This is a genomic window from Gemmatimonadota bacterium (assembly GCA_016704275.1).
In the GTDB taxonomy this organism is placed as follows: Bacteria; Gemmatimonadota; Gemmatimonadetes; order Gemmatimonadales; family GWC2-71-9; genus Palsa-1233.
This window is the reverse complement of sequence record JADJAK010000002.1, coordinates 286784-343141: the sequence shown is the minus strand read 5'-3', so window position 1 is coordinate 343141 and position 56358 is coordinate 286784. Positions and strand designations below refer to the sequence as shown.

General features: G+C 69.0%; 57 protein-coding genes (2 of these 57 only partly in view). 34 read left to right on the top strand and 23 right to left on the bottom strand.

Going from position 1 to position 56358, the window contains the following annotated elements; genetic code table 11:
* Positions 1-411 carry the 3' end of a diguanylate cyclase gene (locus tag IPG05_05375; protein MBK6494516.1) on the top strand. 1053 nt of this gene lie to the left of the window's left edge, so only the last 411 of its 1464 coding nucleotides appear in the window; its start codon lies off the left edge, out of view; the stop codon is at positions 409-411.
* A 9-nt stretch (positions 412-420) separates the two neighbouring features.
* On the opposite strand, the gene IPG05_05370 is transcribed toward IPG05_05375, so the two are convergent.
* From IPG05_05370 to lepA, 10 genes are read right to left on the bottom strand one after another with little or no spacing between them, the layout of a single operon-like run.
* A complete protein-coding gene (locus tag IPG05_05370) occupies positions 421-1710 on the bottom strand; it encodes a peptidoglycan DD-metalloendopeptidase family protein (GenBank protein ID MBK6494515.1) in 1290 nt (429 codons plus the stop codon).
* A gap of 5 nt (positions 1711-1715) precedes the next feature.
* Complete coding sequence (locus tag IPG05_05365) at positions 1716-2585, bottom strand: ABC transporter permease (GenBank protein ID MBK6494514.1); 870 nt, start codon at positions 2583-2585, stop codon at positions 1716-1718.
* Complete coding sequence (gene ftsE, locus IPG05_05360; protein MBK6494513.1) at positions 2582-3265, bottom strand: cell division ATP-binding protein FtsE; 684 nt, start codon at positions 3263-3265, stop codon at positions 2582-2584. Before ftsE ends, IPG05_05365 begins: the two co-directional genes overlap by 4 nt.
* A gap of 21 nt (positions 3266-3286) precedes the next feature.
* Positions 3287-4438, bottom strand: a complete 1152-nt coding sequence (locus IPG05_05355; protein ID MBK6494512.1) for a PLP-dependent transferase — start codon at positions 4436-4438, stop codon at positions 3287-3289.
* Positions 4435-4980, bottom strand: coding sequence for a hypothetical protein (locus tag IPG05_05350; GenBank protein ID MBK6494511.1), 546 nt, complete (start codon positions 4978-4980; stop codon positions 4435-4437). The genes IPG05_05355 and IPG05_05350 overlap by 4 nt, the downstream gene beginning before the upstream one ends.
* On the bottom strand, positions 4977-5873 hold the full coding sequence (locus tag IPG05_05345; protein ID MBK6494510.1) for a sensor histidine kinase: 897 nt from the start codon (positions 5871-5873) through the stop codon (positions 4977-4979). Before IPG05_05345 ends, IPG05_05350 begins: the two co-directional genes overlap by 4 nt.
* Complete coding sequence (locus IPG05_05340; protein MBK6494509.1) at positions 5873-6832, bottom strand: carbohydrate kinase family protein; 960 nt, start codon at positions 6830-6832, stop codon at positions 5873-5875. The genes IPG05_05345 and IPG05_05340 overlap by 1 nt, the downstream gene beginning before the upstream one ends.
* Positions 6832-7812, bottom strand: coding sequence for an ROK family protein (locus tag IPG05_05335; GenBank protein MBK6494508.1), 981 nt, complete (start codon positions 7810-7812; stop codon positions 6832-6834). Before IPG05_05335 ends, IPG05_05340 begins: the two co-directional genes overlap by 1 nt.
* Positions 7809-9038, bottom strand: coding sequence for a glycosyltransferase family 4 protein (locus IPG05_05330; protein MBK6494507.1), 1230 nt, complete (start codon positions 9036-9038; stop codon positions 7809-7811). Before IPG05_05330 ends, IPG05_05335 begins: the two co-directional genes overlap by 4 nt.
* A gap of 3 nt (positions 9039-9041) precedes the next feature.
* Complete coding sequence (gene lepA / locus IPG05_05325; GenBank protein ID MBK6494506.1) at positions 9042-10841, bottom strand: elongation factor 4; 1800 nt, start codon at positions 10839-10841, stop codon at positions 9042-9044.
* Positions 10842-10923: 82 nt separating this feature from the next.
* Between lepA and IPG05_05320 the strand changes: the two genes are divergently transcribed.
* Positions 10924-11820 carry a DMT family transporter gene (locus IPG05_05320; protein ID MBK6494505.1) on the top strand — a complete coding sequence of 299 codons (897 nt, stop codon included), beginning with the start codon at positions 10924-10926 and terminating at the stop codon, positions 11818-11820.
* Positions 11821-11885: 65 nt separating this feature from the next.
* On the opposite strand, the gene IPG05_05315 is transcribed toward IPG05_05320, so the two are convergent.
* A complete protein-coding gene (locus tag IPG05_05315) occupies positions 11886-12182 on the bottom strand; it encodes a carboxymuconolactone decarboxylase family protein (GenBank protein MBK6494504.1) in 297 nt (98 codons plus the stop codon).
* A gap of 38 nt (positions 12183-12220) precedes the next feature.
* Positions 12221-13810, bottom strand: coding sequence for a M20/M25/M40 family metallo-hydrolase (locus tag IPG05_05310; protein MBK6494503.1), 1590 nt, complete (start codon positions 13808-13810; stop codon positions 12221-12223).
* Between the two features lie 172 nt (positions 13811-13982).
* On the opposite strand from IPG05_05310, the gene IPG05_05305 reads away from it, so the two are divergent.
* Genes IPG05_05305 through IPG05_05275 form a run of 7 tightly spaced genes read left to right on the top strand, consistent with a single transcriptional unit; the run spans position 13983 to position 24434 of the window.
* Entirely contained in the window at positions 13983-14891 is a 909-nt protein-coding gene (locus IPG05_05305) for a DUF58 domain-containing protein (protein ID MBK6494502.1), read from the top strand.
* Positions 14888-16672 (top strand): VWA domain-containing protein, encoded by a 1785-nt coding sequence (locus IPG05_05300; protein ID MBK6494501.1) that lies wholly within the window; start codon positions 14888-14890, stop codon positions 16670-16672. The genes IPG05_05305 and IPG05_05300 overlap by 4 nt, the downstream gene beginning before the upstream one ends.
* Complete coding sequence (gene mfd, locus IPG05_05295) at positions 16673-19945, top strand: transcription-repair coupling factor (GenBank protein ID MBK6494500.1); 3273 nt, start codon at positions 16673-16675, stop codon at positions 19943-19945.
* A 34-nt stretch (positions 19946-19979) separates the two neighbouring features.
* Positions 19980-21449, top strand: coding sequence for a peptidylprolyl isomerase (locus tag IPG05_05290; GenBank protein MBK6494499.1), 1470 nt, complete (start codon positions 19980-19982; stop codon positions 21447-21449).
* Complete coding sequence (locus tag IPG05_05285) at positions 21446-22774, top strand: peptidylprolyl isomerase (GenBank protein MBK6494498.1); 1329 nt, start codon at positions 21446-21448, stop codon at positions 22772-22774. Before IPG05_05290 ends, IPG05_05285 begins: the two co-directional genes overlap by 4 nt.
* Positions 22765-23685: a 4-hydroxythreonine-4-phosphate dehydrogenase PdxA gene (gene pdxA / locus IPG05_05280; GenBank protein ID MBK6494497.1), complete on the top strand. Its 921-nt coding sequence runs from the start codon at positions 22765-22767 to the stop codon at positions 23683-23685. Before IPG05_05285 ends, pdxA begins: the two co-directional genes overlap by 10 nt.
* Positions 23686-23687: 2 nt before the next feature.
* Positions 23688-24434 (top strand): glycosyltransferase family 2 protein, encoded by a 747-nt coding sequence (locus IPG05_05275; GenBank protein ID MBK6494496.1) that lies wholly within the window; start codon positions 23688-23690, stop codon positions 24432-24434.
* A gap of 167 nt (positions 24435-24601) precedes the next feature.
* Here the strand turns inward: IPG05_05275 and IPG05_05270 are convergent, their stop codons facing one another.
* From IPG05_05270 to IPG05_05260, 3 genes are read right to left on the bottom strand one after another with little or no spacing between them, the layout of a single operon-like run.
* The gene (locus tag IPG05_05270; GenBank protein MBK6494495.1) at positions 24602-25222 is read right to left on the bottom strand and encodes an ATP phosphoribosyltransferase; all 621 of its coding nucleotides are present in this window, start codon (positions 25220-25222) and stop codon (positions 24602-24604) included.
* A complete protein-coding gene (locus tag IPG05_05265; GenBank protein ID MBK6494494.1) occupies positions 25219-26181 on the bottom strand; it encodes an ATP phosphoribosyltransferase regulatory subunit in 963 nt (320 codons plus the stop codon). Before IPG05_05265 ends, IPG05_05270 begins: the two co-directional genes overlap by 4 nt.
* Positions 26178-27497, bottom strand: coding sequence for an HlyC/CorC family transporter (locus IPG05_05260; GenBank protein MBK6494493.1), 1320 nt, complete (start codon positions 27495-27497; stop codon positions 26178-26180). Before IPG05_05260 ends, IPG05_05265 begins: the two co-directional genes overlap by 4 nt.
* A 46-nt stretch (positions 27498-27543) precedes the next feature.
* Between IPG05_05260 and IPG05_05255 the strand changes: the two genes are divergently transcribed.
* From IPG05_05255 to IPG05_05235, 5 genes are all read left to right on the top strand, one after another.
* Positions 27544-27909 carry a histidinol dehydrogenase gene (locus IPG05_05255; GenBank protein ID MBK6494492.1) on the top strand — a complete coding sequence of 122 codons (366 nt, stop codon included), beginning with the start codon at positions 27544-27546 and terminating at the stop codon, positions 27907-27909.
* Entirely contained in the window at positions 27795-28832 is a 1038-nt protein-coding gene (hisD, locus tag IPG05_05250) for a histidinol dehydrogenase (GenBank protein MBK6494491.1), read from the top strand. Before IPG05_05255 ends, hisD begins: the two co-directional genes overlap by 115 nt.
* Positions 28829-29734 (top strand): cation transporter, encoded by a 906-nt coding sequence (locus tag IPG05_05245; GenBank protein MBK6494490.1) that lies wholly within the window; start codon positions 28829-28831, stop codon positions 29732-29734. Before hisD ends, IPG05_05245 begins: the two co-directional genes overlap by 4 nt.
* A 77-nt stretch (positions 29735-29811) precedes the next feature.
* Positions 29812-31665, top strand: a complete 1854-nt coding sequence (gene typA / locus IPG05_05240; GenBank protein MBK6494489.1) for a translational GTPase TypA — start codon at positions 29812-29814, stop codon at positions 31663-31665.
* Positions 31666-31953, top strand: coding sequence for a hypothetical protein (locus IPG05_05235; protein ID MBK6494488.1), 288 nt, complete (start codon positions 31666-31668; stop codon positions 31951-31953). It abuts the gene before it with no gap.
* 123 nt (positions 31954-32076) lie between these two features.
* Here the strand turns inward: IPG05_05235 and IPG05_05230 are convergent, their stop codons facing one another.
* Positions 32077-33846, bottom strand: coding sequence for a M20/M25/M40 family metallo-hydrolase (locus IPG05_05230; GenBank protein ID MBK6494487.1), 1770 nt, complete (start codon positions 33844-33846; stop codon positions 32077-32079).
* Positions 33847-33961: 115 nt separating this feature from the next.
* On the opposite strand from IPG05_05230, the gene IPG05_05225 reads away from it, so the two are divergent.
* Genes IPG05_05225 through IPG05_05215 form a run of 3 tightly spaced genes read left to right on the top strand, consistent with a single transcriptional unit; the run spans position 33962 to position 36547 of the window.
* A complete protein-coding gene (locus IPG05_05225; protein MBK6494486.1) occupies positions 33962-34456 on the top strand; it encodes a DUF3299 domain-containing protein in 495 nt (164 codons plus the stop codon).
* The gene (locus IPG05_05220; GenBank protein MBK6494485.1) at positions 34453-35148 is read left to right on the top strand and encodes an ABC transporter ATP-binding protein; all 696 of its coding nucleotides are present in this window, start codon (positions 34453-34455) and stop codon (positions 35146-35148) included. The genes IPG05_05225 and IPG05_05220 overlap by 4 nt, the downstream gene beginning before the upstream one ends.
* Before the next feature lies 1 nt (position 35149).
* Complete coding sequence (locus IPG05_05215; protein MBK6494484.1) at positions 35150-36547, top strand: ABC transporter permease; 1398 nt, start codon at positions 35150-35152, stop codon at positions 36545-36547.
* Positions 36548-36607: 60 nt separating this feature from the next.
* Here the strand turns inward: IPG05_05215 and IPG05_05210 are convergent, their stop codons facing one another.
* The 7 genes from IPG05_05210 to flgL form a co-directional block, all read right to left on the bottom strand.
* On the bottom strand, positions 36608-36925 hold the full coding sequence (locus IPG05_05210) for a hypothetical protein (GenBank protein MBK6494483.1): 318 nt from the start codon (positions 36923-36925) through the stop codon (positions 36608-36610).
* Positions 36926-37048: 123 nt separating this feature from the next.
* Complete coding sequence (locus IPG05_05205; GenBank protein ID MBK6494482.1) at positions 37049-37504, bottom strand: hypothetical protein; 456 nt, start codon at positions 37502-37504, stop codon at positions 37049-37051.
* Entirely contained in the window at positions 37504-37896 is a 393-nt protein-coding gene (gene fliS, locus IPG05_05200; protein MBK6494481.1) for a flagellar export chaperone FliS, read from the bottom strand. Before fliS ends, IPG05_05205 begins: the two co-directional genes overlap by 1 nt.
* Positions 37897-37906: 10 nt before the next feature.
* Complete coding sequence (fliD, locus tag IPG05_05195) at positions 37907-39847, bottom strand: flagellar filament capping protein FliD (protein MBK6494480.1); 1941 nt, start codon at positions 39845-39847, stop codon at positions 37907-37909.
* A 67-nt stretch (positions 39848-39914) separates the two neighbouring features.
* The gene (locus tag IPG05_05190; GenBank protein ID MBK6494479.1) at positions 39915-41000 is read right to left on the bottom strand and encodes a hypothetical protein; all 1086 of its coding nucleotides are present in this window, start codon (positions 40998-41000) and stop codon (positions 39915-39917) included.
* Between the two features lie 178 nt (positions 41001-41178).
* Positions 41179-41607 carry a flagellar assembly protein FliW gene (gene fliW, locus IPG05_05185; GenBank protein ID MBK6494478.1) on the bottom strand — a complete coding sequence of 143 codons (429 nt, stop codon included), beginning with the start codon at positions 41605-41607 and terminating at the stop codon, positions 41179-41181.
* Positions 41607-42476 carry a flagellar hook-associated protein FlgL gene (gene flgL, locus IPG05_05180; protein MBK6494477.1) on the bottom strand — a complete coding sequence of 290 codons (870 nt, stop codon included), beginning with the start codon at positions 42474-42476 and terminating at the stop codon, positions 41607-41609. The genes fliW and flgL overlap by 1 nt, the downstream gene beginning before the upstream one ends.
* Before the next feature lie 63 nt (positions 42477-42539).
* Here flgL and IPG05_05175 point away from each other — a divergent pair, with 63 nt between their 5' ends.
* The 17 genes from IPG05_05175 to fliN form a co-directional block, all read left to right on the top strand.
* Positions 42540-44003, top strand: coding sequence for a sigma-54-dependent Fis family transcriptional regulator (locus IPG05_05175; GenBank protein ID MBK6494476.1), 1464 nt, complete (start codon positions 42540-42542; stop codon positions 44001-44003).
* A gap of 171 nt (positions 44004-44174) precedes the next feature.
* Positions 44175-44465, top strand: a complete 291-nt coding sequence (locus IPG05_05170; protein MBK6494475.1) for a hypothetical protein — start codon at positions 44175-44177, stop codon at positions 44463-44465.
* 76 nt (positions 44466-44541) lie between these two features.
* Complete coding sequence (gene flgC, locus IPG05_05165) at positions 44542-44886, top strand: flagellar basal body rod protein FlgC (GenBank protein MBK6494474.1); 345 nt, start codon at positions 44542-44544, stop codon at positions 44884-44886.
* Positions 44887-44908: 22 nt separating this feature from the next.
* Entirely contained in the window at positions 44909-45178 is a 270-nt protein-coding gene (locus IPG05_05160; GenBank protein ID MBK6494473.1) for a hypothetical protein, read from the top strand.
* 3 nt (positions 45179-45181) lie between these two features.
* On the top strand, positions 45182-45487 hold the full coding sequence (gene fliE / locus IPG05_05155; GenBank protein MBK6494472.1) for a flagellar hook-basal body complex protein FliE: 306 nt from the start codon (positions 45182-45184) through the stop codon (positions 45485-45487).
* A gap of 4 nt (positions 45488-45491) precedes the next feature.
* A complete protein-coding gene (fliF, locus tag IPG05_05150) occupies positions 45492-46961 on the top strand; it encodes a flagellar M-ring protein FliF (GenBank protein MBK6494471.1) in 1470 nt (489 codons plus the stop codon).
* Entirely contained in the window at positions 46958-47986 is a 1029-nt protein-coding gene (gene fliG / locus IPG05_05145; GenBank protein MBK6494470.1) for a flagellar motor switch protein FliG, read from the top strand. Before fliF ends, fliG begins: the two co-directional genes overlap by 4 nt.
* The gene (locus IPG05_05140; GenBank protein MBK6494469.1) at positions 47967-48569 is read left to right on the top strand and encodes a hypothetical protein; all 603 of its coding nucleotides are present in this window, start codon (positions 47967-47969) and stop codon (positions 48567-48569) included. The genes fliG and IPG05_05140 overlap by 20 nt, the downstream gene beginning before the upstream one ends.
* Positions 48562-49905 carry a FliI/YscN family ATPase gene (locus IPG05_05135; GenBank protein ID MBK6494468.1) on the top strand — a complete coding sequence of 448 codons (1344 nt, stop codon included), beginning with the start codon at positions 48562-48564 and terminating at the stop codon, positions 49903-49905. The genes IPG05_05140 and IPG05_05135 overlap by 8 nt, the downstream gene beginning before the upstream one ends.
* Positions 49902-50363, top strand: coding sequence for a hypothetical protein (locus IPG05_05130; GenBank protein ID MBK6494467.1), 462 nt, complete (start codon positions 49902-49904; stop codon positions 50361-50363). The genes IPG05_05135 and IPG05_05130 overlap by 4 nt, the downstream gene beginning before the upstream one ends.
* A complete protein-coding gene (locus IPG05_05125; GenBank protein MBK6494466.1) occupies positions 50360-50869 on the top strand; it encodes a hypothetical protein in 510 nt (169 codons plus the stop codon). The genes IPG05_05130 and IPG05_05125 overlap by 4 nt, the downstream gene beginning before the upstream one ends.
* Entirely contained in the window at positions 50869-52413 is a 1545-nt protein-coding gene (locus tag IPG05_05120) for a flagellar hook-length control protein FliK (protein ID MBK6494465.1), read from the top strand. Before IPG05_05125 ends, IPG05_05120 begins: the two co-directional genes overlap by 1 nt.
* Positions 52410-53126: a hypothetical protein gene (locus IPG05_05115; GenBank protein MBK6494464.1), complete on the top strand. Its 717-nt coding sequence runs from the start codon at positions 52410-52412 to the stop codon at positions 53124-53126. The genes IPG05_05120 and IPG05_05115 overlap by 4 nt, the downstream gene beginning before the upstream one ends.
* A complete protein-coding gene (locus IPG05_05110) occupies positions 53123-54373 on the top strand; it encodes a flagellar hook protein FlgE (GenBank protein ID MBK6494463.1) in 1251 nt (416 codons plus the stop codon). The genes IPG05_05115 and IPG05_05110 overlap by 4 nt, the downstream gene beginning before the upstream one ends.
* A gap of 250 nt (positions 54374-54623) precedes the next feature.
* Positions 54624-55109 carry a flagellar basal body-associated FliL family protein gene (locus tag IPG05_05105; protein ID MBK6494462.1) on the top strand — a complete coding sequence of 162 codons (486 nt, stop codon included), beginning with the start codon at positions 54624-54626 and terminating at the stop codon, positions 55107-55109.
* Positions 55110-56117, top strand: a complete 1008-nt coding sequence (locus IPG05_05100; protein MBK6494461.1) for a FliM/FliN family flagellar motor switch protein — start codon at positions 55110-55112, stop codon at positions 56115-56117.
* On the top strand, positions 56114-56358 hold the 5' portion of the coding sequence (fliN, locus tag IPG05_05095; GenBank protein ID MBK6494460.1) for a flagellar motor switch protein FliN. The gene runs 100 nt beyond the window's last position; only the first 245 of its 345 coding nucleotides appear in the window; the start codon lies at positions 56114-56116; its stop codon lies beyond the right edge, outside the window. The genes IPG05_05100 and fliN overlap by 4 nt, the downstream gene beginning before the upstream one ends.

Below are 56358 nucleotides of genomic sequence, written 5' to 3'. Positions count from 1 at the left end.
TACGATGTCACCTTTGCGCTGGTGCTGCTCGACGTCGACGGCATGCGGGTGATCAACGAGCGCCTCGGTCGCGACGGCGGCCATCGCGTCCTGGCCGACCTCGGCCGCCTGCTCCAGCGCGAACTGCGCGCGCCCGACTTCGTCGCCCGCTATGGCGGCGAGGAGTTCCTGTTGCTGCTGCCGGAGACCGATCTGACCGGGGCGCGAGACACGGTGCACCGGATTCGGGAACGACTCGATCCGGCCGGGCTCGGCGAACTCCAGCTCGGCGTGCGCTGCCGTCTCACGGCCGGCGTCGCCGTCTATCCGCACCCAGGGGTCCATCGCCCGGAGGATCTCTTCGCTCGGGTCGAGGCGGCGTTGATCGAAGGGAAGGGGCAGGACGTCGACCGGATCGGCAGCGCCGCCTGAGCGCGCGCGCTACCGCTTCCGGCGGAGCCAGACGAGCGGGTCGAGTGCGATCTGCTGCTCCCCGCGGATCTCGAAGTAGAGATGCGGCCCCCGATCCGAATTCGCCCCGCCCACCGCCCCGATCACCTGCCCCCGCGTCACCTGCTGCCCCTCGGTCACCGACGCACTCTGCAGCTGCATGTAGAGCGAGTAGTAGCCGTCGCCGTGCTGCACGAAGACCGAGAGGCCGTAGGTCGAGAGGCGGCGCACCAACACCGCAGTTCCCGCTTCGACCGCCTTCACCGGCGTCCCCACCGGCGCACCGATCCCGATCCCCTGATTCCGCACCACCCCGCCGTTCTTCAGCGTGTCCCGTCCGAACTCGAAGAGGATCGCGCCGTCGACCGGCCATTCGAGCTTGCCGAGGTCGGCGGTCGAGAGGTTGCGGCCGGACGGCACCGGCGCGACGGCACCGGGGCGCGCCGTGCGCGTCGCCTCGGTGGTGCGGCGAGTGCGTTCCAGTGAGGCGAGCAGGTCGTTGACCCGGGCCTCGTCGCGCTCGAGCGTCGTCAGCCGTTGCTGGGTCTGGGCGGAGGAGCGCTGCAGCGTCTTGAGCTGCGCCTGCCGCTCGTCCGCGAGATTGGCGAATCGCTCGAGCTCGGCCTCGCGTTCGTCGCGCCGACGATCGAGCTGCGTGCGGATCCCGAGCAGCTCGTTGCGCTGCCCACTGACGCGCTTGGTGAGCCGTTCCACGTCGCCGACCAGCGCGCGGTCCTGGCGCGACGTGAGGTAGAGGTACTTGTAGCGGGTGAGCAGGTCGCCGAAGGACTCGGCGGCGAGCAGCACCTGAAAGGTGTAGAGCGGGCCGCGCTTGTAGATGTCGGCGAGTCGGCGCCGCAGCACCGCCCGCCGGTCAGCCAGATTGTCCTGGGCCAGCGTCATCTCGGCGGCGGAGCGTTCCAGCTGCGAGCCGAGCCCCCCGATCTGCTTCTCGATTTCATTCACCAGCCGCGTGGTCGCGTCGCGCTGCCGTTCGATGTTGCGAAGCGCGGCGCCGACGTCGGTCACCTGGCCGGTGATGCGCTGCTGCTGCCGCTGGAGCTGTTCGCGCTCCTGCCGGATCTGTTCGAGGCGGCGGCGGGAGGCTTCGAGGTCGGGGTTGGCCTGGGCGGCGAGCGAAGCCGAGCACAGCATCATGAACGCGACGACGTACGCGAGGATGATCGATGATCGATGATCGATGATCGATACGCGGGAGGCGCGATCACCTTGCGCACCGCGGCCGGGTTGATCGATCATCGACCATCGATCATCGATCATCGTTCTCACACCTTCTTCAGATGCCGGCCCACGCTCACGAGCGAGCCGGTGAGCCCGAGCAGCATCCCGAAGAGGAGGAGGAGCACCACGTCGAGCGGGCCGAAGAAGGTCAGGCCCATGCCGAGGCCGAACTGGCCGGCCGCGAAGGCGCCGAAGACGGCGGCGCAGAGGAACGAGGCGATCACGCCGCCGACGAGGCCCTTGATGATCCCTTCGAGCAGGAAGGGGCCGCGGATGAACCAGTCGGTGGCACCGACGAGCCGCATGATCCGGATCTCGCGCGCACGGTGGAGCACCGTCATCCGGATGGTGACGCCGATGATCACGATGCTCACGAGGGCGAAGGCCAGCCCGATCGCGAGGCCGACGAACGCCGCGATCTGCCGCAACGCGTCGAGCCGCTCCACCCAGTCGCGACCATAGCGCACGTCCTCGACGAACTCGAAGCCGCGCAGCCGCTCGGCCACCTCGCCGGCGTGCTTCGCGTCGCGGAACTCCGGGCGGAGCCGGATCTCCAGCGACGGCGGGAGCGGGTTGATCTCGAGGTCCTGGTACGCCTCCTGGAACTCGACCAGGTCCCGACGGGCGGCACTGAGCGCCTCCTCCTCGGAGACGTAGCGGACCTCGAGGACCTCGGGGAACGCGGCGATGTCGGAACTGGCCACCGTCAACTGCTGCGACGGCGTGCCGCGATAGACGAAGGCGACGACCTCGACGCGTTCGGCGACGTTGCGCAGCGCAGTGCGGAGGTTCAGCGCCACGAGGCCGAAGAGGCCGGTGACGAAGAGGGCAAAGGCAATCGTGGTGATGGACAGCACCGAGAGGGTGCGGGTCCGCTGGAAGGCCAGCAGCGCTTCGCGCCAGAGCAGCTTCATTCCTGGCCTCCGTCCCGGCCGGAGTCGAAGACCAGCTTGCCGTCGCGCAGTTCGAGCGTGCGCTGCCCACCCAGGCGGACCAGGTCGAGGTCGTGGGTGGCCATCACCACCACCGTGCCCTGCGCGTTGATGTCGGTGAGGAGCTGGAAGACGCCACGCGTCGCGCGCTCGTCGAGGTTGCCGGTGGGTTCGTCCGCGAGGAGGATTGGCGGATCGTTGACCAGCGCGCGCGCGATGGCGATGCGCTGCTGCTCGCCGCCGGAGAGTTCGCGCGGAAACGCCTCGGCCTTGTGGAGCAGGCCGACCTGCGCCAGCACCTTGGTCACGCGCGCGGGAATCACGTCGGCGCGGGTCCCCGTCACTTCGAGCGCGAAGGCGATGTTCTCGCTGGCGGTCCGGTCCTCCAGCAGGCCGAAGTCCTGGAAGATGATCCCGAGGCGTCGCCGCAGGCGCGGCACTTCATCGTGCTTGAGCGCGCCGATGTGGAAGCCCGAGACGCGGACATCGCCGCTGCTCGGCTGCTCGCCGCCATACATCAGCTTCAGCAGCGTCGACTTGCCGGCGCCGGAATGCCCGGTGAGGAAGACGAATTCACCGCGCGCGACGTGAAAGGTCACGTCCGTGAGGGCGAGCCCGGTCCCGTTCGGGTAATTCTTGGCGACCTTCGTGAATCGGATCACGAGGGAAAGATAGTGGGCACCCTAGAGGGCACCGGCAAGGTCGGCCAGCAGGTCATCGGTGTCCTCGCAGCCGCAGGAGAGGCGCAGGAAGCCATCCGGAATGCCCAACGCCGCGCGCTCCTCGGCACCGAGCGCCTTGTGGGAGGTGAGCCGCGGTTCGGAGACCAGCGATTCGACGCCCGCCAGCGACGGGGCGTGGGTGACCAGGCGGAGATGGGACAGGAAGCGATGCGTGGCCGCGGTGCCGCCCTCGAGCACCAGCCCGACCATCCCGCCGTACCCCTGAAAGAGCCGCGTCGCGAGCTCGTGGTCGGGGTGCGTCACCAGCCCGGGGTGGTGCACCGCGCTGAACTCCGGTCGGCCGGCGGCCCACTGGGCCACCGCCAACGCGTTGGTGTGGTGGCGCTCGATGCGGAGGGCGAGCGTCTTGAGCCCACGCTCGGTCAACCAGGCGGCATGCGGGTCGATCGCCGGTCCCCACAACCGCATCAATCGCGTGACCTCCTCGATCACCGCCGACGTGCCGGCAACTGCGCCGGCGATGATGTCGCTGTGGCCATTGAGGTACTTGGTGGCGCTGGTGATCACGATGTCGGCGCCGTGCTCCAGCGGCCGGAACATCACCGGCGAGCAGAAGGTCGCGTCGACGAGCAAGGCGAGGCCGTGTTCGCTGGTGATCTTGGCGATCGCCGGGACGTCGACGACGCGCATCAGCGGATTGGTCAGCGCCTCGATGAAGATCGCGCGGGTCGTGGGGCGAATCGCCTTGCGCCATTCGCGCGGCTTGTCCGGGTCGATGTAGGTCACCTCGATGCCCAGCCGGGCGAACTCGGTGTCGTAGAGGACGCGGGTGCCGCCGTAGATCCAGCGCGAGGCGAGGAGGTGGTCGCCGGGGCGCAGGACGGCGAGATGGGCCAAGGCCGTCGCCGCCATGCCGCTGGCCAGGAAGAGCGCGTCCTCGGCGCCTTCCAGCGCCGCATACCGCGCGGCCAGTTCGAGCTGATTGGGGTTGTTGCCGTACCGGGTGTAGAGCACCTCGGCGTCGCTGCCCAGCGGATTGCGAAAGGTGGCGCTCTGGTAGATCGGCGTCACGGCGGGGGTCCAGTCGGCACCGCGGTGCGGCTTGCCCCCGTGAATCGCGATGGTGGATGGCCCCAGGCGTGGCGTGGTCATGCGACGGCTCCCAGTTCGTACGTGTCGTCGGGGTGCGCGAGGAGGCAGCCCCGTTGGGCCAGCGCGGCCAGCGCGTCGTGGGCGCGGGCCGCTGGCCAGGCCAGTCGCTCGGCCACCGGCGGCGGCGCCGTGCGGCCGAGATCACCCAGCACGGCAAAGACCTCGCGCCAGTCGTCCGGGACGCGGCCGAGCAGTCGTGGGCGCGGCGAGTCGGCGAAGAGCGCCACCACGGCGAGTCCGTGGCAGTGCAGCGCATTCTCGATCGCCTCGGCGTGGTCCTCGCGCAGCCCGCGCAGTCCCAGTCGGAGGATCGGCAGTTGCGCCAGCTGGTTGAGCAGCTTGGCGACCACCTCGTCGGCGCAGGAGAAATCGACCAGGCCGACCGCAGAGAAATCGAGCTGGGCGTCCTGACCGGCGGCTTCTCGCAGCGCGTCGAACACCCGTTGGCGCACGGCAGCGCCGGTCGGGCGCGTGACGAGGTCGGAGTACGGCGTGGCGATCGTCTCGTGCAACAGTCGTTCGAGGTGGATGACCGCGCTCATCCCGCCACCTCGCGTGCCGGAATGATGATGGTGACCTGCGAGCCCGGGAACCACGACAGCCCTTCCGTCATCGGTGGTTCATCATCCCACGGCTGCGGGATGCAGACGCGCGCGGTGCCGGAACGAATCGAGATCTTGCCCTGCCACCGCGCGAGGTAGCGCTTGGTGCCGGCGAGGCCCTGCCCGCGGCCCGGATCGCGGAAGCGGGAGATGTTGTGGATCAGCGCCGTCTCGATCGCGAGGCCGTCGCCCCAGCGATCGCCGAAGCGCTTCGCCTGGGTCGCTTCGAGTGACCGGCGGAAGCCGATGCCGGCGTCGCTCACCGCGATGACGACCGCCTTGCGGCCGAGTCGCTTGCGGAAGTTGTAGACGTGCACCGCCACCCAGCCGCCGGTGCCGGCGTGCTCGGTGATGTTCTGGCAGGTCTCCGAGAGCGACTGCCCGAAGCCGCCAACGACGCTGGCCTCGAGGTCGAGCTCGCGCTTGAGAATCTGGGTCGAGCGCTCGTTGATCCGTCCCACCACCTCGTGCACATCCTTCGATTCACGGATCGGCGTCACGTCGAGCAGCGTCTCGCTCGCATCGTCGGGACGGCGGCGCGGCACCTTGCCATGCAACTCGAAGAGCGTGTCGGCGTGGTGGAGAAAGCCGGCCTTGGCCCAATAGGAGGCGACGCTGTCGTTGCCTGGCAGCGTGAGTCGAGGCTTCGGCGCCCCGAGCTCGGCCAACGACTGCCCCAGCGTCAGCAGGGCGGTGAAGCCGGCCGGCGAGGACCACTCCGTCGCGTGTGCGTCGACGAGCAGGCGGCCCTCGGGCGGCCACGCCGGGAGCTGGGCCGCGAGTTGATCGAGGCTGCGATCATCGAGAAAGGCGGGAACCGGAACGACGTGCATCAGGCGAGCACCAGGTCGCCGCGCAGCTGGCGGGCCAGGAAGGTGGCGCCGCGGAAGGCGGCGTTGCGCGCAGCGGCGCGATTGGCTGCCGTGACCGCGCCGACGACATCGTCGCCGGCCAGAAGATGGGCGCAGCAGGTCGCGCCGAAGACATCGCCGCAGCCGGTCGGGTCGATCGCGTCGACCGCGGGGGGTGCGAGTAGTGCGGTGCGCACGGCGCCGCCGGTGGGGGCGAGCGATTGGTTGCCGAGGTCGGCGAGGCGATCGAACCCCGGCCGGGCGACGTAGATCGCGCCACGCGGACCGACGGTGACCGTCAGCAGCGACACGCCGGCGCGGAGCGCCTCGGCCGACACCACCAGGGGATCGGCGGCGAGCTGCAGCATTTCCTCTTCATTGAGCTGCACGCAATCGAAACAGCTCAGCCACGCGGCGGCGTCCGGCAACGGTTGCAGCGAGCGCATCCCGTCGCTGCCCTTCGCGAGGAACAACGAGTGCAGGTCGGCGTAGATCGGGCCCGTGAAGCCGTGCCGCAGCTGCTGCGCCGTGAAGAGGCAGCACTCGAATCCGGAAATGAAGTTGACGTAGAGGGCATCAAGGTCGGCGACCATCGGGCCGAGCTCGGGCCAGGTCCAACCGGGGACGCCGCCGGCCATCTGCTCGCAGCGTCGGTCGGTCGACTCGTAGCGCAGGGTGACGCGATTGTTCGGCACCGGCACCTCAATGGGCCGGGTGCCGGGCGCCAGGCGCTGCAGCGAGCGGTAGAACTCGGCGGCCTTCGGGGCGAGATCGGCACCCACCTTGATGAGCGGCACCATCTCCCAGTCCGCCGGGAGCGCGGCGTCCATCGCAGCCAGCGCGTAGGCGATCCCGCCCCACTCCTCGACTGGCGCGGCCAGCGGGTCCCGGCCGTGGATCTCGTCCCAGACGAGGGAGCCGAGGACACCGACGCGTGGCATCAGAGCAGGCCCTGGTCGCGCTGGTCGAGGAAGGCGCGCGCCGCGCCATAGACCCCCGCCAGCCCGCCCAGCTCACCCGGGACGATCCGGCACGCCTGCACCGCCGGCTTGAACGCGCGACGTGCGACTTCGCGGCGGAGCGGCTCGAAGAGATTCTCGCCGGCCTGGGTGACGCCGCCGACGATCACCACGAGATCGGGATTGAAGATGTTCAGCAGGTTGGCCACGCCGGTCCCGAGGTAGCGTGCCGTGGTGCGAACGACCTCGTCGGCGACGGCATCGCCCTGCTTTGCCGCCTCGTACACCGTGGCGGCGGTGACCTTGGTCAGGTCGCCACCGACCATCTCGGAGAGGAGGCTCTCGGAGCCCGCCTCGACTTGTTCAACGGCACGACGGGCAATCGCGGGGCCCGAGGCGTAGGCCTCGAGGCAGCCGTAGTTGCCGCAACCGCAGCGTCGGCCGTCGAGGTCGATGGTGACGTGGCCGATTTCGCCGGCGCAATCGGAGGCACCGTGATGGAGCTTGCCGTTCAGGACGATCCCGCCGCCGATCCCGGTCCCGATGGTCATGCCGATCACGTGCGTGCCGCCGCGTGCCGCGCCGACCCAGGCTTCGCCGAGGATGGCACAATTGGCATCGTTGTCGAGCGCCGTCACCAGGCCGAGGCCCTCGGCCAGCTTGGCCCGCAGCGGCATGTTCACCCAGCCGAGATTCGGCGTGAGCAGGACCACCCCGGCGCGCGTGTCGAGCGGCCCCGGGGCACCGACGCCGATGCCGAGGACCTCGGCCCCGGGCACGGCGGCCTCGAGCGCGGCAAAGGTCTGGCGCCCCATCTCGGTCAGATCCTCCACGATCGCGTCCGGGCCGCGACTCGGATCCGTCGGCCGGGCGTGATCGCCGATGACTCGCGATCCATCGGCGGCGACGGCGCCGACGACGAGATTGGTGCCACCGATGTCAATGCCGAGAACCCACTTCACAGGGTGGTCTCCAACGGGGGTGTGGGGGTGGCAGCTGGCAGGTGCGGGTCGGGTCCGTCCGGGAGCGGACCGCCCGAGACTACTGCATCGTAGACCGACAGGAGCCGTCGCGCCAGCGCCGTCGCGTCGAAGCCGGCCGCATGGTGCATTCCGGCGGCCGCGATGGCGGCTCGACCGGCCGGATCGCCGAGCAGGGCGCGGATCGCCGCGGCCAGTGCGGTCGGGTCCTCAGGGTCCACGGCGACCGCGGCGTCACCGGCCGCATCCCGGAGATGAGGGCCAGCGGCGACGAGCATCGGGACGCCGGCGCTCATCGCCTCGATGATCGGCATCCCGAATCCTTCGGCGCGCGAGAGGTAGAGCGCCAGCGTTGCCCCCTGCAGCACAGCGGGCAGCTCGGCATCGGTCACCGCAGTGCGGACGAGGACCCGGTCGGCGATTCCGAGCCGCTGCGCCTCATTCCGCAATTCCGCCTCGCTGCCACCGTCGCGGCCCACCAGGACCAGCGGCGGGGACGCCGCGCCGAGCTGACCGAGGGCCTCCAGGGCAAGGCGGTGGTTCTTCCGCGGTTCGAGCGTGCCGATCATGATCAGGTATTCGGCGGGCAAGTCATGCCGAGTGCGCACGGCGGCGCGCGCGGGGGCGTCGCACGCCTGAGCGAAGCATGGGTCGCGTGCGGGAGGAATCACCACGACCCGGTGCAGGGGCACGTCGAGATGTGCGTGCAACTCCTGCCGGGTGTGCTCTGACACCGCGACCAGCGCCGTCGCGTGCTCGATGCTCCAGCGATAGCGCCACACATAGCTCTGCCGATCGACCACCGGAAAGAGTTCCGGATGGGTGAGAAAGAGGAGGTCGTGGACGGTAACGACCGACGGGACACCCGTCTCGGGGAGGTCGCGTGGAATCTCGTGCGTCAGCCCGTGGTAGAGCGCCATCCCGTCGCGGGCCACCGTCTGACCCAGCCGCGTGGTGCGCCACACCGCACGGAGTCCCGCCGTGCGCCAGCCGCGCGGGGGGAGGTGCACGGTGGCCCCGATGGATTCGGCGTAGCCGCTGAACTCGGGGCGCGGCGGGGAGGGGGAGTAGAGATGGAGGTCGAGCCCCGGCGCGGCCCGGCGCAGGCCGCGGAGCAGGTGGCGGGCGTAGTTGCCGAGCCCGGTGCTGTTCCGGAGCGCGCGAACCGCGTCGAAGCCGATGCGCGCCGTCGCCGGGAGACCGGACAATCGCTACTCGACCTGAAGGACCGCGAGGAAGGCTTCCTGCGGGATCTCCACGCTGCCGACCTGCTTCATCCGCTTCTTCCCCTCCTTCTGCTTCTCGAGGAGCTTCCGCTTCCGGGTGATGTCGCCACCGTAGCACTTCGCGAGGACGTCCTTCCGCATCGGCGAGATCGTCTCGCGGGCCACGACCTTCTGCCCGATCGCCGCCTGGATCGCGACAGCGAAGAGCTGCCGCGGGATCAGCTCCTTCAGCTTCTCGGCGAGCTTGCGGCCCCACTCGTACGCCTTGTCCTTGTGGATGATCACCGAGAAGGCGTCGATCGGGTCGCCGTTGATGAGCATGTCGAGCCGCACCAGCGGCGAGGCGCGGAAGCCGTCCATCTCGTAGTCGAGCGAGGCATACCCGCGCGAGATCGACTTCAGCTTGTCGTAGAAGTCGAGCACGATCTCGCCGAGCGGGAAGGAGAAGGAGAACTCCACCCGCGCGGTGTCGAGATAGGTCATGCCGTGATAGTCGCCGCGCCGCTCCTGGCCCAGCTTCATGATGCCGCCGATGTACTCGGTCGGCGCCATGATGCGCGCCTTCACGTACGGCTCCTCGATGCGGCTGATGTTGGCCACGTCAGGGAGATCGCTCGGATTCTCGACCGCGACCATGTCACCGTCGGTCTTGAAGACGTGGTACTCCACCGTCGGGACCGTGGTGATCAGGTCGAGATTGAACTCCCGCTCGAGACGCTCCTGGACGATCTCCAGGTGGAGCAGGCCGAGAAAGCCGCAGCGGAAGCCGAAGCCGAGGGCGGTCGAGCTTTCGGGCTCGTATTGCAGCGAGGCGTCATTGAGGCAGAGCTTCTCGAGCGCGTCGCGGAGATCCTCGTACTGGGCGGCATCGGCGGGGTAGACGCCGGCGAAGACCATCGAGCGGACCTCGCGATAGCCTGCCAGCAGCTCGGAGGCCTTGCGCGTCGCATCGAGCACGGTGTCGCCGACGCGGGCATCGCGGACATTGCGCAGGTTCGCGATGAAATAGCCGACCTCGCCCGCCTGCAGCACCGGCGCGGTGCGCTGCCCGAGGGCCAAGTGGCCGACCGAGTCGATCTCGTAGACGTCGTCGGGGTGCGCGCCGAAGGCGATCTTCATCCCGCCGCGGAGTTCGCCGTCGACCACGCGGATCGAGGGGATCGCGCCGCGGTAGCGGTCGTAGTACGAATCGAAGATCAGCGCGCGGAACGGCGCGGCGGTGTCGCCACGCGGCCGCGGAATGCGCGCGACGATCGCCTCGAGCAGCGCGGGCACGCCGGTGCCGTCCTTGGCTGACACCGCGAGGATCTCCTCACGCTTCGACCCGATCAGCGCCATGATCTCCTGGGCGCGCTTCTCCGGCTCGGCACCCGGAAGGTCGATCTTGTTCAGCACCGGAATGATCTCGAGCCCCGCGTCGAGCGCGAGGAAGAGATTGGAGAGCGTCTGCGCCTGGATCCCCTGCGAGGCGTCGACGACGAGGATCGCGCCTTCGCAGGCCGCCAGCGACCGCGACACCTCGTACGTGAAGTCGACGTGGCCCGGGGTATCGATCAGGTTCAGGGCGTACTCCGCCCCGTCGGCGGCGTCGTACATCATCCGCACGGCGTTGAGCTTGATGGTGATCCCGCGCTCGCGCTCGAGGTCCATCGTGTCGGTGAGCTGCTCGCGCATCTCCCGCTTCGAGACGGTGCCCGTGAGTTCGATCAGCCGGTCCGCCAGCGTGGACTTGCCGTGGTCGATGTGGGCGACGATGCAGAAATTGCGGATATGAGACTGGTCCATGCGGCAATATAAGAGAGGGGGGGCCAAGATCGATGATCGATGATCGATGATCGATCATCGATTCCGGCCTATATTCGGGGCCATGGCCACCCCCCGCCTCTCCCCCTCCGCCGGCATGCTCCTGGTGACCCTCTTCTGGGGGGGGAACTTCACGGCCACGAAGCTGGCGTTCGCCGAGATCGAGCCGCTGGCGTTCACGGCGCTGCGGTTCCTGCTGGCGACGGTGGTGCTCTGGGGCATTCTCCGCCTGGTCGAACCCGCCCCGGCGCCGCTCCCGCGCGGGGCGGCGACGAAGCTGATCTGGCTCGGCGTGGTCGGGAACACCCTGTATCAGCTCTGCTTCATCGAGGGGCTGGCGCGCACCTCCGCCACCAAGAGCTCGCTGATTCTCGCCGGGATGCCGGCGATCGTGATCCTCGCGACCTGGCTCCTGGGGATCGAGACCACCACCGTCCGCCAGCGCCTCGCGGTCCTCCTGGCGACGATCGGTGTGGTGATCGTCGTGACCGCGCGCGGCGGCACCCTCGGCGAAGGCTTCACCGCCGGCGACGGGATGCTGCTCGGCGCCATCGTCACCTGGGCCGCATACACCCTGCTGCTCCGGCATTGGCGGATCCCGATCTCGTCCCTGCGCCTGACCGCCTGGACGATGTACACCGGCACGCCGGGGCTGGTGCTCCTCGGCATCCCGCAGCTGCTCCGTACCGATTGGGCCCGCGTCTCGTGGGCCGGGTGGGGCGGCATCCTCTACGCGGCGCTGCTCTCGCTGGTCGCCGCCTACATCCTCTGGAACCGCGGCGTCGCCAAGCTCGGCGCCGCGCGCACGGTGGTCTTCAATTGCCTGGTGCCGCTCGTCGCCACCGCCATCGCCATCGTCGGCCTCGGCGAACGCCCCGGCCTGATCCACCTGGCCGGCGGCGCCTTGATTGTGACGGGGGTGCTGATGACGAGGCAGGGCGGGGTGCCGGCGGAGGGATGACAGCCGATGATCGATGATCGATCATCGATGATCGACCATCGATCATCGTTCATCGGAGTCTGGTGCTACGACAATGCTTCAAGCTTCTCCATCGCCCGTCGCAGGTGCGGAATCACGATGCTCCCGCCGACGACCAATCCCACCGAAAAGATCTCGAGGAACTCCTCCCGCGTGACGCCTTCTTCGTGGCAGCGGACCACGTGGTAGGTGATGCAGTCGTCGCAGCGGAGGACCATCGACGCCACGAGGCCGAGCATCTCCTTCTGCTTCGTCCCCAGGGCGCCCGCTTCGTACGCGCGATTGTCGAGCGCGAAGAAGCGGTTGATGGTCAGGTTTCCGGCGCCGAGGATGACGTCGTTCATCCTCGACCGGAAGGCGTTGAATTCGTCGATCGTACTGCTCACGGCGTGGGGCGCTTCGTGGCCGGCGGGGTCTTCTGCTCGACGACGATCAGCTGGTACGAGTCGGGGTTCCACTTCGGGCGCGCCACGGTGTTGGCGATGTTGACGCCGAAGTAAAAGCCGAGCTGCGCCACGCGGGCGAGCTTGCTGGTGTCGATCAGCGGCACTTCGTCGTTCGGGCGGTGATACTGCGGGTGCGTCCCGTTGAAGAAGAAGAGGACCGGCACGCCCTTCCGCGCGAAGTTGAAGTGGTCCGAGCGGCTGTAGAACGACTGCTCGGGCCAGATGTCGTCGGCGGCCACGAGCTTGAGCTCCGGATGCGCCTTCTGCACGCCCGCGAGCGTCACGCCGAGGTCGGAGTGCTCCTTGCCGATCACGACGATCGAGTCGGTGGCGTTGCGGCCGATCATGTCCATGTTGACGTTGGCCACGATCTGCGCAGCCGGGATGGTCGGATGGTCGGCGTACCACGCCGAGCCGAGCAGCCCCTTCTCCTCACCCGAAACGTTCAGGATGACCATCGAGCGCTTCGGCTTCACCTTCAGCTTGCCCCAGGCCTCCGCAACCATCAGCAGGCCGGTGGTGCCGGAGGCATCGTCGTCGGCGCCGTTGCAGATGCTGTCGATGCTGCCGTCGGGACGCGTGAGCGCGGTGCAGCCGCCGATACCGTCGCCCGCCGTGCCAACGTGGTCCATGTGGCTCGAGAAGACCACGTACTCCGCCTTCAACTTCGGGTCCGACCCTTCGACCATGGCGACGACGTTCGGCACCATGACGCGTTCCTGGACCTCTTCCTTCAGGTTGACCGTCACGGAAATTTCGGCCGGCGCCGGAAGGAACACCGGCCCGGGCGACTGACGCATCTCGTTCCAGTCAGGGCGATTGGGGCCCCCGGTGGCGTTGAAGGCGGAGTCGTGGATCACGATCGTCGGGATGACGGGGCGGGGATTGCTGGTCTCGACGGTGAAGCGCCCGGTGCTCGCGGCCGTGCGACGGGCGGCGAATGAAGCAGCGTCCGCGTTGGACAGTTGCACGATGGCCGCCGGCTGCTTCGCCGAGACGGCGCGGTTCACGTTGTTCCACGCGACGGCCTTGGCGTTGTCCACCACCAGGACGACCACGGCGCCCTTCAGCAGCGTCGACGCCTCGATGTCGGCCGGCGCCACCGTACCGGCAACGATCACCACATTCGCGGTGACCGGTGCGGCGGTCGCGCCCGTTCCGTACACCATCGCGCCGAAGGGGTAGCGCGTGACGGCGCCGGCTTCGTTGGCCTCGAAGTACGAGGCCGCCGGATCGATCCGCTTCTTCACCATCGGATAGCGCTGGAAGTAGGTGCCGTTGTCGCCGGCGGGCTTGAGCCCCCACGCCTTGTAGCTGTCGGCGAGGTACTGCGCCGTCTTCTCCAGGCCGGTGCTCGGCGTGTTGCGGCCGCCCATCGAGTCATCGGCGATCACCGAGATGCGCTGCAGCACCTTGGCCGGGGTGATCAACTTCCCCGCTTCGGTGATCTGCTTGGGCGACTGCGCCGTGAGCAGGGCGGGGACCAGCGCCGCGAGCGCGGCCAGACGGATCGACGAACGGTGCATGCGAGAAACTCCACGCGAGGGTTCAACGTCGGGAACGAATTCTCAACAACGGCGAGAGGTTGGCGATGAAGATATCACCACGGACAGCGCCCTTACGGCCGCGACCGGCTTTGGGTGCCAGAGTGGTCGATGCGTTGACGCCCCTCGCGGCCACTCCTACGTTCCGCCTCGGATGATGCCTCCCGCCGGTACGTTGCGCGCTCCCCGCCCTGATCTCCTGCAGCCTGCCGAGGTGGCCCGCCTCGGTGGGCTCGAAGTCGTCACGGAAGGGATCGTCGAGGGGTTCCTCGCGGGATTGCACCGCTCGCCGCGGCGGGGCTTCTCGGTCGAATTCGCCGAACATCGTCAATACCAGCCGGGCGACGACCCGCGGTACGTCGACTGGAAGCTGCTCGGCCGAACCGATCGCCTCTACCTCAAGCAATTCGAAGAAGAGACCAATCTCCGCGCGATGCTGGTCGTCGATGCCTCCGCCTCGATGGCGTGGCGCGGCGACCCGCAGCGATTGACCAAGCTCGACTACGCCACGCGACTCGCGGCGGCACTCGCGATGGTGTTGCTGCGGCAACGCGATGCGACCGGACTGGTGACCTTCGACGAGACGGTGCGCACCATGTTGCCGGCGCGCGTGCGCGCGGGGCAGTGGCCGATGCTCGCGACCGCGCTCGCTGCGACGGGCCCGGGGCAGGGGACGGCGGCGGCCGTCGCGCTCACGCAAGTCGTCGGTGCGCTGCGCCGTCGCGGGATGGTGGTGCTGATCTCTGATTTGTTGCTCGATCGTGATCTCACGCTCAAGGCGCTGCGTTTCCTGCGGCATCGCGGCCATCAGGTGCTGGTGCTGCACGTGGCCGATCCGGCGGAGCTCGATCTTGCGCGCGGCGACGAGACCCGCTTTCGCGATCCGGAGAGCGGCAAGGCCGTGACGCTGGCGCCAAGTGACTGGGGCGACGCCTATCGCGAAACGGTGCGTGGCGTGGTGCGCGCGTGGGGTACCGCCTGTCGTGCGGCTGGCGTGCGGTATGCCCTGGTGCCGACGGACCTTCCCTTCGGCCCCGCGCTGCAGCGCGCGCTCACGGCATGATCGGTTTCGCGGCGCCATGGTTCCTGCTGGCGCTCCCCGCCGCGGCCCTCCCGATCCTTCTGCATCTGGTCCGGCGGCACGAGCCGCCCGAAGTCGCGTTCCCCGCAGTCCAGTACCTGGCCGACGCCACCCGCGATCATCGCCGCCGCGCCGAGTTGCGTCACCTCCTGCTACTGATCACGCGGACGCTGCTCATCCTCGCGATCGTCCTCGCAGCGGCGGGAATGCGACTCACCCGCGGCGCCTTCGGGAGTCACGCACCCAGCGCGCTGGTGCTGGTGGTCGACAACTCGGCGAGCAGTGGCGTCGTGGTCGATGGTGAACCGCTGCTGACTGCGTTGCGCGCCGCCGCCGCTGCCGTCCTCGATCGGGCCACGCCGACGGATCGTCTCTGGCTGCGCACCGCCACCGGCCCGGCGATCCCCGGCTCTCCGGCGCAACTGCGCGAACGCCTCGCCGCGTTGCGCCCGACCGCGAGCCGCCTCGATCTCGGTGCCGCGGTGCGTGAGGCGCGCGAGTTGGTGGCACGCTCCGAGCGGCCGGGCGAGGTCGTGGTGGTCAGCGACCTGCAAAAGAACGCGGTGACGGCCGACGTCGGCGATGTCCCGGTGCTCGTGCTGCGTCCGGAAACCGACGCGCCGCACAATCGTCGCCTCGCCACCCTCGCGGCGAGTGCCCAGCCGTGGGGTCCCGATGGCGGCGTCGTCACGCTCTCGGTGAGCGGGAGCGACACCGCCGCGGTGCCGCTGGCGTTCACGGTCGGCAACCGCGCCCCACGCGACCTCCTGGTGGTGCCGGGCGTGCCCGTGTCGGAGCGCGTGGTGGGCGTGGCGACCGGCTGGAGCACGGTGCGTGCGGCGTTGCCGCCGGATGAATTCCGCGCCGACGACGAGCGCACGGCGTCGCTCCGCGTGGCACCGCCCGCATCGGTGCGGTGGACGGCTGGCGATCGCTTCCTCGATGCAGCACTCGCGGTGCTGGTTGCCGATCGACGAGTGACCGTCGGGGGCGGCGTGGTCGTCGGTGAGCTCGGGGCGGGACCAAGTGTGGTGCTCCCCCCTGCCGATCTCGCGATGCTCGGCGCACTGAATCGTCGCCTTGCCGCCCGCGGTGCCGCGTGGCGCTACGGCGGGACGGTGCAGGGGGAGGAACGGAGCGACAGCGGCACGCTCCTCCCCGGCCGAGAGGGGATCACGCGCAGAGTCCGGATTGAGCCCGCCGCCCCCGGTGGCGAAGTGCTGGCCACGGTGGGAGGCGAGCCCTGGGTGGTGCGCTCCGGCGACCTGCTGTTGTTGGGCTCCCGGCTCGACCCGAGTTGGACCACGCTCCCGCTGGGGACGGCGTTCGTCCCGTTCCTCGATGCCTTGCTGAGCCGGGCCATTCGCGGCGAATTCCTGCTGCCCGACGCCGTGGCGGGGGTGCCGATTCGGGTCCCCGATCGGGTCACCGCGGTGACCCGGGCGGGGCGGCTGGAGCGGGTCGAAGGGGGCGCCTTCTGGAGCCCGGAAATGGCGGGGGTGTACCACCTGCTCGTCGGCGAGGATACCTTGGGCGCCGTATCGGTCGTCCTCGACCCGCGAGAATCGGATCTCGCGCGGGCCGTCGATGGTTCGGTGCGCTCGCTCTGGGGATCCACCACGGTCAGCGGATTGACCGACGGTCCCTCGCGAGCTTTCGCCGCCGGAGGGCGAGGGGACCTGCGTGGTGCCCTGCTCCTCCTTGCGCTTCTCTGTGTCTGCGCGGAAGTCGGCTTGGCCAGCCGCGCCGGCCAACGGAACTGAATGTCGCTTCGTCCGATCCTCGATGCCTTTGACCGCTGCGCCACGGTTCGTGCCTTGGCGGAGCGGCTTCCTGCGCGCGGCAAAGCTGTCCGTCTCGGTGGCCTCCCCGGCTCCAGCGGCGCGGTGCTCGCGACGTGGCTGACGGAGCGCGTCGGCGCCGGTCGCCTCGTCGTGATCATGGCGACGACTCCCTCCGATGCCGAACGCTGGGTCACTGACCTCACGGCACTGACCGGCGCCGGTGTGGCGCTCTACCCGCAGCGCGAAGCGCTCGGTGAGGACGAGCCCCACTACGAAATCGCCGGCGAACGGATCGAGACGCTCGCCTCGCTGCTCCGCGGCGAGCTGGGTGTCCTGGTCACGACGGCGCGCGCGTCGGCCGAGCGGACCGCCGTGCCCGCCGCGCTCGCAGCGATGCGCCTGCAGTTGGTGCAGGGCGCCACGGAACCGATGGGGACGCTGGTCGCCTCGCTGGAAGCGATGGGGTATCGGCGGGTGCCGACGGTCGCCGAGGTGGCGGAGTTCTCGGTGCGCGGCGGCATCGTCGACCTCTACGGCTTCGGGATGGCGTCACCTGCCCGCCTCGAGTGGTGGGGCGACGAGATCGCCTCGCTCCGCGCGTTCGACCTGACCACCCAGCGCTCCGGCGCCGAGTTGCCCGACCTCACCGTGTTGCCGATCTCGTCGGCCGCGATGCGGAATCCGGCGTTCGACACGGGGCCGGTCGAACGGAAGTCGCTGCTCGACCTGCTCCCCTCTGACGCGCTGCTCATCGAGGATGCCTCGCACCCGGACGAGGAAGAGGTCGAGCGCGCCTGGCGCGAGGCGGAGCATCACCTGGAGATCGCGCGGCGCCTCGGCGAGGAGACGCCGCCGCGGAGCGACCTCTTCCTCGATCCGGCCGCCTGGAAGACGCGACGCGAGTCGTTCGCCCGGTTGCTCCTCCGCGATGATCCCGCCGATGTGCAGCTCGGCTTCTTCCCGCCGGAGCGCGTCGATCGCGATCTCGGGCGGTTGCGCGGCCTGCTCGGCCACGGCACGCCGACGCTGATCCTCTGCGACAACGAAGGGCAGCGCGAACGACTCGACGAACTCCTCGAGGAGAACGGCTTCCGTCCGTCAGGATGTACGCTGGTGGTCGGCGCCCTCGATGGCGGCTTCGTGATGCCGACGCTGCGAGTGCTGACCGACCACGAGATCTTCCGCCGCGCCCGTCGACTACGCCGTACGCGCCGCTACCGGCAGGCGGCGCCGAATACCGTCACCGGGGCACTCTCGCTCGGCGACTACGTGGTGCACCTCGAGCACGGCATCGGCGTCTATCGCGGCATTCAGACGCTCACGGTCGATGGCGGGATGATCGAGGTCGCGATCCTCGAGTACGAAGGCGGCGACCGCCTCAACGTGCCGCTGTATCGACTCGACCAGGTGGAACGCTACCGCGCGGCCGGCGACGACGGCGACCGTCCACCACCGAAGATCCATCGCCTCGGTGGCACGATCTGGAAGAAGGTGCGCGAGAAGACGCGCCACGCGATTCAGGCGATGGCCGCCGACCTGCTCGACCTCTACGCCCGCCGCACGGTGCACGCCGGCTATCCGGCGCCGCCGGACACCCGCTGGCAACGGGAGCTCGAGTCCTCCTTCCTGTACGAGGACACGCCCGACCAGCGGAAGGCCACCGAGGACATCAAGCGCGACATGGAGCGGCCGCTCCCGATGGACCGGCTGCTGGTGGGCGACGTCGGCTACGGCAAGACGGAAGTCGCGGTGCGCGCCGCGTTCAAGGCGGTGCAGGGCGGCAAGCAGGTCGCCGTGCTGGTCCCCACCACCATTCTCGCCGAACAGCATTTCCGGACCTTCGCCGATCGTCTCGCCGACTATCCCGTCACCGTCGAGGCGCTGTCGCGCTTTCGCACCGCCAAGGAACAGAAGGAGACGGTGCTCAAGCTGGCCGAAGGCGGGCTCGACATCGTGATCGGCACGCACCGCTTGCTGTCGAAGGATGTGCTCTTCAAGGACCTCGGCTTGTTGATCGTCGACGAGGAGCATCGCTTCGGCGTCAAGCACAAGGAGCGGCTCAAGCAGCTGCGGCTCGCCGTCGACGTGCTCACCCTCACCGCGACACCGATTCCGCGGACGCTGCACCTCTCGCTCGCCGGCCTGCGCGACATGACGGTGATCGAGACGCCGCCGCGCGACCGCTCGCCGATCCTGACCTTCGTCGAGCCCTGGGACGACGGGCTGCTCGAAGAGGCGATGGCGCGCGAGCTGGACCGTGGCGGGCAGGTCTTCGTGGTGCACAACCGGATCGAGACGATCGAGACGATCGCCGCCCGCATCCGGGCGCTGGCCCCTCGGGCGACGGTGGCGGTCGGCCACGGCCAGATGGCGGCCGACGAGCTCGAAGACGTGATGCAGCAGTTCGTGGTGGGGAAGGTGGACATCCTCGTCTCCACGATGATCGTCGAGTCGGGGCTGGACGTGCCGAACGCCAACACGATGATCGTCCACGACGCCCATCGTTTCGGATTGGCACAACTGTACCAGCTTCGTGGGCGGGTCGGCCGGTCGCACCGCCGGGCGTACTGCTACCTGGTGGTGCCGGACACGATCGATTCCTCGGCCGAGGAACGATTGAAGGTGCTGGAGCATCATACCGATCTGGGGGCTGGCTACCGGATCGCCCTGAAGGACCTGGAGCTGCGCGGGGCGGGCAATCTCCTGGGGTCCGAGCAGTCCGGGCATGCGCACGCCGTCGGCTTCGACCTCTACATGCGCTGGCTCGAGGAAACGGTCACCGCCATGCGGGGGCGGGGTGGGGGCGACGCGCCCCAGCCGCCGGACGTGGTCCTGGACGTCCCGGCGCACCTCCCGGACGCCTTTATCCCGGACGACGAGACCAAGCTGGACCTCTATCGCCGACTGGCGCGGGCGTCGGCACCGGGCGACATTGATGAGTTGCGGGCGGAACTGCGCGAGCGGTTCGGCCCTCTCCCCCCCGAGGCCGATGCGCTGCTCGACATGGGCCGGTTGCGGGCCATCGGCGCGGTGCTGGGGCTCCAGCACGTGCTGGTCCGCGGGGATGAAGCTCGACTCACCTTCCGGCAGGGGGCGACCCCGCGGATGGCCGGGCTTACGCAGGCGCTGGACGATGTCCAGCTGGCCGCCGAGGTGCGCCGCACGGTGCCCCTGTCGTTGCGGCTTGTTCGGCTCGGCGGGGAGGGGTTGGTGCCCTCCCTCGTCCGCGCTTTGCGTCAGGTGGCGGTGTAAGTCACCGACGATCTTCCACAAGATGAGGAGTCCGATGCGGCGTTCAATGGTGCTGGTGGCGGTAGTCGCCATCCTGGGTAGCGGGTGTGGAGATGGCGGGGCGTTCACGGCACACCCGGATGTGGTGGCCAAGGCCGCCGGTCAGGAACTCGCGGCCACGCGCGTCTCCGACATTCTCGCCACCGCGAAGGGGCAGGCGCCGACCGCTGAGGCGGCCGACTTCATCGCCGGCCTGTGGGTGGACTACACCCTGTTCGCGCAGCGGGTCGCGAAGGACAACTTCGCGGTCGACTCGACCTTCATCGCGGCGGCGCTCTGGCCGGAGATCTCCTCGCTCCGCGCCTCGCACTACCACGACTCGCTCGTCGCGCGGCGGACCAAGGTCGACCCGAAGGTCGCCGACTCGATCTACAAGGCCGGCGTCACGCGCGTGCACCAGCACATCCTGATCCTGACGCAGGATTCGAGCGACGCCTTCAAGGCGAAGGCGAAGAAGCGGATCGAGGCGTTGCTGGCGCAGGTCAAGGGGGGCGCCGACTTCGCCGCGCTGGCCAAGGCCAACTCGCAGGACCCGGTCTCGGCGCAGGACGATGGCTACTTGCCGCCGGCCGAAGCGAAGGCCTGGGCGCCGGAATTCAGCGAGGCGGGCTGGAAGCTGAAGCCGGGCGAGATCAGCGGCGTGGTCACCACGCTGTACGGCTACCACATCCTGCGCTACCCGACCGCCGAGGAAGCGATTCCGCGGTTGGCGTCGTCGGTGCAGCAGCTGCAGATGCGGACGATGGACTCGACCTACTTCGCCGATCTGAACACGGAGTTCAAGATCGAGGTGGCACCGGATGCCGCCGCGAAGATGCGCGCCGCCCTCGAGGCGATCGACGCGCAGCGCGCCGACAAGGGGAAGCTGGTCAGCTACAAGGGTGGCAGCTTCACGGTGGGCGATTTCCTCCACTGGACGATGGGCGCCTCGGCCGATCCGTCGATGGGCCGGCAGTTGATCGGGCAGATGAAGGCGGCGCAGGACAGCCAGCTGGTGCAGTTCGTCAAGAGCCTCACCGAGAGCTCGCTGCTGCTGAAGGACGCCGAGAAGAACAAGATCGAAATCACCAGCGCCGAGTGGACCGATCTCAAGACCCGCTTCTCGGCCGGCATCGATTCGCTGCGCGTCGCGATGCAGTTGACGCCTGACATGATCGATCCGAAGGCGAGTGAGTCGGATCGCTCCAAGGCAGCGGCGCTCAAGGTCGACCAGTTCTTCGATCGGATGACTTCTAACCAGACGCCGCTTCGCCTCCTGCCGGGGATGGTCACCTGGACGCTGCGTGGTGAGGCGAAGTACGGCATCAATGCGGTTGGCGTGAAGCGGGCCGTCGAGCTCGCCACCGCCAAGATCGGACCGCTGCCGGGCGGGCCGTTGCCGGGTGCCACCCCGCCGGGCGCGGTTCAGCCCGCGCCGGGTCCCGCGCCGGTCCCGGGCAGCACGCCCGCTCCGAAGACGCCGTGAGGCGCTGGCTCCCTGCCATCACGCTCGCCGCATCCCTGTTCGGGGGTGCGGTGAGTGGGCTGTCCGCCCAGGCGGGCGAGCCGATCGATCGGATCGTCGCCGTCGTCGGCACGGCGCCGATCCTCTTCTCCATGGTGGAGGAGCGTTTCTTCCAGAATCAGGCCAATCGGGCCCCGGGGATTCCCCGGGACTCGGCGGGCGTGGTCGCCTACAAGCGCGCGCTGGTCGACACGCTCATCAATGAAGAACTGCTGTATCAGGAAGCGATTGCGGACACCACGATCCAGGTGACCGATCAGGAGGTCGCCGAGGCGGTGGATGGCGTCCTCACGAACCAACGCCGGCAGTACAAGACGCAGCCCGAGTTCGAGGCCGAGATGCGCGGCATCGGCTTCAACAGCGTCGACGATTACCGGAAGTGGCTGGTCGAGCAACAGCGCAAGCAGTTCTACCGCGAGCGCTTCTCGCTGGCCCTCCGGCAGAATGGCACGCTGAAGGACCTGATGCCGACCGAGAAGGAAGTCCGGGCGTACTACGATGCCTTCGCCGCGGCCGGCATGCTCGGCATGCGGCCGGCGGCCGTGTCCCTGCGGCAGATCATCGTCTCGCCCAAGCCGACGCCCGAGGCCGATGCCAAGGCGTTGGCGCTGGTCGACTCGATCATCGTCGAGCTGCGCAAGGGCGCGGACTTCGCGACGGCCGCAAAGCGCTTCGGCATGGACGGGACCCGCGAGACCGGCGGGGACCTCGGCTTCTTCCGTCGTGGTGCCATGGTCCGCGAGTTCGAGGAAGTCGCCTTCCAGCTGAAGCCGGGCGTGATCTCCAACGCGGTGAAGTCGCCGTTCGGTTACCACGTGATCCAGGTGACCCGGGCGCAGCCGACGGAAGTGCAGGCGCGCCACATCCTGATCATCCCCGAGATCGACTCGACCGGCGCCCTCGCGGCGAAGGTCAAGGTCGACAACATCGCCGCGCTGGTGGCCGCGGGGGCGTCGTTCGACTCGTTGCAGCGGATCTTCCACGATCAGTCCGAGGAGCGCGACATCGTCGGGATCTACGTCGACTCGCTCCCGCCGGCCTATGCCGGCGCGCTGGTCGGGGTCGACTCGGGCAAGGTGTCGCGGGTCTTCTCGCTCGAGGTGCAGGGTCAGCCGCTCCGCACCAAGTGGGGCATCGCGAAGGTGACCGAGCGGACCCCCGAGGGACCGGCGACCTACGACGCCGTCCGTGAGAACATCCGCATCCGCCTCTCCCGCGAACTTGGCCTCGGCGCCTACATGGGCGAGCTGCGCCGCCGCACCTTCGTCGACATTCGCTGGCCGTGACCCGCCGGCCCCGGCTCGCCGTCACCCTTGGTGACCCGCGCGGGATCGGGCCGGAAATCGTCGCCGCGGCGCTCGCCGACGGCGTCGATGCCGAGATCACCATCCTCGGCGCGCGTGAGCAGGTCGAGGCCATCCCCGCCGATCATCGCATCGCCACTGGCCCCTGGCACCCAGGAAAGGGGCCGGCGCGCGCCGGCGCCGTCGAGGCGGGGCTGATCACGGGCCGCGCGGTCGAGCAGGCCGCGAAGCTGGCGCTGAGCGGGGCAGTCGACGCGATTGTCACCGGCCCGGCGGAGAAGCATGCGCTCCATCTTGCCGGTTTTCCGTTTCCGGGGCACACCGAATGGCTGGCGCAGCTCGCCGGCGGCGTCGAAGTGGCGATGATGCTCGCCTCCGATCGATTGCGCGTGGTGCTGGTCACCACCCACGTGCCGCTGCGCGATGTGCCGCTCCTGCTGACCACCGAGAAGATCGTCCGCACCGGCGAGGTCACCAAGCGCGCACTGCGTGAGCAATTCGGCATCGCCGAGCCGCGGATCGCGCTCTGCGCGCTCAACCCGCACGCCGGTGAGCAGGGCCTCTTCGGCGATGAAGAGCCACGCATCCTGGTGCCGGCCGCCCAGCGGCTCGGCGCGACGGGCCCGCTCCCGGCCGACACCGTCTTTGTCCGCGCCATGCGCGGCGAGTTCGACGCCGTGCTGGCGCCGTATCACGATGTCGGGATGACGGCGATCAAGGTCGCGTCCTTCGGCAACGCCGTGAACGTCACGCTTGGACTGCCCTTCGTGCGCACGTCGCCCGATCACGGCACCGCGATCGACATCGCCGGGACCGGTCGCGCGGACGCGGGGAGCATGCGGGCGGCGATTGCCCTCGCCCTTTCTCTTGCCCAACGGAGCCAGCCGCGATGACGCTGCGCGTGTCGATCCTGATCCCGGTGTACAACGAGGCCCGGACCCTGGAGACGCTGATCGAAAAGGTCCGCGCCGTGCCCGTCGACAAGGAGATCGTCTGCGTCAACGACTGCTCCAACGACGGCTCGCGCGAGATCCTCGACCGGCTCCTCGCCGAGGGCCGGGTGGATGCGGTGCGGCACCACGAGGTGAACCGGGGGAAGGGCGCGGCGATTCGCACCGCGATCGAGGCGGCGACGGGTGACGTGATCGTGGTGCAGGACGCCGACCTCGAATACGATCCGGCCGAGATCCCGACGCTCCTCGGGCCGATCGCGGACCGCGGCGCCGATGCCGTCTTCGGGTCGCGCTTCCTCGGTGGCCCGCACCGCGTGCTCTACTTCTGGCACTCGGTCGGCAACGGCCTGCTGACGCTGCTGTCGAACATGTTCACCGACCTGAACCTGACCGACATGGAAACCTGCTACAAGGTCGTCCGCGCGCCGCTGATGAAGAAGCTCATCCTTACCACCGATCGCTTCGGCTTCGAGCCGGAATTGACGGCGCGCCTGTCACAGGCCCACGCCAAGATCTGGGAACTGCCGATCTCCTACAGCGGCCGGACCTACGAGGAAGGGAAGAAGATCGGCTGGAAGGACGGCGTGGCGGCGTTCTGGCACATCATCAAGTTCAACGTCTTCCCGCCGCGCAACACCGGCGTACGGAAGAAGTACCGGAGCATGTATGATGTGGTGGGGAGACCGTAGACGCCCCCTTGAGGTTGTCATCCTGAGCGAAGCCCGCGAAGCGGGCGAAGTCGAAGGACCTCTCTCCGTGCGCACCGGAAAGAGGTCCCTTCGACAGGCTCAGGGCAGGTCCTTCGACTACGCGACGGCTGCGCCGTCGCTCCGCTCAGGATGACACTTTCCAGGCCTTACGCCAACATTCTCATCAACCGGAGATGCGCTTCCAGCTTCAGCTTCTGCGATGCCCTGTTGGCCACCAGCACCGCGGTGCTCTGCAGGATGATCTCGCGCTCGGTCAGGTCGTTCGCCTTGAGCGTGTTGCCGGTGTCGACCAGGTCGACGATCCAGTCGGAGAGGCCGAGCAGCGGCGCCACTTCGACCGATCCCCCCACCATGATGACTTCGACGCCGCGGCCCATCGCGGCGAAGTGCTGCCGCGCCAGTCGCGGGTACTTCGTCGCGACGCGCGGGGTGCGGCCGTGCGGGAGCGAGGGGTAGCTCGTGGCGATCGGGGCGGCGACGACCAGTCGGCAGGCCCCGAAGCCGAGGTCCATCGGCTCGAGGACATCCGCATCCGACTCGCGCAGGACGTCGGTGCCGGTGACGCCGAGGTCGGCCGCACCGCTCTCGACGTAGACCGGGACGTCGCCCGGCTTCACCACGATGATTTCGAGCGAGGGATCGCTGGTCGGAATCAGCAGGCGGCGGCCGGCATCGGTCGCCACCGTGATGCCGGCGCGCGTCAGGCGCTCCACCGCACCGTCGTAGAGGCGCCCCTTGGCGAGTGCCAACCGGAGGACGCCGCTCATGGAATCAGCTCCGCCAGGGCGTCGACATCGAGCGAGACACCAACCGCCGGCATCGGCCGGCCGAAGCGCCCCATCAGGTCGTCGTAGCGACCACCGGCGCCGACCGCGTGGCCGGCCCCGCTCACGAAGACCTCGAAGTGGATGCCAGTGTAGTAGTCGAGCCCGCGCACCTCGCCGAGGTCGTACACGACGTGCTTGCGCTCGTCGTCGGTGAGCGCCGCGTCGAGGGCGAGGAGCTGCTCCAGCCCCGGGCGCACCGCGGCCGGCGCCGTCGGCAGCGCCGCCTCAAGGGCGTCGCGGCGGCCGATGACGAACGGCAGCGAGGCGAGCTCGCGCGCGGGCGAGTCGAGCCCGGCGAGATGCCGGGCGAGCGAGGCGCGATCCTTTCGATCGACCCAGCGGCGCACTTCACTGCGCCGTTCCGGCGGCAGTGCGGCAAAGCCTGGGGCGAGCACGCCGACGTGGCCGATGTTCACCTGATAGTCGGCCGGGGCGAGCGCGGCGAGCAGCGTGAGCGTGAGCCGCACCAGCTCCACGTCACTGGCGACTCCGGCCATCCCCAGCATCTCGGCGCCGACCTGCAGGATTTCGCGCGGACGGCCGACTCGGTCGGGTTCCTGCCGATAGACCTTCCCCGAATAGCAGAGCCGGAGCGGCGGCGCGACATCGGCGAACGACGTCGCCGCCACGCGCGCCACCGCTGCCGTGAAGTCATACCGGAGCGCGAGAAGACGGCCGTCGTGATCGGGGAAGCGCAGCAGCCGCTGGGCGATCTCGGGGCCACCGGCGCGGAGGAAGACTTCGTCGTACTCGAAGGTCGGCGGGATGCACTCCTCGAAGCCGGCCGATTCGAGCACGGTCGTGGCCGCGCGCTGCAGCGTGCGACGGCGTCGGACGGCGGGGCCGGTCAGGTCGAGGGTCCCCGGTGGGACCGGGGCGATGGAAGAGCGAGTCATCATGCGGTCAATATGACCCGAACGCGCTCCACTCGCCGCCCCGCCATCTCGGCGATCTCGAATCCGTGGCTGCCGATCGTCACCCGATCGCCCACCTTGGGGAGCCGACCGAGCTGCCCGAAGAGGAAGCCGCCGACCGTGGTGTAGTCGCTGTCGTCGAGGTCGGTCTCGAAGCGGTTGTTGAAGTCGCCGATCGTGGTGCTCCCCTCGATGACGACCGAGCCGTCGGCGGTCGCGGCCAGGGCGGCGGCCTGCACCGGATCGTACTCGTCGAAGATCTCGCCGACGATCTCCTCGAGCAGATCCTCCATCGTGACCAGGCCGGCGGTGCCGCCATACTCGTCGAGCACCACGGCCAGATGCGTCTTGAGCTTCTTCATGTCGGAGAGGACGTCCTCGACCTCGCGCGTGCCCGGGACGAAGAGCGGTGCCCGCATGATGGTGCGGAGCGACGTCCCCGGCGCCTGCCGGACGGCGCGGAGGATGTCCTTCGCCAGCACCACGCCGACGATCTCATCCAACGACTCGGTGTAGACCGGATAGCGGGAGCGGCCGGCGACCGCGACCTCGTCGGCTGCCGCCTCCACCGTGCAATCCGCCTCGAGGGCACTCATTTCGGTCCGCGGGGTCATCACCTCTTCGGCGGTCTTCTCGCTGAACTCGAAGACCCCCTCGAGCAGGCGAGCCGGCTCCTTGCCGAGCGAGCCGCCTTCGCCGGACTGCTCGACCAGCATCCGGATCTCGTCGGAGGAGTGGAGCCGCTCGTGGCCGTCGACCGGGGCGACCCCGCCCAGGCGGAGCAGGCGGTTCGCCGTCCCGTTCAGGACGTGAATCGGGCCGTGCATCACCCAGGCAAAGCCGATCAGCGGCGCGGTGACCCAGCGGGAGACGTCTTCCGGGAACCGAATCGCCAGCGACTTCGGTACCAGTTCACCGAGGACGATGTGCAGGGTGCTGATCAATGAGAAGGCAATGGCCACCGCCACCGTGTGGGTGGCGACGGCGGCCAGGTCGGCTGGGAGCACGCTGAAGAAGCGCTCCAGCAGCCCCGCCAGGGCCGGCTCGCCGATCATGCCCAGGCCGAGGGAGGCCAGGGTGATCCCCAACTGGGTGGCGGAGACGTAGCGGTCGAGGGATTGGACCGCCTTGAGGGCCAGCGTAGCTTTGCCGTCGCCGGCCTCGGCCATCTCTTCGAGGCGCGTCCGACGAGCCCCGACCAGGGCGAATTCGGCCGCGACGAAGAAGGCGTTGAGGCCCACGAGGGCGATCACCGACAGCAGCCCGACGGCGATCGAAGTCCAGCTTGTGGAGGGTTCCATACTGCCGAAGGTTAGCGCGTCCGGGCATCCGGAGCGAGATGGGGCGGTGATCCGCCGGTACGACGCCACCACCGCCCCCCTCGGGTTGGCGGGGCTTTCGGCATACCTCCCCTCCTTCGCCACGACCGATCGGAGCACCCAGGAGGCCGTCGCGGCGATCGTCGCCGACGTGGCCACCCGGGGCGATGCCGCGGTCTTGGAGTACACCCAGCGGTTCGACGGCTCCTCCCTGGGCCCCGCCGACTGGGAATTGCCGCTCACCGCGTGCCATGAGGCGCTGGAGCGGATTCCGGCCAGGTGCGGACCGCCCTGGAGCGGGCCGCCGAGCAGGTCCGCCGCTACCACCTGCGGCAACGGGACACTGGCTTTACCGAGGAACGCCCCGACGGCACCCTGCTCGGGATGCGGGTGACCCCCGTGGACGCCGCCGGACTCTATGTGCCAGGCGGGAAGGCGGCCTACCCCTCCTCCGTCCTCATGAACGCCATTCCCGCCGTCGTCGCGGGCGTGAAGGAGCTCGTGGCCGTGACCCCGCCGAACGGGATCAACGACACCGTCCTGGCGGCGCTCGCCCTCAGTGGCGTCACCCGGGTCTTCCGGATTGGCGGGGCCCATTCCGTGGCCGCGCTCGCCTACGGGACGGCGACGGTCCCGCGGGTCGACAAGATCGTCGGCCCCGGCAACAAGTGGGTGGCCGAGGCGAAGCGGCAGGTCTTCGGGCAGGTGGGGATCGACATGGTGGCCGGCCCGACCGAGGTGCTGATGCTCGCCGACGACACGGCGCGCGCCGACCTGATCGCCGCGGACTTGATTGCCCAGGCCGAACACGACGAAGACGCCGCCTCCTGGGTGGCCACGACGTCGCGCGCGTTGGCCGATGCGATCCCCGCCGCGCTCGAGGCGGCGCTCGCAACGGCCCCCCGGGCCGAGGTCGCGCGTGCCTCGTTGATGCACAACGGATTGGTGGTGTTGGTGGCCGATCGAGCCGCCCTCGCCGACGTCGCGAACATGCGGGCGGCGGAACACCTTGAGATCGTCACGCGTGACCCGGACGAGTTGGCGGCGCTGGTGCGGCATGCCGGCGCGATCTTCATCGGGGACTCCACGCCAGAGCCGGTGGGCGATTACATCGCCGGCCCCAGTCACGTGCTGCCGACCGGCGGCACCGCGCGCTACGCCTCGCCGCTCGGCGTCTACGACTTCGTGAAGCGCACCTCGCTCATTCGCTACTCCCGCGCGCAGTTGCTGGCCGATGCGCCGCACGTCGTGGCGCTCGCCGAGGCGGAGGGCCTCTTCGGGCATGCCGAAGCGGTGCGGCGACGGGTGGCCGGATGACCAGTCGCAAGCTGGCCACGGTGCTCGCGCTCACGGCGGGCTTCCTGCTCGTCGAGATCATCGGCGGCGTCATCAGCAATTCGCTGGCGCTGCTGGCCGATGCCGGCCACATGGCGACCGACGTGGCCGCGCTGGCGCTGGCGTGGTTCGGTGCGCGCGTGGCGCAGCGGCGACAGGGATCGGCGCACGAGTTCGGCAACCTCCGTTGGGAGGTCCTCGCGGCGCTGGTGAATGGCCTCGCCCTCTTCGGGATCGGGATCGGCATCACGCTCGAGGCGTGGGACCGGCTCCATCAGCCACGGGAGATCGACGCGGTCCTCTTTGGGTGGGTCGCCGCCGTCGGGCTGGTCGTCAACCTCACGTCGCTCCGCGTGCTGCACGGGCACCATCACCATGACCTGAACGTCCGCGGCGCCTATCTCCATATCATGGGCGATGTGCTCGGCTCGGTCGGTGCCATTGTGGCGGCGCTGGTGATCCACTTCTTCGGCTGGCTTCCGGCCGACGCGATCATCTCGGTGTTGGTCTCGGTGCTGATCTTCCGGAGCGCGTGGCGGCTGGTCAGCGAGAGTGGGACGATCCTGCTGGATCGGGTCCCCGAGCACATGCAGGTCTCCCAGGTTGAGGAGCGGCTGCTGGCGGTGGCGGGCGTCTCCCGCGTGCACGACGTCCACGTCTGGACCGTCACCAAGGGGTTGGTGGCGATGAGCGCCCACGCGGTGGCGATCGACCTCGAGGGGCACCCGGCGGTGCTCAAGCAGATGGAGGGGGCGATGGCCGATCTGGGTATCGGCCACGTCACGATCCAGCTCGAGACGGGGGAGGCCTGTGGCGCCGAGGCGTGCGGCCACGAGCACCACGCTGCATCTCCCCTCCGGGGGGGCATGGCGCATCGTCACTGATCGCCTTGCGGCCCCCACCCTCGTCGGGTATTATGGCGCCCTGAGGTAACCTGACGGGCTCGTGGACAGGATTTGTCGTGGATATTCGTAACCTTGCCATCATCGCGCACGTGGACCACGGGAAGACCACCCTCGTGGACCAGATGCTTCGCCAAGCTGGCGCCTTCCGGGCCAACCAGCACGTCGAAGAGCGCGTGATGGATTCCAACCCGCTCGAGAAAGAGCGGGGGATCACCATTCTCGCCAAGAACACCGCCATCACCTGGCACAACGTGAAGATGAACATCGTCGACACGCCGGGGCACGCGGATTTCGGTGGCGAGGTCGAACGTATCTTGCGCATGGTCAACGGCGTGCTGATTCTGGTGGACGCGGCCGAAGGGCCGATGCCGCAGACGCGCTTCGTGACCCGGAAGGCGCTGGCGCTGGGCTTGCAGCCGATCGTCGCGATCAACAAGATCGACCGGCAGGACGCCGAGCCGATGCGGGTCCACGACGAAGTGCTGTCGTTGTTCATGGACCTCGACGCCACGGAGGCGCAGCTCGACTGCCCCTTCCTGTACACGTCGAGCCGCGCCGGGACGGCCACGCTGGAGCTCGACCAGCCCGGCACCACGCTGGAACCGCTCTTCGAGACCATCCTGAAGACCGTGCCGCCGCCGTCGGGCGACCCGGAGAAGCCGTTCCAGATGCTGGTCTCGACGCTCGACTTCTCGTCGTTCATCGGCCGGATCGCGATCGGCCGGATCGAGCGGGGCCGCATCAATGTCGGCGACCAGGTCTCCCTGCTCCCCTTGGGCGAGCCGGGGATGGTGGCCGATGAGCCGGGCGTCGAGAAGGGGCGGATCACCAAGCTCTATACCTTCGACGGGCTGAACCGGATCGAAACGCCGGTGGCACAGGCCGGCGAGATCGTGGCGCTGTCGGGCTTCGAGACCCTCGAAATCGGCAAGACGTTCACGTCGGTCGAGTATCCGGAGCGGATGGCCGGCATCGCCGTCGAGGAGCCGACGATCTCGGTCGACTTCATCGTCAGCAACTCGCCGTTCGCCGGGCGCGAAGGCAAGTACGTCACCTCCCGGCAGCTGCGCGACCGGCTCTTCAAGGAGCTGGAGCGGAACGTCGCCCTCCGGGTCGAGCCGACCGATTCGCCGGACACCCACTCGGTGGCCGGACGCGGTGAGCTCCACTTGGGCATCTTGATGGAGACGATGCGTCGCGAAGGGTACGAGTTCCAGGTCTCCCGGCCGCGCGTCATCCTGAAGGACGGCCCGAATGGTGAGCGCCTCGAGCCGTATGAGGAGTTGACGATCGACGTCCCCGAGGAGTACATGGGCGTCGTGATGGAGAAGCTCGGCCCCCGGAAGACCGAGATGACCGAGATGCGGAACCCGGGGCAGGGAATGGTGCGGCTGACCTTCCGGATCCCGTCGCGCGGTCTCTTCGGCTACCGCTCGGAGTTCCTGACGGACACCCGCGGCACCGGGATGATGCACCATCGTTTCCTGGAGTACGGGCTGTGGGCGGGTCCGCTGGCGGGTCGCAAGCGCGGCGTGCTGGTGGCCGACCGCGAGGCGCCGGTCGTCGGCTTCGCGCTGGCCAACTTGCAGGAGCGGGCGCAGATGTTCGTCGCCCCGGGTGAGCTGGTCTACGAGGGGATGATCGTCGGCGAGAATTCGCGGCCGGGCGACATGGACGTCAACGTCGGCAAGGAGAAGAAGCTCTCCAACATGCGGACGACGTCGACCGACGAGAACATCCAGCTCGAGCCGCCGCGCCCGATCACGCTGGAGTACGCCCTCGAGTATATCGAAGAGGACGAACTGATCGAGGTCACGCCGGAGAACATCCGGCTCCGCAAGCGGAGCCTGCAGGCCACCGAACGGAAGAAGGTGCAGCGTGCGGCGAACCGGGGCGTCGACGTCTCGTAAATGGTAGTCACCCGGCCCAACTGGTCATCACCCGGAACTGGTCACGTGGAGGAGCACATCATGTCGTCGTGGGAGACGTCCTGGGAGGCGTCGCTGGATACTGCGGTGATGCGCCGCCGGTTTGACGAAGATGGTGAGGAGATTTTCGACGTGGATGATCTCGACCTCGAGGATGAGGACGACGAACTCGACGGCGAAGAGGGCGAAGACGATGACGATGACGACGAGGATGATCTCGACGAGGATTTCGACGAGGACTTCTCGTTTGATGATGATGAAGAGGAGTAGTTGTAGGTCGTGAGTCGTAGGTCGTAAGTCGTAAGTCGTAACGAAAAGGGACCCCAACGTTCGCGTCGGGGTCCCTTCTCTGTGTCTACGACCTATGACTTACGACCTACGACCTACGACCTTTTACCGCGCCGAATCCGTGCTCTTCCGCGTCGCCTTGGACGAGTTGTTCGTGCCGCACATCGGATAGGTGATCGCGGCCTGGGTGGCCGGGTTCACGCTGATCAGCTGCGGGGCCTGGAGGTTCGGGTCCTTGTCGGCCATGTAGGTGAGCATGGCGACGAGGGTCGCGTTGTTCTTGAGGTCGTCGATCACGACCTTGTCGTAGGTGTCGCGGTTGGTGTGCCAGGTGGTGTTGCTGTAGTCCCACCCGAGCGCCCCCATGCCGTGCACCGGCGCGCCGCGGCACTGGAAGGTCCAGCCGTCGGTGCTGCCGCTCGGGCCGACTGGCGAGGCCGTGGCGCCGAGGCGCACCCAGCCGCTGATCGACGACGGCACCGCGTGCAGCCACGAGATCAGGTTGTCGGTGGCGTTGGTGACCGGCCCGGCGCCGAGCGAGGTGACGCGCCCCGTGCCGTTGTCCTGGTTCCAGCCGGCGCGGATCCCCTTGACGATCTCCGGGTGATCCTCGGCGAACGCCTGCGAGCCGTTGAGGCCCTGCTCCTCGCTGCCCCAGTTCCCGATCAGGATGGTGCGCTTCGGGTTCGGGTACACCTTCTTGAGGATGCGGATCGCCTCCATCATCGTGATGGTGCCGGTGCCGTTGTCCGTCGCGCCCGAGCCGCCGTCCCACGAGTCGAAGTGGGCCGAGAGGAGGATGTACTCGTTCGGCTTCTCGGAGCCCTTGATCATCCCGACGACGTTGTACATCGGGAGCTCGCCGAGGAACTCAGCGTCGGTGTTCACGCGGAGCTTCGGGCCCTGATTGTTCTGCGCCAGGCGGAACAGCAGGTTGTAGTCTTCGCAGCTGGCGTCGAGCGTCAGCACCGTCTGCTTCGGCGAGCCGAAGATCTTGTTGATGCCGGGGTACTGCGACCAGTTCATCCCGATCACGCCGGCAACGCCGTATTCCTTGGTCCAGACATTGATGTTGCCGCCCTGCTTGCTGCGGTCGGCCCACGCGGCGCGCGCGACGCTGTTCTGCGCGGCGAGCTGCTGCGAGGCGCCCGGCTGGCCGAACTCGGTCCACTGCGACGCCATGCGGCAGGAGGCGAGTGGCGCCGAGATCAGCACGAACTTCCCCTTGGCGTTGGCCTTGGCCCACGCGGCGAACTCTTCCGGCGACTTCGTCTCCGGGTAGAGGATCACGTCGCCGATGACGTCCTTGCCGCCGGTCCCCGGGCTCCAACCGAGCATCGTCGCCTCGAGCGAGCGGACGCGCGGGGCGATCATGTCGACGTGGGTGTGCCCGCGGCGCCACGAGTTCCAGGTGCCGTACTGCTGCTTCTCGGCCGGGATCCCCCACGAGGCGTAGGTCTTGACGGCCCAGTTGGCGGCGTTCATGTAGCCCGGCGACCCGGTGAGGCGCGGCCCGATCGAGTCGAAGAGCACCTGCGCCAGCTTGCCGGCCTGACCGTTGGTCATCCCTTCATCGAACATCTTCTGGATGATCGGATCGTCCGGCGGGGTGGTGCGCACGAACTTGGTGCTGTCGACCGGCGGGCCACCACGGCCACCACCAGCGCGACCACCGGCGGCACCCGGCGCACCCGCGCCACGCCCGCCCGGGGCGCCGGCCGGAGCGGCAGTGGGCGTCGGGGCCTGGGCCGCCGGCGGTGCGGCAGGGGCCGCGGCAGGACGCGCGGCAGGAGCGGGGGTCGTGGCCGGGGTCGAGGAGCCGCCGCATGCGGCGATCCCGAGAACCAGGCCGAGGCCGACTGTCAAACGGGCCATAGGGACTTCTCCGAGCAGTTGGAATTGGGGGAGGAACGAGGCAACTTATTCCGGCGATCATACGTATCATAGTCAATTGCTGTTGTTGCGAAATGGTTCTCAGAGAGGTACTGCCATGCTCCTGTCCTCGCTCCTGCTCGCGTCCGTGACGGCCTTTGCCCCGGCTCGTCCCGCCCCGATCGTCTTCACCGGCTCGCCGGCCGTCGTGGCCGCCGAGACGTTCGCGACCGATCCGGTCCTGGTCGACTGGCGAATCCTGGGCGGCCTCGACCTGAACACCGGCAAGGCGCCGGCGTCACTCGAGGCGCTCGACGGCAAGCTGGTGAAGATCGCGGCGTTCATCGTCCCGCTCGAAGACAACATGCAGGAATCCGACGAGTTCCTCCTGGTGCCGTACTTCGGCGCCTGCGTCCACACGCCGCCGCCGCCGCCGAACCAGATGGTCTACGTCAAGATGAAGGGCGGCAAGACGGTCAAGATCGGCTGGTGGGATCCGGTCATGTTCGAGGGGATCCTGCACCTGAAGCAGACCGAGTCGGTCTACGGTGCCAGCTACTACGAAATGGAAGGGATCGACAGCAAGCCGTACGCGCCGCCCGCCAAGAAGTGAGCGATCGCCCCACGGCGGTCGCCATCAAGGACCTCGTGTTCGGGTATCGTCCCGGGCGCGAGGTCCTTCGCATTGCCGACCTCTCCATCGCCACCGGCGAACGCGTCTTCCTGCATGGCCCCAGCGGGTCCGGCAAGACGACGCTGCTCGGCCTCACGGCCGGCGTCCTGAACCCCACGTCGGGGAGCGTGTCGATTCTCGGCCAGGATCTCGCCGGGCTGCACTCGTCGCGTCGTGATGCCTATCGGGGCAGTCACATCGGCTACCTCTTCCAGCTCTTCAATCTGATCCCGTACCTCTCCGTGCTGGAGAACATCGCGTTGCCGTGCCGGCTGCACGCGCTGCGACGCGAGCGACTCGGCGGGGCGCCGATCGAGCAGGAGGCACGCCGACTCGCCGAGCGGCTTGAGCTCGGTGAATTGATCGACACCGCGGTGACGGAGCTGAGTGTTGGGCAGCAGCAGCGCGTTGCTGCCGCGCGCGCGCTGATCGGTGCACCGGAGCTTGTGATCGCCGACGAGCCGACCTCGGCGCTCGATACCGACCTGCGCGACCGCTTCCTCGAGCTGCTCTTCGAGTGCTGCGCCGAGGCGAAGGCGACGCTGCTCTTCGTGTCGCACGACCTCTCGCTCGGTGCCCGCTTCGATCGCGTGCTCTCGCTGCCGACGCTGAACACGGCCGGAGGGCGCTGAGATGCTCACCCTGCAACTTGCCCTGCGGTCGCTCCGCAACCGGCGGCTCACCACCATCCTGACGGTGCTGTCGATCGCGCTCTCGGTGTCGCTGCTGGTCGGCGTCGAGACGGTGCGCCGCGGTATCCGCGAGAGCTTCGCCGGCACCATCCGTGGCACCGATTTGATCGTCGGCGCGCGCGGTGGGTCGCAGCAGCTGCTGCTCTCCTCGATCTTCGGCCTGGGGGCGCCCGCCGGGTCGGTGGAGTGGAGTACCTATCAGCGCTGGTCACGCCATCCGGCCGTCGCGTGGACGATCCCGATTTCCCTCGGCGATTCGTACTACGGCTACCGCGTGGTCGGCACGACGCAGGCGTTCTTCGAGCACTACAAGTACCGCAACGATGGCCGGGTCACCGCCGCCGAAGGGCACCTGCTCGAAGGGGACCGCGACGTGGTGATCGGCATCGAGGTGTCCAAGACACACAAGCTGGCGATTGGGAGCAAGGTGGTCCTCACGCACGGCCTGCGCGGCACCGGCATCTCCGATCACGAGGAGCATCCCTTCACGGTGGTCGGGATCCTGGTCCGCACCTCGACGCCGGTGGATCGTTCGTTGTTCATCAGCCTCGAAGGGATCGAGGGGATGCACGAGGGGATGCCGAAGGACTCGCCGAATGGCTGGGCCCAGCCGAAGTTCGCGCCGCTGCAGCGGCCGGGTTCGTCGGCGCCCGCCCCCGCCCCCGCGGCGGAACCGGCCATCACGGCCATGCCCGGCGCGGAACCGCCGCCCCCCTCACCTGGGGTGCAGGCGATGCCCGGTGCGGAGCCGCCGGTCGTCGGCGGCGACGAACACGCCGCCCACGGCCACAAGCTCACCGCCTTCCTCCTCGGCACCAAGGCGCGCGCCGCCTCGCTGATGTTGCAGCGGCAGATGAACACCGACAAGGTCGAGCCGCTCACCGCGATCCTGCCGGCCGTGGCGCTGACCGAGCTCTGGCATGCGATCGGGTACGCCGAGGACGGCGCACGCATCATCACCGGCGCGGTCCTGTTGGTGGGGCTGCTCGGGATGTTGGTGGCGCTCTACAGCACGCTGCAGGAGCGGCGGCGCGAGATGGCGATCCTGCGCTCGCTCGGTGCGGGGCCGGGGCGGATCGCGGCGCTGCTGGTGCTGGAGTCGGGGCTGTTGGCGTTCGTCGGCGCAGTGGTCGGCGTCGTGCTCGTGTACGCGTTGCTGCTCGTGGGGCAGGGACTCGCCGAGGAGCACTTCGGCGTCTACATCCCGATCACGGCACCGCAGGCGCTGGAGTGGTTCTACCTGGCCGGCGTGGTGGTGGCAGGGATTCTCGTCGGGCTGGTGCCGGCGTGGCGCGCCTACCGCAACACGCTGCAGGATGGGCTGACCATCCGACTGTAACGCAACACGGCGGGGCATCTGCCCCGCCGTGCGGTGGACCTGCATTCAATACCCTCGCGGTCATGCGCCGCCGAGGAGTTCCTTCATGATGCGGTCGGTCAGCATCGCCAAGGTTGGCGGTGCCTCGTACTGACCCTCGGCGATCTTCTTGGTGATGTCCCGGAGACGGATCGGCTCGATCTCTGCCTTGGGGATCTCGGCGCTGGCCAGTGCAATCGCTTCGGGGGACAACTGCACCGTGTCGGCGGCGGCCGCATCGGCCCGCGCGCGTTCGGTGCCGGCGCCCGTCGCCGCGACGGCGGCGCCCTTCGCGGCGGCGTCGGCCCGGCGTGGGTCGGGCTGGGGTGTCCCGGAGCGGCCAAGACTTTCGATCGTCATTGCGTCCTCCTTTCCCTGGTGAAACGCCCTGGCCCATTCCTCGACACGACCTCCAGAGTAACCGGTCGGTGCGGGAGTAGCCATTGAATACACTATCGGCCAAGTCCCTGATAGTCTGAGCAGCTACCCCGTACGGTCGATCATGACCGGGGCGGCGGAGTCCCCGGCGCCCCGATAGGCGCCGTTGGCCCGGTCAATTTGGCCGCTGACCTCGGCGATTTCATGGGCGATCGAGACTGCCTCGCGCCCCATCTGGGCGGCCAGATCACGGGCGGCGGCGGAGGCCAGCGCCCGTTCCCGCTCGACCCGGGCATACAGCTCGGCCACCTGATGCCCGGCGGTCACGTGGGGCGAAGCCGCCTGCACGGCAGCCCGGACCGCCAGCAGTTGGACCTCGCGCGCCGAAATGTCGGCGACGATGCCGTCCGCCTCGTGGGAGAAGATCTCCAGCAGCCCCGCATCGCCCATCCGAAGCACCGCGCGCTGCGCCTGCACGACATGGCGATACCGCGCCAGGTCATCCAGTTGCGCCGCCAGCAACTGGGCGGCGCGTTCGCTTTCGGCGGGCGTGATCAGCATCAGGCCGCCGCGTTCCCGCCGGCCAGCTGGGCGGCGGCTGCCTGCCAGGCCCCGTGCAGTTCGGTGACGATCGTCACGACGGCGTCGAGTTGGGCGAGGTTCGGCTTGGCTTGAATCGTCGCGAACTGCCCCAGCATCCATGCGTAGAGGGCGGCCAACCGGTCGGCGAACTCGCCGCCGGCTTCGCGATCCAGCGAGCAGAGCAGTTCGTGCACGATCTCTTCGGCCTTGATGAGCCGCTCGCCGCGCGCCTCGATCTCGCCGCGCTCGATGTGCCCGCGCGCCTGCCGCAACGCGACCAGGAGGTGGGTGTAGAGCGCCACCAGCCGTTGTGCCGGCGACATCGCCTGCACTTCCATCTCGCGGTACCGGTCGCTCGATCCGTAACTCATCGTGACTGCCTCAGGAGCTGCTGTTGGAGCTGCCGGTCGAGCCAAGGAGCGAGGTCGACTGCTGCTTGAGCCGAGCGATCGCGGTTTCCATCTGGAGGAAATTCGCCAGCAGGACGGCGCGACGCCGTTCAAGCCGGGCATCCAGCGCGGAAACGCGCGTCGCCAGCCGGGCATTGCTGGTGTCGAGGGCGGAGACCTTGCTGTCGATCAGCCCGCCGCCGGTGTTGAGGAACTGGTCGAGCAACCGCTCGATCCGGGCACCGGCGCCGAGCGAGAGATTGATGCTGCCGGCCGCGCCGATCGTCAGGCCGGTGTACTGGACCGTGAGCCCTTCCGCGTCGGTCCCGCTGGTGCCGACCAGCAACTGCCCCATGCCGGTGGCCGCGAAGCCGCCGATCGTCCCGGCGACGTCGGTGCCGGCGGCGGAGGTGTCGGCGGACCAGGCCTCGGCCGCGCCATCACCCAGGCCGGTGAAGGCCAAGGCGATACCGGCACCGAGGCCATAGTTGAGCTGGTCGAGCTGGATCTCGTTCCCCACCTGCGTGGCCGTGAGATTGAGCCCGTCGGTGTCGAACGCCGTCTGCAGCGCCAGCACGATATCGGCGGTGGACATCCCGGTGGTCAGGGCGACGGTGGTGGTCCGTCCCGAGTTCGTGTCGGTCACGGTGACGCCATCGGCCGTGCCGCCGGCGTCATACGTGCCGGCGAAGCCGGTGGTCGACAGCGTTGCCTTGGTGGCGATCGCGGTGATGTCGATGGCCCGCGCCCCGCCGGTCGCCGTCTGCGCCGAGGAGACGAAGGAGAGGCCGGCGCCGGTGGCGGTCCGCTGCTCGGTGAAGAGCGTGCGGAGGTCGCCTTGCCGATTCTTGAAGGCGTCGTCGAACTTCGCGCTGTCGAGGGTCAACGTCCCGTCGCGCGTGAGCGAGAGACCGGCCTGCCCGACGGTGGCGAGATCGGCAGCGGCCCCGCCCACGGCTTCGAGCAGCAACGACGGCAACTGCGCGCGGGCGGTCCGGATCACCGATTGGCCATACAGCGGGGGCGTCGAGCTGGTGCTCGCGGTGCCCTGGGCCTTCAGGAAGGCGACCAGTCCGTTGTAGGCGTCGACGAACCCCTGCATCGAGGTGCGGGCGGCATCGAGGAAGCGGTCCACCTGGACGTTCGTGACGGCGCCGACGTCGTCGGCGGTGAGCGTCAGGGTGACACCGGTGATGGCGTCGGTCACCACGTTGCTGGTGCGGGTGAGCGGGATGTCGTCGATGCGAAAGAGCGCGTCGGCACCGTTCACCAGCACCGACCCGGCGAGTTCGGCGCCGTTGATGTCCTGGAAACCGAGCGTCTGCAGCGTGGTCCCGAGGGTGTCGGCGAGGGCGATGCCGGCCGCGCCGCTCTTGGCGCTGGTCAGGATCAGCCGCGAGTCGCCGGGCGCCACCGTGAGGATGGTCGCCGTGACACCGGTCGGGGTGGCGCCGCTGTTGAGCGCGTTGATCGAGTCGCGAAGGGTGGTCAGCGTGTCGGTCGCGGCCACCGTGACGGTCTGGCCGTTCACCGTGAACGTGCCGGCGGCACCCAGCGCCGTCGCGGCATCGCGACCGATGGTGCCGGCCAGCTTCTCGGCCTTGGCGAGCTGGTCGACCTTGATCTGGTAGCTGCCGGCCGTGGCGGTCGCGTCGGCCGTGGCCGAGGCAATGGCGCGCGTGCCGGAAAGCACCGAGGTCGTGGTGCTCATCGCGTCGAAGGCGGTGCCGGTGCGGAGCGTCTTCGCGGCGGTGCGGACCTTGTCGAGGAGGCCGCGATAGGTGTTCAGCGCGGTGGTCTGCGCCGTATTGGCGCTGCTCTGGGCCTCCCAGCGATCGGCGGGCACGCGGGCCTGCGCGATGATGGCATCGACGAGGTCCCGGTAGTTGAATCCCGAGATCAGGCCGGAAATGGAGGAGAGCGAGGTCGCCATCAATCAGTCCTGGTGTGAGGGTGGTTGGAGGGCCGCCGAAGCGACCCCCCGCCCGGTGGAGCCGAACTTACCGCAGCAGCGACAGCACGTTCTGCGAGGTCGCGTTGGCCTGCGCCAGCATCGCGATGCCGGCCTGCTGCAGGATCTGGAACTTGGTGAACGAGGTGGTCTCCATCGCCATGTCGGCGTCACGGATGGTGCTCTCGGCCGCGATCACGTTCTGCGTGACCGTGGCGACGTTCGCCGAGGCGAACTCAATGCGGGACTGCGCCGCGCCGATGGTGCCGATCGCGGTGTTGGAGAGGTCGATCGCGGTGTCCAGGCGCGCGAGCGCGGTCTGGGCATTGGCGGCGCTCAGCACGTCGAGGCCCGCGACGTTCAAGCCCGTCGCGCCCGTGGTGAGGTTCACCTGCGCGAGCGAGACCAGGTCGTTGCCGGCATAGGCGCCCGACGACGAGACCTGGAAGTTCACGGCGGTACCGGCGACGGTGATCGTCTGCGCATTGACGCCATCGACCAGGTAGCCGGCGGCGTTCGTGACCGAGACGCCGAGCTTGTCGAAGTTGTACGTCCCTGCACCGGCCGGCATCGCGATCGCCTGCGTGACCAGCGTCGCACCCGCGCCGAAGCTCAGGGTGGCCACACCAGCGGCCGAGGCGAAGGTGTAGGTGCCCGACTGCGCACCGTTCAGGGAGGTCTGACCGGCGTAGGTGCCGCCGGTGACCGCGTTGCCGAGCGTGCCGTTCACCAGCGCCGAGCCCTGGTACTGGGTCGTCGCGGCGATACGGTTGATTTCCAACGCCAGCGACTGGAACTCTGCGTCCAGCTTGGTGCGCTGGAGGCCGATCGACGACGAGTTGGAGGCCGTCGCGAGTTCCTTCATGCGGTCCAGGATGCCGGCGATCGTGTTGACGGCGCCGTCGGCGATCTGGAGCATCGAGTTCGCCTGCGACGCGTTGCGCGAGGCCTGCTGGAGCGAACGGCTCTCGGCGCGCAGCTTGTTGGCGATCGCGAGGCCGGCCGCGTCGTCACCCGAGCGGTTGATGCGGAAGCCCGACGACAGCTTGGCGATCTGCTTGTCGAGGCCCGCGCTCGAGGTGGACACATTACGGAATGCGGTATTCGCTGCGATGTTGTTCTGGATACTGGCCATGGTGCTGTTACTCCCTTAACAGTTGTCGACGGAGCATCCGTGCTCCGGAACTAGGTCTCAGCCGGCCGGGATGTCGGCCGCTGTTCTGTTATCGGGAGAGATGGCTGGAGTCTGAGCGGGGAGGGGTCGGACGGGGGCGCCGCACCCCATGGTGGGCGCCCCGGGCAAGCGGGTGGGGCTACGCGGCGGGGACCAGCGCGGTCAGGTCGAAGGCGTGGGTGGTGCCCCACGCCGACTCCGGCGCGATCAGCTGGCGCCCGGTCGTCAGGACGGGGTCGATCAGGATCGGCGCCTGCAGGTTGGCCGAGGCGGGGCCGCGGCCGGCGGGAAGGGTCACGATCGCCAGCGCGGTTGGATGCGCCGGCCACGCGCTCGGGGCGATCCGTCGGCACTCGACCACCAGGAAGGCGAGCGCGGCTTCCTGCACGGACTGCAGCCAGTACAGCCCGGCGGCCGAGGTGGGCAACAGCGTGAAGCGCTGGTACTCCTCGAAGCCCGGGATCCCGTCGGGGAAGGTGACGATATCCTGCCGCGGCACGGTGAGGGTGCCGAAGAGATGCGACTCGAAGGTCAGGTCGAGTGGCAGCGGAATCGTGGCAGCCGACATCAGAGGTACTCCGTCAGGGAAGTCTGCAGGATGCGGGAGGTCGCCTCGTAGGCGGCGCGCATGGCGGTCTGGATCGCCGAGAAGTTGAGCATCGCCTCTTCCAGCGGAATCTCGGCCGCGGCACTCCGCTTGGCGTCGAGCGCCGTCTGAAGCGCCGTCAGCGAGCCGGTGGTGAGCTCGAGGTTTCGGCTCCTGGCGCCGACTTCCGTCAGGGTGATCTGCGTGGCATTGAAGGCGGTGTCGAGCGGCCCGCCCGAGGCCAGCACCCCCGACGGATTGTTCGCCGTCAGGGCATCCCGCAGCGCGGTCAGCGACGTCAGTACACCGCTGGTGACCAGCAACTCCTCGCCGCTATGCACCGTGTCCACGAGGATGCCGTCGCCCACTTCGGCCTGGCGCCCGGTCGGCGTGCCGACGTAGGTGCCATTGGGCTGGAATGGCGGGGCATCGGTGGCGAGCCCGCCGAAGAGGTAGTCGTTGCCGAAGCGGAGGTTGCCGAGGGAGATCGCCTGGTCGATCAGGCTCTGCACCTCGACGGCCGCCGCCGCACGAGTGGCGGCGTTTCCGGTGGCGCTCCCCTGAGCGGTGGCCAGCTCCTTGGCACGGGAGAGGAGGTCGCCCAACTGGTCCAGCGTGCTCTCTTCGGCAGCCTGGCGGGACTGGACCGACGTGACCGAACGCCGATACTGCTCGACAGCCCTGAGGGCGCTGTCGCTGGCGAGGACCTGGGAGCCGGCGACCGGGTCGTCGGAAATCCTGGAATTGCGCAATCCCGTGGTGACCTGATCCGAGGCGCGGAGGTACTGCGCTCCCTGTTCCTGGAGATTCCGGAGGAGCCGCTCCTGCATCATGCTGTTGGTGATCCGCATTGCCTGACGACTCCTGCTGCGAAGGATGGCACTCCTCCGTTTATCGACTATTTTGGTGGGAGTATGAGTCCGCTCCCCCAGGGCCCCCACGCGACCACAATCGAGGACGTCCACCCTGCGGCTCACGCCCCCGATGCTGTGACCACGATCCTCTGCGTTGACCAGGAGCCGGCCGTTGCCGCGCTCTTCGAGCAGATCCTCCTCGACCTCGGGTACGGGGCGGTGCTTGCCGACTCCGCCGCCGAGGCGGTGCAGCGTCTCGATCGTGGCGGGATCGACCTCGTCCTCGCCGACTTGATGCTCGCCGACCACGACGGGCAGGCCTTCCTCGAACACCTCCGCACGCGCGATCCGCTGGTCCCCTTCATCGTCGTGTCCGGCGATTCCTCGATCGAACAGGCCGTGATGGCGATGCGGTCGGGCGCCACGGACTACGTGGTCAAGCCGGTACGGGCCGAGAAGCTCCAGATCACCATTCAGCACGCGTTGGAGTATGCCCGGCTCCGGCAGGAGAACGAGGCGTATCGTCAGGAGATCTCCCGGATCCATTCGACCCGGAAGATCGTGGGGCGGAGCGCGGCGTTGCGCGACCTGCAGGAGATGGTCGCGACCGTCGCCCCGACGCGCGCCTCCGTGCTGCTGGAAGGGGAGTCGGGGACGGGCAAGGAGTTGATTGCCCGCTCGCTCCACGAGCAGAGCCCGCGCAGTCATCGGCCGATGATCACCATCAACTGTGCCGCGATGCCGGAAGGGTTGGTCGAGAGCGCGCTGTTCGGGCACGAAAAGGGCGCATTCACGGGCGCGACGGCCCGCGCGGCCGGTGCCTTCGAGCGAGCCCACGGCAGCACGCTCCTCCTCGATGAAATCTCCGAGATGCGGCTGGACCTGCAGTCGAAGCTGCTCCGCGCCATCCAGGAACAGGAGTTCGAACGGGTCGGCGGCCGCGAACCGATCAAGGTCGACGTTCGCCTGATTGCCACCACCAACCGCGACCTGCGCACCGAGATTGCCGCCGGTCGGTTCCGCGCCGATCTCTACTACCGACTGCAAGTCGTGCCGATTCGGACCCCGCCGCTCCGGGAACGGCCCGAAGACATCCCGCTCCTGGTGCAGCACTTCCTGCGGACCGCCGCCGACCACCTGGGGGTCCCGGTCCCGGAAGTGCCCGAGGCGACGATGGACTACCTCCAGGCCTATTCGTGGCCCGGCAACGTCCGTGAACTCTCCAACGCCATGGAACGCGCCGTCATCCTCGCGCGCGGACGGCCGATGTCCACCGGGCTCTTCTCCGACCACCTCCATGTGCTCGAGGCGCCCCTCACGATCTCCCGGAGCGGCTCGAGTCAGCCGGCCCCGACGACCACCACCGCCGACGGGGAGATGCCGCTCAACCTCGCCGACCTCGACCGCCTCACCATCGAGCGCGCCCTGGTCGCCACCGGCGGCAACCGCACTCGCGCCGCCCGCCTCCTCGGCATCTCCGAACGCACCCTCCGCAACAAGCTGAATTCCCCCACCGCCGCCTGACCCCCCCTCGGCAAGGTTGACCGAGCGCCAAGGGGAACTTTCTTCCGCACGACCCCGAAATTTTCTGCCGCAACAATTGCTAACTCTTTGCAGTAAAAGGGTTTGCGCTGGTGTTCCCATCCGGGAATGACGCTTGCATCAGTGGGCCGTGGACCATCACCGGGAGTATCGATGATCAGCGGCTTGTTTGGCCAAGGCACCGTGACCCACCAGCTGCGCGGCGGGCTGGAGGAGCAGAGCGCGACCCACAAGGCGATCGCCGCTCGGGTGGCGAACGCGGCACAGCAAAGCGCGACCGCCGGCTTCGCTGGCCAGCTCGACGCTTCGCTGGCCGCCCGCGACGCCGACCTCCAGGTGGACATGGCCTCGCTCGCCGACACGCAGCTCCGTTACGAGGCCACGACCAAGCTCCTCCAGAAGTCCTACGGTGACCTCCGGACCGCGATGCGCGACCGTGGCTGAGCCGGGCGGAAGTTTCCCGATCACGTCCCGGCCCCTCCGGCAGCTGCTCGGGCCGCTCGGCATCAGTGCCAGCGGCATGTCGCGGCAGCAGAAGTTCATCGAGGTCATTGCCACCAACATCGCCAACGCCGAGACGACGCGGACGGCCCAGGGCGGACCGTACCAGCGGCAGGTGGCGGTGGCGGGCGGTGATCCGGCCAACGGCTCGATGACGACGCAAGTCGTCACTGACAAGACGGCCGGTCGGCAGGTCTACGACCCGGGCCACCCCGATGCCGACGCCACCGGCTATGTGCTCTATCCCAATGTCGACCTGGCCACCGAGACCGTCGACCTGATGATCGCGCGACGCATGCACGAGGCGAACGCGACCGTCTTCCAGTCGGCGAAGGCGATGTTGCGCCGCGCCCTCGACATTTGACCGAAGTTTTGGAGCCTGACGCGTGACGATTTCGCGAGTACCAGCATCGCCGATCTACCCGACACCACCCTCCGCGCCCGGCGCGCGCGGCAGCGCACCGGTCGCGGCCTCGTCCACGTCCGCGCTGACGCCGGCCACCAAGCCGTCGCCGCTCTGGAGCGTGTTGACCGCCGAGGAGCGCGCCTTCTTCCTCAGCACGGCAGCGCTCGGCTCACTCGGCTACGGGCCCACCGGCGCCGTGTCCCGCGAGGCCGACGCACCGATCGGCCAGCGTCTTGATGTGAGGGCCTGACCCATGAGCAGTCCGATCCTGCCGATCAGCACGGGCATCGCTCCGCTGATGCGCCAAACGGGGACGCCGATCGGGATGGGCGACAGCGATGCCCCGTTCGGCGATCTCCTGAAGCGCGCCCTGGGTGACGTGACGGGAATGCAGGACCGGAAGGAAGACATGATCGGCGCCTTCCTGCGGGGCGAGCCCGTCGAGCTGCACCAGGTGATGGCGGCGGCCGAAGAGGCCTCGCTCTCGCTGGAGTTGCTGGTCGAGACCCGGAACAAGCTCACCGATGCGTATCGGTCCATCATGAACATGCAGGTTTGAGCGGATGTTCAACGCCTTCCGCGGACTCGATGCCAACCGCCGCTTCCTGGTGCTGGGGCTGGCCGCGGTGTTGCTCGTTGCGGCCGTCTTCCTCGGTCGACAGGCGAGCGCGCCAACCTACGTCTCGCTCTTTCAGGGGTTGCCGCTGGCCGAAGTCGGCAAGATGACCGACGCGCTCACCAAGGCGTCGATCCCCTACAAGCTCGACGGCGAGGGCACGCAATTGCTGGTGGCGAGCGCGGACGCCGCGCGCGCCCGGGTCCTGCTGGCGCAGGGCGGCTTGCCGAGCGAAGGGCGGCCGGGGCTGGAACTGTTCGACAAGCCGTCGTGGGGAATGACCGACTTCACCCAGCACGTGACGTATCGTCGCGCGCTCGAGGGTGAACTGGCGCGCACCATCGGCACGTTGAAGGGGGTCGAGCGGGCACAGGTCCACATCGGCTTGCCCGAATCGTCGGCGCTGCGTCGGCTCGAGCGCCCGGCGCAGGCAGCCGTCGTCCTCTCGCTGCGCGGCACCGAACCGTTGAGCCCCGAGCAGGTGCGCGGGATCGCGCAGCTGGTGAGCAACAGCGTCGAGCGTCTCGCCGTCGAGGATGTCGCGGTGCTGGACGACAGCGGGCGCCCGCTCTCCGGCCTCGGCGGGAGCGAAACGAACACCGGCATGGCCCTGTCGTCACGCCAGCTCGAATTGCAGCAGACGGTGGAGAAGCATCTCGGCGCCAAGGTGGAGCAGCTGTTGACGACGGCCGTCGGCGTGGGCGATGTCCGCGTGCAGGTCTCGGCGCGACTCAACTTCGACCAGCTCGACCGAACGGTCGAGGCCTATGATCCGCAGGGCCGCGTCTTGAGCTCCGAGAGTCGGAGCGACGGCGGCGACTCGACCTCGGCTCCGGTTGGTGGCCCCCGGGTCGTCAACCTCGAATACAAGACCTCGCGCACGGTCGAGAAGCTGATTGCCGGTGTCGGCAACGTGACGCGCCTCTCGGTGTCGGCGATGGTCAACTCGCGCGCACTCGACGGGGGGAAGGGGTTGCCCGAGGATCAGCGCGCGCAGCTGGAGAACCTGGTGCGCACCGCGGTTGGGTATGACTCACTGCGCGGCGACCAGGTCACCGTGGCGGCAGTGCCGTTTGGCGGGCCGACGCCGGAGAAGGTGATCCCGGTGACGAAGGAGGAAGCGCCGACGACGTCGATCATCGAGACCGCAGGCCGGTTGACCTATCCGGTCGCCTCGGTGCTGGCGATCATCGTCGCCCTCTTCCTCGGCCTCAAGGCACTGCGCGGCGGGGGTGGTCGGGCCACCGGTGGCGGAGCGCCGCTGCTGGCCGGGCAGGATGCGTCCTCCGCCGTGCTGCCGATCGCCGCCACGCCCGAGGCGGCACAGCTGCGAACCCGTGCCCAGAGTGATTCGCTCTCGGCGCCGGAAGCGTCGGCGCGAGTGGTCCGTAGCTGGCTGGCGGAGCCGACCACATGAGTGCCGTCGCGACTCGACCGCCGCGCGCGGGTGCGCTCACCGGAACGCAGAAGGCGGCGATCCTCTGCCTCGCACTCGGCGCAGAGGCTTCGGCGCGCATCCTCCAGCAGCTCGGGCCGGAGGATGTCGAACAGCTCTCGCGCGAGATCGCCCGGACCGGCATGGTCCCGGGCGAGACGGTCGACGCCGTCCTTCACGAGTATCGCGACGTGTTGCGGACGGTGGAACAGAACGCCGAGGGTGGCGCCGAGTACGCCCGGCAGATGCTGGAGACGGCCCTTGGCGGGGCGCGTGCGCGCTCGGTCTTCGACCGGATCACCAAGGAGCCGGAAGAGCTCGGCTTGTCGCGGTTCCGCCGCGCCTCGCCGGACGTGCTTCACAGCGTGTTGCGCGGCGAGCATCCGCAGACCGTGGCGCTGGTGCTGGCCCACATCGCACCGAAGCTTGCCTCGGGCGTCCTCGAGGCGATGGGGCCCGAGCAGGCCGGCGAGGTGCTCTTTCGGATCGCGCAGATGGAACGCGTCTCGCCGGATGTGCTGCAGTTGGTCGAAGACTCGATCGGTGCGCGTGCCGACTTGACGCTCTCGCAGGCGATGACGGCGGCCGGTGGACCGGGTGCCGCCGCGCGGATGCTCAATCAGTTGGCAGGTGGCCGCGAGACCGTGCTGCTCGATGCCGTGGGCAGCCGCGACAGCACCGTCGCCAGCGCGATCCGCAACCTGATGTTCGTCTTCGAGGATCTCCTGCTGCTGGAGAGCCGGTCGATGCAGCGGGTGCTGCGCGATGTCGACAGCAAGTCGCTGGCGTTGGCGCTCAAGGCCGCGAGCGACGACCTCACCAAGCACATCTTCGCGAACATGTCGGAGCGTGCGGCCGGGGCGTTGCGGGAGGAGATGGAATTGCTCGGGCCGGTCAAGGTGCGCGACGTCGAGGCGGCGCACGTCACGATCGTGACCGTCGTCCGCGACCTGCAGGAAGCTGGCGAGATCCAGGTGGAGCGGGGGGATGACGAAGTCATCGCCTGAGACCACCGCCGCGGGCGTGCTCGCCTGGCAGCCGCCCGACCTCCGGACTGTCCCGGCGCCGTCGGTTGGCGGCGTCGTGTCCGCCGGTCCGACGGTGGAGGAAGCCGCCTTTCAGCGAGGATATGCGCAGGGGCAGGCCGACTACGCCGAGGCGCGCGAGCATGAACTGGGTCAGGTGGTGGGTGGGGCCAAGGCGGCGGTCCACGCCCTCGAGACGGCCGCGGACACGCTCCGCAGTCAGTTGGCCACGACGGTCCATGCGCTGGCGCTCGCCATCGCACGGCATCTGGTGGAGCGCGAACTGACGCAGTCGCCGATCGACGTGCAGCGCCTGGTCGAGAAGGCGCTGGCACTCGCTCCGACCTCCGGGCCGGTGGTCGTGCGGCTGAATCCCGGCGACCTCGCGGCCCTGCAGGAGATTGGTGGCACGGCCGCGCTGGCGACGACGGCGCTTGAGCTGCGCTGGACGGCCGATGCGACGGTGTCGCGCGGGTCCTGCCTGGTGGAGACCGCCGTCTCGGTGATCGATGGCCGGGTGGACCGCGCGCTCCTCGATCTCTACGAGCGCCTCAGCCATGAGTGACATCGCGTTGCTCGAGTCGGCGCTCGGTCGCCTGAAGACGCTGCCGCGACTGGTGCAGCTCGGCCGGGTCACGCGCGTGATCGGAAATGTCGTCGAGGCGTCGCAGGTGCCGGTGGCCGTGGGTGAGGTGTGTCGGCTCTCGACGGCGCAGCGCAGCGTGCTGGCCGTGGTGGCCGGCTTCCATGACCGGGGCATTCTCCTGTTGCCGATCGGCGAACTCGAAGGGATCCACCCGGGTGCGATGGTCGCACCGCTCGGGCGCTCGCTGTACGTGGCCGCAGGGCGCGGGCTGATCGGACGGGTGCTCGACGGCCTGGGTCGGCCGATCGACGGACTCGGACCGGTCGGGCCGACCGTCTCCCGCTCGCTGTACAGCGATCCGCCGAATCCGCTCGAACGGCCCCCGGTCGACACCCCATTCTCCACCGGGGTTCGCGCCCTCGACGGCCTCGAGTCGTTCGGCCGGGGACAGCGCGTCGGCATCATGGCCGGTTCGGGTGTCGGCAAGAGCGTGCTGCTCGGGATGATTGCCCGCGGCGCGTCCTCCGACGTCAACGTGATCGCCCTGCTCGGCGAACGTGGTCGCGAAGTTCGTGAGTTCATCGAGCGCGACCTCGGTCCGGCAGGGTTGGCCCGCTCCGTCGTGATCGTCGCCACCTCCGACCAGGCCGCCGTGGTGCGCGCCACCGGCGCGCTCGTGGCCACGACCATCGCCGAGCACTTTCGCGACGAAGGGAAGGCCGTGCTGCTGATGATGGACTCGGTCACCCGCGTGGCGATGGCGCTGCGCGAGGTCGGCCTCTCCGTCGGCGAGCCGCCGACGACGAAGGGCTATCCGCCGTCGGTCTTCGCGGCGCTGCCGCGTCTCCTCGAGCGCGCGGGTAACGGGCGCGTCGGCAGCATCACGGCGCTCTACACCGTGCTGGTCGAAGGCGACGACTTCAACGAACCGGTGGCCGACGCGGCCCGATCGATTCTTGACGGGCACGTGGTGTTGGCGCGACGCCTGGCGGCGGCGAAGCAGTTCCCGGCGATCGACGTGCTCGAAAGCGTGAGCCGGGTGCGCGACGCGGTGGTCGATCCGGAGCACCGGGCCGCGGCGAACACCTTGATCCGTCTCGAAGCGGCGTTCCATGCGCACGAGGACCTGATCTCCGTGGGTGCCTACAAGCCGGGCGCGAATCGCGCCGTCGACACGGCGCTGGCGATCCGCCCCGAAATGCTGGCGCTGCTCCAACAGCGCCCCGATGAACCGAGTCGCTTCGCGCTGGCGCGCGATGCGGTGGTCGCGCTGGCGCAGCGCGCCACGCTGATCGAGCAGGGAGGCACACCGTGAAGCCGTTCAAGTTCTCGCTGCAACGCATCCTGGATCTGCGCGCCGCCGCCGAGCGGCAGCAGGCGTCGGCGCTGGGCGATGCCCTGCAACACGAGGCAACGCAGCGGCGCACGTCCGAAGCGCAGGCCGAACAACTCGAGCACGTGCACGAGCAGGTCGAGCAGCAGACCGGGACGCATCCGGCCGCGGCGGGATTGCATCACGCCTATCGGCTGACCGTCGACGCCGCCGAGGCGCGGCTCGAGGCGGTCGAGGACGCGCTGCGCGAGGCCGAGGGTCGGCGGGCCGAGGAAGATCAGCTCTTCGCGGAGGCGCGAATGGCGCGCCGCACGCTGGAAAAGTTGCGTGAGCGTCGCGAGGCCGACCACGCGCTCGAGACGGGGCGCGAGGAACAGCGCGACCTCGATGAGCTCACTCGCCCTTCGCCGAAGGATCCGGACATGGAGCGCACCGCATGAAAATCGCCGTCGTCGTGCCAGTGGCACTCGTCCTTGGCCTTGGCCTCGGCACCGCTGCGGGCCGCATGCTGCACCCGCCCGAGGTCCCGGCCGCCGAAGGGGATTCTGCCGGGGCGGAAGCAAAGGACTCGCTGAAGCCGGAAGCGGCTCCCCCAGCGGCCGAGAAGCCGGCCGAGGAGCATGCCGCCGACAGCGGGGCGGCCGCGATGACGCCGGTGCCGCTCGATGCGACGCCGGCCCCCGTGACGCCGCCGCCCGCGCCCGTGGTGCCGGCCGGTGCCAAGGCGCCGGCGGCCGGTGCGGACGTGCAGCGGATGGCGAAGATCTTCGATCGACTCGCGGCGGCGGATGCGGCGGCGCTGGTGGCGCAGATGAGCGACGCGGAGTTGGAAGGCGTGCTGCGCACGATGGATGTCGCCAAGGCAGGCGACCTGATCGGGGCGCTCCCCAAGGCGCGCGGTGCGGCGCTCAGCAAGCGGCTCCTCGCGCCGCCGGCCAAGCCGTGATGACGGCCGCGATCGGCGCCGCATTGCCGCAGCAGGGTGCTCAGCCATCGGTCGACGGTGCGCTGGTCGACCCGGCCGCGGCGCTGCCCTTCCTCGCGGCCCTCGCGGCCGCGGTCGCTGCACCGATCGCCCCGCCGATCCCCGTTCCCCTTCCTGTGGCGGTGGTCGCCCCGGATCAGGCCGACTCGGATGGTGGTGCGGAGGGCGAGCTGTCCGGGGCAACCGGTGATGGCGTACTCGTTGACGGCGCGGCAGCGGACAGCGCGCATCCGTTGGCGTTGGAAACCGAGCGGACGCCCGGCACCCGCCGTCGGGTACTGATCGCCGAGCTGGCGGCGCCGGAGGCGCCTGCGGTCCATGCCGCCCCGCGTGCGGCGGTGCCTCGCGCCGAAGCTCCAACCACCACGGCGGTTGAGACTGAAGCGGCGCCATCACCCGACACGGCGGTTGGCAACGCCGATCGCGCAGAGCGTGCCGCTACGCTTCCCGTGCCCGCGGTGTCCCCCGCGCCCACACCGTCGCCCACGATGTGGCAGGCCGCGCTGCAGGCACAACCCGCGCCGACACGCACTGCGAGCGCCGACCCCCAGCCGGGCCGTGAGGCGCCACCCGCCGCACCGCTCCCGACGACCGCGCGCACCGGCGGGGAATCAGGACGCCCATCGGCCAACGCCACGAGCGTGGCGGCCGGGGTGTTGGCCGCGATGCATGCCGCCCATGTGGCGCAAGCGGACGGCGCACGCGCCAGTGCGCCCATGGTGCAGTTTGCCGAGCAGGCCGTCGCGGCGTTGACGACGCAGGGCGAGGCCTCCGCCGTGACGGAGAATGCCGGCGATGGCGTGCCGGCTGGCCCCGCGACCCAGGTGGTCGACGCCGGAGATCCCGCGCCGTTGCCGACACCGCAACGCGTGTTGGTGTCCGCGCGTCCTGCCTCACCGCAGGGCGAGCACGACACGACGGGTGACCATCGACAGGATGCGCCTGGCGAAGAGCGCCAACTGGTGGCGACACCTCCCTCCGAGGGGGTCGAGGCACCAGTGAGCATGGCGCGGGGACCGTGGCCGGGTAGCGAGACACCGACGCTGTCCAAGCGCGTCGACGTCGCGACGCCGACTACCACGGTGCACCAAACGACGGAGCCACCAGCCGCACCACCGTCGCCGACCTCGCAGGTCACCATCGAGCTGGATGCCGAACGCACCGGTGTGCAGCGCGTGCGGGTGGCGGTGCGCGGTGACGTGGTGCACGCCACGCTGGTGACCGATCGGGGTGGGGTCGAGGCAATGCGGCCGCAGCTCGACGACCTGCGACACGCCTTGGAGGGCCAGGGCTTCCGCGAGGCGCATGTGCAGGTTCGGATGGCGAGCGACGGCACGCCGACGGCGATTGCGGGTGCCACGGCGGAGCTGCGGCTCCGCAGTGATGCCCCATCGCGGGCGCCCGATGGCTCGAGCAGCGAGCAGCAGCCCCGCGGTCGGCACCGTGGCCAGGAAGAGCACCCGCCGGCGGGCGGTCAACCAGAATTCGAGGAGGAGCTCCTGTGACGACTCCTGTCACCAGCACCGGGACCGCGGCCCCCAAGTCGACAGACACCAGCAGTCTGGCCGGCAAGGCCGTGCTCGGCAAAGATGATTTCTTGCGCATCCTGGTGACCCAGTTGCGCAATCAGGACCCATTGAATCCGATGGAGGGGACCGAGTTCGCCACGCAGTTGGCGCAGTTCTCCTCGGTCGAACAGCTGATCCAGATGAGTGAGGCCATGACGGCGTCCACGGCCGCCACCACCGAGCTCAAGCTGACGGCACAGACCACCCTTGGCGCCACCATGGTCGGGCGCGACGTGTTGCTCGAGGGATCGAAGGTCACCGTGGACGGCAACAATCCGAGTCGGGTCACCTTCGACCTCGGCGCGGACGCCAAGGACGTGACGGTGCGGATTCTGGATGCGAAGGGCAAGGCCATCCTCACGCAGGATGCCGGCTCGCTCGGCTCCGGGCGTCGCACGGTGACGCTCGACACCGGGAACCTCGCCGACGGCACGTACAGCTACGACGTGGTCGCCAAGGACGCCGCTGCCAAGGCGGTCACGGCTACACCGTTCACCCGCGGTCGGGTGGACGGCATGGCCTTCAGCGGGGGGACCATCTCCCTGCGCGTGAACGGGACGCTCGTCCCGATGCTCGATGTCATCGAAGTGCTGGCCGCCCCGAACGCGGCTGCGAGCGTTCCCACACCTCAGGAGCCTACCACCCCATGATGCGATCCCTCTTCGCCGGCGTGTCCGGCTTGCGGAACCACCAGACGCGACTTGACGTCATCGGCAACAACATTGCCAACGTCAACACCGTGGCCTTCAAGGCCTCGCGCGTCACGTTCAAGGAAGCTTTCGCCCAGCTGTTGCAGGGCGCGTCCCGTCCGCCCGGTGACCTCGGCGGCGTGAACCCGATCCAGATCGGTTCGGGCATGAACATCGGCTCGATCGACCAGCTCTTCACCCAGGGCACGCTGGAGTCGACGGGGCAGAACACCGACCTCGCCATCCAGGGCGACTCCTTCTTCGTGGTGGGCAACGGCAACCGCCGCTTCTACACGCGCGCCGGCGCCTTCCAGCTCGACGCCGACGGCCGCATGATCGCCCCGACGAACGGCTTCGTCGTGCAGGGCATCAACGCCAATTCGGCCGGTGTCTTCTCCTCGTCGTCGTCGATCACCGACATCATCCTGCCGCTCGGCCAGATCACCCCGGCGAACATCACCACCGTGGCCCAGATGCGGGGCAACCTCAATGCCTCGGCCGTGATCGGCGACACGCACGCCATGGGTGTCACGGTGTACGACGGCGTCGGCACCCCGCACCAGCTCGACATCACCTTCACCAACACGGCGCCAGGCGCGTGGGATTGGTCCGTCACCAGCGGCACGGCGACCCTGCCGCTGACCTCCGGCACGGCCACCTTCGGCACGGCGGGTGAGCTGCTCACCTTCACCTATCCCGGGGGCGGCGCCTTCCTGACCGTCACACCGACGGGTGCTGGTGCGCCGTTCGACATCACCTTCGACGCGGGGACCATTGGCGACGTCGACGGGCTGGCCGGCTTCTCCAACGCCTCGAACGCCGTCATCCGCTCGCAGGACGGGTATCAGTCGGGCGACCTCGAGTCGATCGCGATCGACAAGAACGGCGTGGTCACCGGCTTCTTCACGAACGGCGTGACCCAGGCGCTGGCCCAGATCGCCCTCGCCCGCTTCAACAACCCGTCGGGCCTCCTCCGGCAGGGCGACAACATGTTCACCGAGTCGGCCAACTCCGGCCTGCCGGTCCTCGGCTTCGCCGGGACGAGCGACACGTCCAGCATCACGCCGGGCGCCCTCGAAAACTCGAACGTGGACCTCTCGCAGGAATTCACCTCGATGATCATCACGCAGCGTGGCTTCCAGGCCAACGCCCGGGTGATCACCACCTCGGACGAGATGCTGCAGGAGCTGGTGAACCTCAAGCGGTAGTTCCCGCCAGCGAGACTCAGGAGGGCGATTCCGGCAGCAGGCAGGCCGGGGTCGCCCTCGTGGCGTGTCCGGCAACTCTCGCCGCCCCGGCGGCAGTCTCTTCCCGTCGCCGAATGGGGCCGTTCGGGGCCGGGTCGCGATCCCCCAGTCAACTCGTTGTCCTGACGCGAGATACGGCGTGTCGAAACGCATGGCACTGCCGTTGCCATAGATCGCGCGCGGCAGCCCGTGTTCCCATGAGGAGTCCCCGATGGCCGATCCGATCTCCGAAGACGCTCCCGCCGCATCCGGCGGCAAGATGCCGATCATCGCCGCCGCCGTCGCCCTGCTGGTCGGGGTCGCTGCCGGGATGTTCGTGATCGCGCCGCGCCTTCCTGGGGCCGCCCCGGCGGCGGCCGAGGCGGGTGCGGCGGAGGGGAAGGAGGGCGAGGTCCCCAAGAAGGTCCTCTTCCAGCTCGAAAATGTGATCGTCAATCCTTCGGGCTCGCAGGGGCAGCGCTTCATCGTCGCCACCGTCGCCTACGAGGTGTCGTCGGAAGAGATCCGCAACGTGCTCCACGAGTCCGAGACGCAGATCCGCGATGCGGTCACCGGCGTGCTCGAGAAGCGGACGGTCGAGGAGCTGCTCGCCCCCGGGGCCCGGGATGCGCTGCGCAGTGACTTCGCCAAGGTGGTGACGCCGTATCTCAAGGGCGAAAAGGTCCAGGTCTTCATTCCACAGTTCCTGGTGCAGTAGGTGGCCACCCCGGACCCGCTGTCGCAGCAGGACGTCGATTCGTTGCTGAAAGGCGCGGCGCGTCCTGCCGCGCCGACCGAGGTGGTGCCCTACAATTTCCGCCGCCCGCCGCGGATCTCGCGTGAACGGCAGGCCGCGCTCGATGCCATGCACGAGCGGCTCGCCAGCGGCTTGCAGGGCGTCTTCTCCTCGCGCCTCCGCCGCAATGTCGACATCGGCGTGGTCAGCGTGGTCCAGGCGACCTTCGGGGAGTTCCTCCTCGCCCTGAGCACGCCCTGCGCCGCCTACATCGTCGAGCTGGGCGATGAGCGGAGCTCGAGCGGGGTCGTGGACTTCGATCCCGAACTCGCCGCGTTTCTGGTCGATCGGCTCTTCGGCGGTACCGGCGAGGCGCCCGGGCCGCGGCGCGCGCTGACCGCACTGGAACAGGGCGTGCTTGGCGACCTGACGGACCGGCTCCTCGCCCAGCTGCAGACTGCCTACGCCGACACGGTGCCGATTGCGCCGCGCCGTAGCGGATTTGAAGCGGTGGCGGACTCGCTGCATGTCGCCGGCCGGGAAGACAACGTCCTGATCGTGATCCTCGAGGTGAAGGGTGGGCCGAGCACCGGCTACCTCACGCTCTGCCTGCTGCTCACGGCGTTCGAGCGCTTCCTGCAGGAAAAGGCCGGACCGCAGCTGCAGGCCCCGCGCGGCCGGCCCGAAGACATTGCCCAGGCGCGGCAGCTGATCGACGGCCACGTCCGCTCGGCCGGCGTGCCGATCGCCGTGCGCCTGCCGGAGTTCCGACTCTCGGCGCTCGACGTGGCGCTGCTCCGCGAAGGTCAGCTCCTCGAGACGGGACAGTCCGCCTCGGGTGAAGTCGAACTGCACGTGAACGGCCGCCGGCTCGCGCTGGGCCACCTCGGGCGTCAGCAGGGCTTCGTCGGCCTGCGCATCACCGGGTGGACGCCGACCACCGAACCTCTCCCCGCCACTCGACCCTCTCGCAGGAAGCGTCCCGGATGACCGGACCGTCCATGCCGTCCCCCACGCCCGCCGCACTCGACGAACTCGGCCTCGGCACCGCCGCCGCCGGCGGCGCCAAGCTCGAGTCGCTGCTCGACATGATGTTGCCGGTGGCCATTGAATTCGGCCGCACCAGCATGGCCATCCAGGAGGTGCTCGACCTCGGGCCCGGCTCCGTCATCCAGCTGGACCGGATGGTGGGCGAGCCCGTCGACATCTTCGTCAGCGATCGTCGCCTGGC

Excerpts from the sequence above, each read along its gene's own strand:
- IPG05_05340 (MBK6494509.1), bottom strand. The coding sequence starts at position 6,832 with ATGCCACGCGTCGGTGTCCTCGGCTCCCTCGTCTGGGACGAGATCCAC.
- IPG05_05350 (MBK6494511.1), bottom strand. The coding sequence starts at position 4,980 with ATGAGCGCGGTCATCCACCTCGAACGACTGTTGCACGAGACGATCGCC.
- fliE (MBK6494472.1), top strand. The coding sequence starts at position 45,182 with ATGAGCAGTCCGATCCTGCCGATCAGCACGGGCATCGCTCCGCTGATG.
- IPG05_05270 (MBK6494495.1), bottom strand. The coding sequence starts at position 25,222 with ATGAGCGGCGTCCTCCGGTTGGCACTCGCCAAGGGGCGCCTCTACGAC.
- IPG05_05290 (MBK6494499.1), top strand. The coding sequence starts at position 19,980 with ATGCGGCGTTCAATGGTGCTGGTGGCGGTAGTCGCCATCCTGGGTAGC.
- lepA (MBK6494506.1), bottom strand. The coding sequence starts at position 10,841 with ATGGACCAGTCTCATATCCGCAATTTCTGCATCGTCGCCCACATCGAC.
- IPG05_05265 (MBK6494494.1), bottom strand. The coding sequence starts at position 26,181 with ATGATGACTCGCTCTTCCATCGCCCCGGTCCCACCGGGGACCCTCGAC.
- IPG05_05365 (MBK6494514.1), bottom strand. The coding sequence starts at position 2,585 with ATGAAGCTGCTCTGGCGCGAAGCGCTGCTGGCCTTCCAGCGGACCCGC.
- fliF (MBK6494471.1), top strand. The coding sequence starts at position 45,492 with ATGTTCAACGCCTTCCGCGGACTCGATGCCAACCGCCGCTTCCTGGTG.
- fliS (MBK6494481.1), bottom strand. The coding sequence starts at position 37,896 with ATGAGTTACGGATCGAGCGACCGGTACCGCGAGATGGAAGTGCAGGCG.
- IPG05_05300 (MBK6494501.1), top strand. The coding sequence starts at position 14,888 with ATGATCGGTTTCGCGGCGCCATGGTTCCTGCTGGCGCTCCCCGCCGCG.
- IPG05_05190 (MBK6494479.1), bottom strand. The coding sequence starts at position 41,000 with ATGGCCAGTATCCAGAACAACATCGCAGCGAATACCGCATTCCGTAAT.
- IPG05_05210 (MBK6494483.1), bottom strand. The coding sequence starts at position 36,925 with ATGACGATCGAAAGTCTTGGCCGCTCCGGGACACCCCAGCCCGACCCA.
- IPG05_05175 (MBK6494476.1), top strand. The coding sequence starts at position 42,540 with ATGAGTCCGCTCCCCCAGGGCCCCCACGCGACCACAATCGAGGACGTC.
- IPG05_05370 (MBK6494515.1), bottom strand. The coding sequence starts at position 1,710 with ATGATCGATGATCGATGGTCGATGATCGATCAACCCGGCCGCGGTGCG.
- IPG05_05235 (MBK6494488.1), top strand. The coding sequence starts at position 31,666 with ATGGTAGTCACCCGGCCCAACTGGTCATCACCCGGAACTGGTCACGTG.
- fliW (MBK6494478.1), bottom strand. The coding sequence starts at position 41,607 with ATGTCGGCTGCCACGATTCCGCTGCCACTCGACCTGACCTTCGAGTCG.
- IPG05_05135 (MBK6494468.1), top strand. The coding sequence starts at position 48,562 with ATGAGTGACATCGCGTTGCTCGAGTCGGCGCTCGGTCGCCTGAAGACG.
- fliG (MBK6494470.1), top strand. The coding sequence starts at position 46,958 with ATGAGTGCCGTCGCGACTCGACCGCCGCGCGCGGGTGCGCTCACCGGA.
- IPG05_05230 (MBK6494487.1), bottom strand. The coding sequence starts at position 33,846 with ATGGCCCGTTTGACAGTCGGCCTCGGCCTGGTTCTCGGGATCGCCGCA.
- flgC (MBK6494474.1), top strand. The coding sequence starts at position 44,542 with ATGTCGCGGCAGCAGAAGTTCATCGAGGTCATTGCCACCAACATCGCC.
- IPG05_05320 (MBK6494505.1), top strand. The coding sequence starts at position 10,924 with ATGGCCACCCCCCGCCTCTCCCCCTCCGCCGGCATGCTCCTGGTGACC.
- mfd (MBK6494500.1), top strand. The coding sequence starts at position 16,673 with ATGTCGCTTCGTCCGATCCTCGATGCCTTTGACCGCTGCGCCACGGTT.
- IPG05_05305 (MBK6494502.1), top strand. The coding sequence starts at position 13,983 with ATGATGCCTCCCGCCGGTACGTTGCGCGCTCCCCGCCCTGATCTCCTG.
- flgL (MBK6494477.1), bottom strand. The coding sequence starts at position 42,476 with ATGCGGATCACCAACAGCATGATGCAGGAGCGGCTCCTCCGGAATCTC.
- IPG05_05345 (MBK6494510.1), bottom strand. The coding sequence starts at position 5,873 with ATGCACGTCGTTCCGGTTCCCGCCTTTCTCGATGATCGCAGCCTCGAT.
- IPG05_05105 (MBK6494462.1), top strand. The coding sequence starts at position 54,624 with ATGGCCGATCCGATCTCCGAAGACGCTCCCGCCGCATCCGGCGGCAAG.
- IPG05_05215 (MBK6494484.1), top strand. The coding sequence starts at position 35,150 with ATGCTCACCCTGCAACTTGCCCTGCGGTCGCTCCGCAACCGGCGGCTC.
- IPG05_05260 (MBK6494493.1), bottom strand. The coding sequence starts at position 27,497 with ATGGAACCCTCCACAAGCTGGACTTCGATCGCCGTCGGGCTGCTGTCG.
- IPG05_05225 (MBK6494486.1), top strand. The coding sequence starts at position 33,962 with ATGCTCCTGTCCTCGCTCCTGCTCGCGTCCGTGACGGCCTTTGCCCCG.
- IPG05_05120 (MBK6494465.1), top strand. The coding sequence starts at position 50,869 with ATGACGGCCGCGATCGGCGCCGCATTGCCGCAGCAGGGTGCTCAGCCA.
- IPG05_05110 (MBK6494463.1), top strand. The coding sequence starts at position 53,123 with ATGATGCGATCCCTCTTCGCCGGCGTGTCCGGCTTGCGGAACCACCAG.
- IPG05_05355 (MBK6494512.1), bottom strand. The coding sequence starts at position 4,438 with ATGACCACGCCACGCCTGGGGCCATCCACCATCGCGATTCACGGGGGC.
- IPG05_05310 (MBK6494503.1), bottom strand. The coding sequence starts at position 13,810 with ATGCACCGTTCGTCGATCCGTCTGGCCGCGCTCGCGGCGCTGGTCCCC.
- IPG05_05125 (MBK6494466.1), top strand. The coding sequence starts at position 50,360 with ATGAAAATCGCCGTCGTCGTGCCAGTGGCACTCGTCCTTGGCCTTGGC.
- IPG05_05140 (MBK6494469.1), top strand. The coding sequence starts at position 47,967 with ATGACGAAGTCATCGCCTGAGACCACCGCCGCGGGCGTGCTCGCCTGG.
- IPG05_05245 (MBK6494490.1), top strand. The coding sequence starts at position 28,829 with ATGACCAGTCGCAAGCTGGCCACGGTGCTCGCGCTCACGGCGGGCTTC.
- IPG05_05315 (MBK6494504.1), bottom strand. The coding sequence starts at position 12,182 with ATGAACGACGTCATCCTCGGCGCCGGAAACCTGACCATCAACCGCTTC.
- IPG05_05205 (MBK6494482.1), bottom strand. The coding sequence starts at position 37,504 with ATGCTGATCACGCCCGCCGAAAGCGAACGCGCCGCCCAGTTGCTGGCG.
- IPG05_05170 (MBK6494475.1), top strand. The coding sequence starts at position 44,175 with ATGATCAGCGGCTTGTTTGGCCAAGGCACCGTGACCCACCAGCTGCGC.
- fliD (MBK6494480.1), bottom strand. The coding sequence starts at position 39,847 with ATGGCGACCTCGCTCTCCTCCATTTCCGGCCTGATCTCGGGATTCAAC.